Origin of the sequence: Sulfitobacter sp. D7, assembly GCF_003611275.1 — a bacterium.
In the GTDB taxonomy this organism is placed as follows: domain Bacteria; phylum Pseudomonadota; class Alphaproteobacteria; order Rhodobacterales; family Rhodobacteraceae; genus Sulfitobacter; species Sulfitobacter profundi.
The window spans coordinates 1,970,810-2,028,480 of record NZ_CP020694.1 but is presented as its reverse complement, the minus strand read 5'-3'; the positions used below and the strand labels follow the sequence as shown (position 1 = coordinate 2,028,480).

At 61.0% G+C, this 57,671-nt stretch carries 47 protein-coding genes, 1 tRNA gene and 2 pseudogenes (2 of these 50 running past the window's edge); 27 read left to right on the top strand and 23 right to left on the bottom strand.

Going from position 1 to position 57,671, the window contains the following annotated elements; translation table 11 throughout:
• Positions 1 to 570, bottom strand: partial view of a porphobilinogen synthase gene (gene hemB, locus B5M07_RS09805; RefSeq protein ID WP_120352211.1) — the 5' portion only. Its footprint begins 435 nt before the window's first position; only the first 570 of its 1,005 coding nucleotides appear in the window; it begins with the start codon at positions 568 to 570; its stop codon lies beyond the left edge, outside the window.
• A 119-nt stretch (positions 571 to 689) separates the two neighbouring features.
• Between hemB and B5M07_RS09800 the strand changes: the two genes are divergently transcribed.
• Together B5M07_RS09800 and mfd are read left to right on the top strand one after the other, a co-directional pair.
• The gene (locus B5M07_RS09800; protein ID WP_120351165.1) at positions 690 to 1,217 is read left to right on the top strand and encodes a component of SufBCD complex; all 528 of its coding nucleotides are present in this window, start codon (positions 690 to 692) and stop codon (positions 1,215 to 1,217) included.
• Between the two features lie 31 nt (positions 1,218 to 1,248).
• Positions 1,249 to 4,719, top strand: coding sequence for a transcription-repair coupling factor (mfd, locus tag B5M07_RS09795; RefSeq protein ID WP_120351164.1), 3,471 nt, complete (start codon positions 1,249 to 1,251; stop codon positions 4,717 to 4,719).
• An 18-nt stretch (positions 4,720 to 4,737) separates the two neighbouring features.
• On the opposite strand, the pseudogene B5M07_RS09790 reads toward mfd, so the two are convergent.
• Positions 4,738 to 5,944: pseudogene (locus B5M07_RS09790) on the bottom strand (multidrug effflux MFS transporter).
• A gap of 148 nt (positions 5,945 to 6,092) precedes the next feature.
• Complete coding sequence (locus B5M07_RS09785) at positions 6,093 to 6,737, bottom strand: DsbA family oxidoreductase (protein ID WP_067628143.1); 645 nt, start codon at positions 6,735 to 6,737, stop codon at positions 6,093 to 6,095.
• A 102-nt stretch (positions 6,738 to 6,839) separates the two neighbouring features.
• On the opposite strand from B5M07_RS09785, the gene B5M07_RS09780 reads away from it, so the two are divergent.
• Positions 6,840 to 7,463, top strand: coding sequence for a helix-turn-helix domain-containing protein (locus tag B5M07_RS09780; RefSeq protein ID WP_007119543.1), 624 nt, complete (start codon positions 6,840 to 6,842; stop codon positions 7,461 to 7,463).
• Here the strand turns inward: B5M07_RS09780 and B5M07_RS09775 are convergent.
• The gene (locus B5M07_RS09775) at positions 7,452 to 9,182 is read right to left on the bottom strand and encodes an extracellular solute-binding protein (protein WP_120352210.1); all 1,731 of its coding nucleotides are present in this window, start codon (positions 9,180 to 9,182) and stop codon (positions 7,452 to 7,454) included. The genes B5M07_RS09780 and B5M07_RS09775 overlap by 12 nt on opposite strands.
• 401 nt (positions 9,183 to 9,583) lie before the next feature.
• On the opposite strand from B5M07_RS09775, the gene B5M07_RS09770 reads away from it, so the two are divergent.
• Positions 9,584 to 10,369 (top strand): 3-hydroxybutyrate dehydrogenase, encoded by a 786-nt coding sequence (locus B5M07_RS09770; RefSeq protein ID WP_120351163.1) that lies wholly within the window; start codon positions 9,584 to 9,586, stop codon positions 10,367 to 10,369.
• 5 nt (positions 10,370 to 10,374) lie between these two features.
• Positions 10,375 to 11,409, top strand: coding sequence for a patatin-like phospholipase family protein (locus tag B5M07_RS09765; protein WP_120351162.1), 1,035 nt, complete (start codon positions 10,375 to 10,377; stop codon positions 11,407 to 11,409).
• Here B5M07_RS09765 and B5M07_RS09760 read toward each other — a convergent pair.
• From B5M07_RS09760 to B5M07_RS09745, 4 genes are all read right to left on the bottom strand, one after another.
• Positions 11,389 to 12,141, bottom strand: coding sequence for a DUF502 domain-containing protein (locus tag B5M07_RS09760; protein ID WP_067262054.1), 753 nt, complete (start codon positions 12,139 to 12,141; stop codon positions 11,389 to 11,391). The two genes, B5M07_RS09765 and B5M07_RS09760, sit on opposite strands and share 21 nt — an antisense overlap.
• 84 nt (positions 12,142 to 12,225) lie before the next feature.
• A complete protein-coding gene (locus B5M07_RS09755) occupies positions 12,226 to 13,158 on the bottom strand; it encodes a pseudouridine-5'-phosphate glycosidase (protein ID WP_120351161.1) in 933 nt (310 codons plus the stop codon).
• Positions 13,155 to 14,039 (bottom strand): PfkB family carbohydrate kinase, encoded by an 885-nt coding sequence (locus tag B5M07_RS09750; protein WP_067623801.1) that lies wholly within the window; start codon positions 14,037 to 14,039, stop codon positions 13,155 to 13,157. Before B5M07_RS09750 ends, B5M07_RS09755 begins: the two co-directional genes overlap by 4 nt.
• 42 nt (positions 14,040 to 14,081) lie before the next feature.
• A complete protein-coding gene (locus tag B5M07_RS09745) occupies positions 14,082 to 14,909 on the bottom strand; it encodes a DUF4198 domain-containing protein (RefSeq protein WP_120351160.1) in 828 nt (275 codons plus the stop codon).
• Between B5M07_RS09745 and B5M07_RS09740 the strand changes: the two genes are divergently transcribed.
• Complete coding sequence (locus B5M07_RS09740) at positions 14,908 to 16,053, top strand: HupE/UreJ family protein (RefSeq protein WP_120351159.1); 1,146 nt, start codon at positions 14,908 to 14,910, stop codon at positions 16,051 to 16,053. The two genes, B5M07_RS09745 and B5M07_RS09740, sit on opposite strands and share 2 nt — an antisense overlap.
• A gap of 40 nt (positions 16,054 to 16,093) precedes the next feature.
• Here B5M07_RS09740 and B5M07_RS09735 read toward each other — a convergent pair whose 3' ends face one another.
• The gene (locus tag B5M07_RS09735) at positions 16,094 to 16,717 is read right to left on the bottom strand and encodes a thiamine phosphate synthase (protein ID WP_067623812.1); all 624 of its coding nucleotides are present in this window, start codon (positions 16,715 to 16,717) and stop codon (positions 16,094 to 16,096) included.
• A gap of 140 nt (positions 16,718 to 16,857) precedes the next feature.
• On the opposite strand from B5M07_RS09735, the gene B5M07_RS09730 reads away from it, so the two are divergent.
• From B5M07_RS09730 to B5M07_RS19435, 4 genes are all read left to right on the top strand, one after another.
• Positions 16,858 to 17,622 (top strand): RNA methyltransferase, encoded by a 765-nt coding sequence (locus tag B5M07_RS09730; protein WP_120351158.1) that lies wholly within the window; start codon positions 16,858 to 16,860, stop codon positions 17,620 to 17,622.
• 262 nt (positions 17,623 to 17,884) lie between these two features.
• Positions 17,885 to 19,030, top strand: coding sequence for a heme A synthase (gene ctaA / locus B5M07_RS09725; protein WP_120351157.1), 1,146 nt, complete (start codon positions 17,885 to 17,887; stop codon positions 19,028 to 19,030).
• A gap of 3 nt (positions 19,031 to 19,033) precedes the next feature.
• On the top strand, positions 19,034 to 20,515 hold the full coding sequence (locus B5M07_RS09720) for a carboxypeptidase M32 (RefSeq protein ID WP_120351156.1): 1,482 nt from the start codon (positions 19,034 to 19,036) through the stop codon (positions 20,513 to 20,515).
• 162 nt (positions 20,516 to 20,677) lie between these two features.
• Positions 20,678 to 21,010: a hypothetical protein gene (locus tag B5M07_RS19435; RefSeq protein ID WP_132443330.1), complete on the top strand. Its 333-nt coding sequence runs from the start codon at positions 20,678 to 20,680 to the stop codon at positions 21,008 to 21,010.
• Between the two features lie 125 nt (positions 21,011 to 21,135).
• Here the strand turns inward: B5M07_RS19435 and gyrA are convergent, their stop codons facing one another.
• Positions 21,136 to 23,886, bottom strand: coding sequence for a DNA gyrase subunit A (gyrA, locus tag B5M07_RS09715; protein WP_120351155.1), 2,751 nt, complete (start codon positions 23,884 to 23,886; stop codon positions 21,136 to 21,138).
• A gap of 190 nt (positions 23,887 to 24,076) precedes the next feature.
• Here gyrA and B5M07_RS09710 point away from each other — a divergent pair, with 190 nt between their 5' ends.
• Complete coding sequence (locus B5M07_RS09710) at positions 24,077 to 24,346, top strand: usg protein (RefSeq protein ID WP_120351154.1); 270 nt, start codon at positions 24,077 to 24,079, stop codon at positions 24,344 to 24,346.
• 32 nt (positions 24,347 to 24,378) lie between these two features.
• On the opposite strand, the gene B5M07_RS09705 is transcribed toward B5M07_RS09710, so the two are convergent.
• Entirely contained in the window at positions 24,379 to 25,326 is a 948-nt protein-coding gene (locus B5M07_RS09705) for a radical SAM protein (RefSeq protein ID WP_120351153.1), read from the bottom strand.
• Positions 25,327 to 25,486: 160 nt separating this feature from the next.
• Between B5M07_RS09705 and zwf the strand changes: the two genes are divergently transcribed.
• The 4 genes from zwf (at position 25,487) to B5M07_RS09685 (ending at position 30,997) form a co-directional block, all read left to right on the top strand.
• Positions 25,487 to 26,950, top strand: coding sequence for a glucose-6-phosphate dehydrogenase (zwf, locus tag B5M07_RS09700; RefSeq protein ID WP_120351152.1), 1,464 nt, complete (start codon positions 25,487 to 25,489; stop codon positions 26,948 to 26,950).
• Complete coding sequence (gene pgl / locus B5M07_RS09695; RefSeq protein ID WP_120351151.1) at positions 26,947 to 27,618, top strand: 6-phosphogluconolactonase; 672 nt, start codon at positions 26,947 to 26,949, stop codon at positions 27,616 to 27,618. The genes zwf and pgl overlap by 4 nt, the downstream gene beginning before the upstream one ends.
• Entirely contained in the window at positions 27,615 to 29,207 is a 1,593-nt protein-coding gene (pgi, locus tag B5M07_RS09690) for a glucose-6-phosphate isomerase (RefSeq protein ID WP_205570855.1), read from the top strand. Before pgl ends, pgi begins: the two co-directional genes overlap by 4 nt.
• Positions 29,208 to 29,368: 161 nt before the next feature.
• Positions 29,369 to 30,997: a long-chain fatty acid--CoA ligase gene (locus B5M07_RS09685; protein WP_120351149.1), complete on the top strand. Its 1,629-nt coding sequence runs from the start codon at positions 29,369 to 29,371 to the stop codon at positions 30,995 to 30,997.
• A gap of 53 nt (positions 30,998 to 31,050) precedes the next feature.
• Here the strand turns inward: B5M07_RS09685 and B5M07_RS09680 are convergent, their stop codons facing one another.
• From B5M07_RS09680 to B5M07_RS09665, 4 genes are all read right to left on the bottom strand, one after another.
• A complete protein-coding gene (locus B5M07_RS09680) occupies positions 31,051 to 33,102 on the bottom strand; it encodes an ATP-binding protein (protein WP_120352209.1) in 2,052 nt (683 codons plus the stop codon).
• 196 nt (positions 33,103 to 33,298) lie between these two features.
• Positions 33,299 to 33,372 (bottom strand) — tRNA-Gly (locus tag B5M07_RS09675).
• Positions 33,373 to 33,413: 41 nt separating this feature from the next.
• Complete coding sequence (locus B5M07_RS09670; RefSeq protein ID WP_120351148.1) at positions 33,414 to 34,259, bottom strand: class I SAM-dependent methyltransferase; 846 nt, start codon at positions 34,257 to 34,259, stop codon at positions 33,414 to 33,416.
• Positions 34,259 to 36,319 carry an ASKHA domain-containing protein gene (locus tag B5M07_RS09665; RefSeq protein WP_120351147.1) on the bottom strand — a complete coding sequence of 687 codons (2,061 nt, stop codon included), beginning with the start codon at positions 36,317 to 36,319 and terminating at the stop codon, positions 34,259 to 34,261. Before B5M07_RS09665 ends, B5M07_RS09670 begins: the two co-directional genes overlap by 1 nt.
• Before the next feature lie 191 nt (positions 36,320 to 36,510).
• Here B5M07_RS09665 and guaB point away from each other — a divergent pair, with 191 nt between their 5' ends.
• From guaB to B5M07_RS09650, 3 genes are all read left to right on the top strand, one after another.
• A complete protein-coding gene (gene guaB, locus B5M07_RS09660; protein WP_067627770.1) occupies positions 36,511 to 37,959 on the top strand; it encodes an IMP dehydrogenase in 1,449 nt (482 codons plus the stop codon).
• A gap of 49 nt (positions 37,960 to 38,008) precedes the next feature.
• Positions 38,009 to 39,169, top strand: coding sequence for an RsmB/NOP family class I SAM-dependent RNA methyltransferase (locus B5M07_RS09655; RefSeq protein WP_120351146.1), 1,161 nt, complete (start codon positions 38,009 to 38,011; stop codon positions 39,167 to 39,169).
• A 175-nt stretch (positions 39,170 to 39,344) separates the two neighbouring features.
• Entirely contained in the window at positions 39,345 to 41,579 is a 2,235-nt protein-coding gene (locus B5M07_RS09650; RefSeq protein WP_441351410.1) for an ATP-binding protein, read from the top strand.
• Between the two features lie 13 nt (positions 41,580 to 41,592).
• On the opposite strand, the gene B5M07_RS09645 is transcribed toward B5M07_RS09650, so the two are convergent.
• Positions 41,593 to 42,186, bottom strand: a complete 594-nt coding sequence (locus B5M07_RS09645) for a gamma-glutamyl kinase (protein ID WP_120351144.1) — start codon at positions 42,184 to 42,186, stop codon at positions 41,593 to 41,595.
• A 203-nt stretch (positions 42,187 to 42,389) separates the two neighbouring features.
• On the opposite strand from B5M07_RS09645, the gene recA reads away from it, so the two are divergent.
• From recA to B5M07_RS09625, 4 genes are all read left to right on the top strand, one after another.
• Positions 42,390 to 43,460, top strand: a complete 1,071-nt coding sequence (gene recA / locus B5M07_RS09640) for a recombinase RecA (protein ID WP_120351143.1) — start codon at positions 42,390 to 42,392, stop codon at positions 43,458 to 43,460.
• A gap of 138 nt (positions 43,461 to 43,598) precedes the next feature.
• Positions 43,599 to 46,256: an alanine--tRNA ligase gene (alaS, locus tag B5M07_RS09635; RefSeq protein ID WP_120351142.1), complete on the top strand. Its 2,658-nt coding sequence runs from the start codon at positions 43,599 to 43,601 to the stop codon at positions 46,254 to 46,256.
• A 5-nt stretch (positions 46,257 to 46,261) separates the two neighbouring features.
• Positions 46,262 to 46,549 (top strand): DUF1330 domain-containing protein, encoded by a 288-nt coding sequence (locus B5M07_RS09630; RefSeq protein ID WP_120351141.1) that lies wholly within the window; start codon positions 46,262 to 46,264, stop codon positions 46,547 to 46,549.
• Between the two features lie 82 nt (positions 46,550 to 46,631).
• The gene (locus B5M07_RS09625) at positions 46,632 to 47,357 is read left to right on the top strand and encodes a phosphatase PAP2 family protein (RefSeq protein WP_120351140.1); all 726 of its coding nucleotides are present in this window, start codon (positions 46,632 to 46,634) and stop codon (positions 47,355 to 47,357) included.
• An 85-nt stretch (positions 47,358 to 47,442) separates the two neighbouring features.
• Here B5M07_RS09625 and typA read toward each other — a convergent pair whose 3' ends face one another.
• The 3 genes from typA to B5M07_RS09610 all read right to left on the bottom strand — a co-directional run bounded on the left by typA (position 47,443) and on the right by B5M07_RS09610 (position 50,210).
• Positions 47,443 to 49,260, bottom strand: coding sequence for a translational GTPase TypA (gene typA / locus B5M07_RS09620; protein ID WP_067931183.1), 1,818 nt, complete (start codon positions 49,258 to 49,260; stop codon positions 47,443 to 47,445).
• Between the two features lie 146 nt (positions 49,261 to 49,406).
• Positions 49,407 to 49,736: a DMT family transporter gene (locus B5M07_RS09615; RefSeq protein ID WP_067626829.1), complete on the bottom strand. Its 330-nt coding sequence runs from the start codon at positions 49,734 to 49,736 to the stop codon at positions 49,407 to 49,409.
• A gap of 15 nt (positions 49,737 to 49,751) precedes the next feature.
• Complete coding sequence (locus B5M07_RS09610) at positions 49,752 to 50,210, bottom strand: Lrp/AsnC family transcriptional regulator (RefSeq protein WP_120351139.1); 459 nt, start codon at positions 50,208 to 50,210, stop codon at positions 49,752 to 49,754.
• Between the two features lie 115 nt (positions 50,211 to 50,325).
• Here B5M07_RS09610 and B5M07_RS09605 point away from each other — a divergent pair, with 115 nt between their 5' ends.
• Positions 50,326 to 50,532 (top strand): DUF6356 family protein, encoded by a 207-nt coding sequence (locus B5M07_RS09605; protein ID WP_120351138.1) that lies wholly within the window; start codon positions 50,326 to 50,328, stop codon positions 50,530 to 50,532.
• 291 nt (positions 50,533 to 50,823) lie between these two features.
• Here B5M07_RS09605 and B5M07_RS09600 read toward each other — a convergent pair whose 3' ends face one another.
• The 4 genes and pseudogenes from B5M07_RS09600 to B5M07_RS09585 all read right to left on the bottom strand — a co-directional run bounded on the left by B5M07_RS09600 (position 50,824) and on the right by B5M07_RS09585 (position 53,605).
• Positions 50,824 to 52,038 (bottom strand): NADP-dependent isocitrate dehydrogenase, encoded by a 1,215-nt coding sequence (locus tag B5M07_RS09600; protein ID WP_067942253.1) that lies wholly within the window; start codon positions 52,036 to 52,038, stop codon positions 50,824 to 50,826.
• A 96-nt stretch (positions 52,039 to 52,134) separates the two neighbouring features.
• Positions 52,135 to 52,719, bottom strand: a pseudogene (locus tag B5M07_RS09595) (HD domain-containing protein).
• A complete protein-coding gene (locus B5M07_RS09590; protein WP_120351137.1) occupies positions 52,716 to 52,952 on the bottom strand; it encodes a hypothetical protein in 237 nt (78 codons plus the stop codon). The pseudogene B5M07_RS09595 and the gene B5M07_RS09590 overlap by 4 nt, the downstream one beginning before the upstream one ends.
• A complete protein-coding gene (locus B5M07_RS09585) occupies positions 52,952 to 53,605 on the bottom strand; it encodes an alpha/beta hydrolase (RefSeq protein ID WP_067626833.1) in 654 nt (217 codons plus the stop codon). Before B5M07_RS09585 ends, B5M07_RS09590 begins: the two co-directional genes overlap by 1 nt.
• A 172-nt stretch (positions 53,606 to 53,777) precedes the next feature.
• Between B5M07_RS09585 and B5M07_RS09580 the strand changes: the two genes are divergently transcribed.
• The 4 genes from B5M07_RS09580 to B5M07_RS09565 form a co-directional block, all read left to right on the top strand.
• Positions 53,778 to 54,239: an Rrf2 family transcriptional regulator gene (locus B5M07_RS09580; RefSeq protein WP_067942247.1), complete on the top strand. Its 462-nt coding sequence runs from the start codon at positions 53,778 to 53,780 to the stop codon at positions 54,237 to 54,239.
• Between the two features lie 113 nt (positions 54,240 to 54,352).
• Complete coding sequence (locus B5M07_RS09575) at positions 54,353 to 55,453, top strand: cysteine desulfurase family protein (protein ID WP_120351136.1); 1,101 nt, start codon at positions 54,353 to 54,355, stop codon at positions 55,451 to 55,453.
• A gap of 36 nt (positions 55,454 to 55,489) precedes the next feature.
• Positions 55,490 to 57,013 (top strand): Fe-S cluster assembly protein SufB, encoded by a 1,524-nt coding sequence (gene sufB, locus B5M07_RS09570; RefSeq protein ID WP_120352208.1) that lies wholly within the window; start codon positions 55,490 to 55,492, stop codon positions 57,011 to 57,013.
• A protein-coding gene (locus tag B5M07_RS09565) for a polysaccharide pyruvyl transferase family protein (protein WP_120351135.1) crosses the window boundary here: on the top strand, positions 57,013 to 57,671 show its 5' portion. It continues 148 nt past the right edge of the window; only the first 659 of its 807 coding nucleotides appear in the window; it begins with the start codon at positions 57,013 to 57,015; the stop codon falls past the right edge of the window. The genes sufB and B5M07_RS09565 overlap by 1 nt, the downstream gene beginning before the upstream one ends.

Below are 57,671 nucleotides of genomic sequence, written 5' to 3'. Positions count from 1 at the left end.
CCCGGCCTGCTCAAGGGCGTTACGGATTGCGCCGATGCGCCCGTCCATCATGTCCGACGGTCCGATGATATCGGCACCCGCTTCGGCTTGGGCCAGCGCCATCTTAACCAGCGCCTCAACCGTGCGGTCATTCACGATGATGCCGTTTTCGACAAAACCATCGTGGCCGTTGATGTTATAGGTGTCCAACGCGACATCTGTCATCACGACCATCTGCGGCATGGCCTCTTTGATCGCCGCGATGGCGCGGTTGGTGGCGTTTTGCTGATCCCACGCGCGGGCGCAATCCTCGGTCCGGTCCTCGGGGCCGGTATAGGGAAATACACAGACCGCACCGATACCGAGATCGGCCGCCTCGCGCACCGCCGCGACCAGCTTGTCGACCGAGCGGCGCATGACGCCGGGCATGGAGGGGATCGGCTCTTCCACGCCTTCGCCTTCGCGCACGAAAACCGGCCAGATCAGATCGCCCAGTTGCAGGTCATTCTCGCGCACCAGCGCGCGGATACCGGCGTTGGCACGGGTGCGGCGCAGGCGCGTGGCGGGGAAGGGGGCGTGGACGGGTTGCATCAAAATTACCTCAGAATGGCTTGGCATGGGCTTGCCATGTATTTTTGAACGCCTCAACCCTATGAATTGTCGCGCCGGACCGCTAAGAGATGCGAACTTAAATTTCGGACGAGCACGCCTTGGACTGGTACCAGACCCTTTTCGAAATGATTGACATGCGCTCTTTCTCGAACCTGTGGTTCTGGATCGCGCTGGCTGTGATGTGGTCGACCGCAAGCCATTGGGTATTGGGCGTGCCCTTTGACATGGTGCTGCGCGCCCGACGTTATGGGGGCGAGGCGCAGGCCGATCTCGAAGACATCGTGCGGATCAACGTGAACCGGCTGCTCTATATCTCGCAGGTCTCGGGGCTTTGGCTCTTGGGGCTGGGTTTTTTCGCGCTGACCTCTCTGGTGCTTTTGGGGTTCGTCTATGCCATCGAATTCGCCCAAGCCCTGCTGCTGCTGGGGTTCCCCATGTCGCTGGTCGGGCTGCTGAGCCTGTCGACCGCGCGGCTCATCCGCATCGAAGGCTCCACCGGCGACGTGTTGCAGCGGCGCCTGATGCGGCACCGGCTTTATACCCAGATCATCGGCATGTTCTCGATCTTCGTGACCGCGCTTTGGGGAATGTATCAAAATCTAAGCATTGGCCCGCTGGCGGGTTGACAGGCCCCCCGTGAGGCCCAATTGAGACCCGATGAACGATCCGCGTAATATCACCCTCTCCGGCGTTCCCGAAGGCTATGATGCCCGCGCCATTCTTGATGAAATCGCCAAGGGCGGCCAGCCGGTGGTCCATGTGGCGCGCGATGACAAACGCATGGCGGCGATGCAGGCCGCTTTGCGGTTTTACGCGCCCGATATGCCGGTCGTCACCTTCCCAAGCTGGGATTGCCTGCCCTATGACCGGGTGTCGCCCAACGCCGATATCTCGGCGCAGCGGATGGCGACACTGGCCGCGCTGGTGCATGGGATGCCCCAGCAGTTCGTTCTGCTGACGACGCTGAACGCGGCCAGCCAACGTATCCCCGCACGCGAAACCCTGCGCGACGCGGCCTTTGCGGCGCGCGTGGGCAGCCGGATCGACGAAAAAGCCCTGCGCGCCTTTCTGGTGCGCATGGGCTTTGTGCAAAGCCCCACGGTGATGGAGCCGGGCGACTACGCCGTGCGCGGTGGGATCATCGACATCTACCCGCCCGGCGACCTTGGCCCGGTGCGGCTTGATCTTTTCGGGGACGTGCTGGACGGGGCGCGGCGGTTTGATCCGGCCACGCAGCGCACCACGGAAAAACTTGATCTGGTAGAGCTTGCTCCGGTCAGCGAGGTCATTCTTGACGACGCGGCGATCACCCGTTTCCGGCAGAACTACCGCATCGAATTCGGCGCGGCGGGCACTGATGATCCACTTTATGAGGCGATCAGCGCGGGCCGCAAACATCAAGGCGCGGAACATTGGTTGTCGTTTTTCCACGACAATCTCGAAACGCTCTTTGACTATCTGCCGAAGGCCACGATCACGCTGGACGATCAACTGACGCCCATGCGCCTCGCGCGGTGGGACACGATTGCCGACCAATATGAGACGCGGCAGCTGGCGATGAAGACGCGCTCTAAAATGGACAGCGTCTATAAACCCGCCCCGCCCGAAGGGCTATATCTGACCGACGACGCTTGGAACGAGGCGTTGATTGGGAAACGGGTTATCCAGTTCAACCCATTGCCGCAGCCCACTGGGCCGGGCGTGTTGGACGCAGGTGCGCGGATCGGGCGCAACTTCTCGCCCGAACGACAGCAGGAATCGGTCAGTCTTTTCGGTGCTTTGGCTGCGCATATTAAAGCAAAGCTTGAAGTAGGGCCGGTGCTGATCGCCAGCTATTCCGAAGGCGCACGCGAACGCCTGACGGGGCTGATAGAAGACGAAGGGTTGGCCGAAGCGATCCCGGTGGCGGATGCCTCGCGGATCGGCAAACGCGGGCTGCATCTGGCCGTTTGGGCGCTGGAGCACGGCTTTGAAGCGCCGGGGATGACGGTGATTTCCGAGCAGGACGTGCTGGGCGACCGATTGATCCGTGCGCCGAAACGCAAACGCCGGGCCGAGAATTTCCTGACCGAGGCCCAAAGCCTCAGCCCCGGCGATCTGGTGGTTCACGTCGACCACGGCATCGGCCGCTATCACGGGATGGAGGTGGTCACCGCCGCAGGTGCTGCCCATGAATGCCTCGTTCTGGAATATGCCGAGCAATCAAAGCTTTACTTGCCCGTTGAGAACATCGAACTGCTGTCGCGTTATGGGCATGACGAAGGGCTGCTGGACAAGCTCGGCGGTGGCGCGTGGCAGTCGAAAAAGGCCAAACTCAAAGAGCGTATTCGCGAGATGGCGGACAAGCTCATCCGCATTGCCGCCGAACGCGCGCTGCGCAAAGCGCCGGTGCTCGACCCGCCGCCGGGCATGTGGGATGCCTTCTCCGCCCGGTTCCCCTATACGGAGACCGACGACCAGCTGCGCGCCATTGCCGACGTGGTGGATGATCTGACCAGCGGCAATCCGATGGACCGTCTGGTTTGCGGCGATGTGGGCTTTGGTAAAACCGAAGTTGCGATGCGGGCGGCTTTTGTTGCGGCGATGTCGGGTGTTCAGGTGGCGGTGATCGCGCCTACGACACTGCTCGCCCGGCAGCACTACAAAAGCTTTGCCGAACGCTTTCGCGGCTTCCCGATCGAAGTGCGCCAACTCAGCCGCTTTGTCTCGGCCAAAGAGGCAGCGGCGACGCGCGATGGGATGGCTAAGGGAACGGTCGATATCGTCATCGGCACCCATGCGCTGCTGGCCAAAGGCATCCGGTTCAAGGACCTCGGCCTGCTGGTGATCGACGAAGAGCAGCATTTCGGCGTGACTCACAAGGAACGGCTCAAATCCCTGCGCACCGATATCCACGTACTGACCCTGACCGCCACACCGATTCCCCGCACCTTGCAACTGTCGCTGACGGGCGTGCGCGATCTATCGATCATCGGCACGCCGCCCGTCGACCGCCTCTCGATCCGCACCTATGTGAGCGAGTTCGACGCGGTTACCATCCGCGAGGCGCTGCTGCGTGAGCATTACCGGGGCGGGCAGAGCTTCTATGTCGTTCCTCGCTTGAGTGACCTGCGTGAGATCGAAGATTTCCTTCAGGCGCAGCTGCCGGAACTCTCCTACGTCGTCGCCCACGGTCAGATGGCACCGGGGGAGTTGGATGACCGGATGAACGCCTTTTATGATGGCAAATTCGACATTCTGCTGGCAACGACGATCGTTGAATCCGGCCTCGACATTCCTACGGCCAACACCATGGTCGTGCACCGCGCCGATATGTTCGGCCTTGCGCAACTGTATCAAATCAGGGGCCGGGTGGGCCGCTCGAAAACCCGGGCTTATGCCTATCTGACCACCAAGCCGCGCGCGAAGCTGACGGATACGGCGCAGAAACGTCTGCGGGTGTTGGGCAGCCTTGATACGCTTGGCGCGGGCTTCACCTTGGCCAGCCAAGACCTTGATATTCGCGGGGCGGGCAACCTGCTCGGCGAAGAGCAATCCGGCCAGATGCGCGATGTGGGCTTTGAGCTTTACCAGTCCATGCTGGAAGAGGCGATTGCCAAGATCAAGGCGGGCGAGATGGAGGGCCTCAGCGAGGCCGACGAGCAATGGGCACCGCAGATCAACCTTGGCGTGCCGGTGCTCATTCCTGAGGACTACGTGCCTGACCTCGATGTGCGTCTTGGCCTCTACCGCCGCCTCAGCGAGCTCTCAACTAAGGTGGAACTCGAAGGCTTTGCCGCCGAATTGATCGACCGTTTTGGCAAGCTGCCGAAAGAGGTGAACACCCTGATGCTGGTGGTGCGGATCAAGGCGATGTGCAAACGCGCCGGGATCGCCAAGCTCGATGGTGGGCCGAAGGGCGCGACGATCCAGTTCCACAATGACAAATTCGCCTCGCCCGAGGGGCTGGTGCAGTTCATTCAAGACCAGCGTGGGCTGGCCAAGGTTAAGGACAACAAGATCGTCGTGCGCCGGGATTGGAAGACGGATGCCGACAAGATCAAAGGCGCCTTTGCCATTGCACGCGATTTGGCCGAACATGTGATCGCCAAAGAAAAGACTGCGAAAAAGGCCAAGGCAAAGGGCTAAGCCCCGAAAGGGCGGCGGTTATTCCGCCGCCGCCGGCTGTCGGTTTTCCATCCGCCCCATATAGAGCATCAGAGCGTAAGCCCCGATGGCCATGAGCAGCATCGCCAGCGCCAATGGCTTGGTCGTGCCGTCGAACATCAACCCCACGGGCGAGGCGATGAGCGCGGCCAGCACAGTTGAAATCGCCCCCACGACCGAGGCGGCCATGCCCGCGATATGGCCCATCGGCTCCATCGCGATGGCATTAAGGTTGCCCAGCGTCAGCCCCGCTTGGAAGAACAGGCAGGTCTGGAAGAACACAAAGGCGGCAAAGCCGTAAGGGTCGGGCAGGGCGCCGAGGTTCAGGAAATACATGGCCCCCGACAGCAGGATTTGAAAGCCAAAGGCGATGCTCACCAATCGGCGCATGCCATAGCGCACGACCAGCAGCGCATTGATCAGGCTGGCGCTGGCCGCCACAACGGCGATGCCGCCGAACCAGAGCGGGAAGCTTTCACCCCGGCCATAGACGGTGTCATAAATCGGCTGCACCAGCATGATCATCGAAAATAGCATCGCCAAGGCCAGCGATTGCACGAGGATCGACAGGCGCACCGTGCGGTGTCCGACCAACTCGCGCACTGCCCCGATGATCAGCCGCGCACGCAGGGGCCGACGGTTTTCCCGCGGCAATGTTTCGGGCAGGCGCAGGCCCATCCAGACCACCGAGATGATCGAAAACGCCATGAAAGCGATGAAGATCGCGCGCCAGCCCGCTGTGTGAATGATCCCCGCGCCCAGCATCGGGGCCATTGCTGGCACCAGTGCGAAGACCATCATCACCACCGACATGATCCGCGCCATCTCGCGCCCGGCATAGAGGTCACGGATGATCGCCACGGCCACCACGCGGGGGCCAGAAGCGCCGAGCCCCTGAAAGATACGGGCCACGAGCATGACTTCCAGTGAGTTGCTCATCCATGCGACGAAGGCCGACACCGAATAAAGTGCCGCGCCGCCAAAGACCACGTTGCGGCGCCCGAATGCATCCGACAACGGCCCGCTAAAGAACGTGCCCAACCCCATGCCCAGCACGAAGGACGTGAGGATCAGCGGGGCGCGGTGGGCGATCTCGGGCGAGAGTTCTGCCGCGATCTCGGGCAGGGCGGGGCAGCATCGCATCAATGGAAAAGGCGATGGTGGCGGTCATCATCGCGATGAGGGCGACGAATTCGATCCGCCCCATGGAGAATTTTGGATTTTCGGTGGTCACGAACGCGCGCTCCGGCGATTGTCCCGAACGGCGGATCCGTCTGGGCAGGCTTCAGGGAATAACTTGTGGTTGCGCTCTCGATAATTGAGAACGCTTAACTTGGCAATGATTGCCGCCCTGTTTAGCTCTGCTGCTTGGTCAGATCGGCAATGACCTGCGCCCATAGCTCGGGCGGCTGTGCACCCGGCACCGCATGGGCATTCGCGATGATGAACGTCGGCACGGAGTTCACCCCCATCTTGCGGCTATGGGCATCGCGGTCGCGAATGTCCTGCGCGTCGACATCGGATTTCAGCAAGCGGGTGACCACGGCGGCGTCCATCTCAATGCTATCGGCGATATCGGCCAGCACTTCGGCATCGCCGATGTCGCGGGCCTCGACGAAATAGGCTTTGAAAAGCGCGGAGACGGCGGCGGTTTGGCGGCCTTCGATCCCGGCCCAATGGATCAGACGGTGCGCGTCCAGCGTGTTGGGCGTGCGCTGCATGGCCTCGAAGTTGATGTTCAGACCGGCCTTTTCGGCATGTTCTACGACCGGTGCATAGGCGCGTACGGCGCCCTCTTTGCCGCCGAACTTGCCTTCTAGATAGGCGCGACGGTCCATGCCCTCGCGCGGCATCTCGGGGTTCAGTTGGAAAGGGTGCCATTCGATGGCGAAGGGATGGTTGGGGTGATCCTGCAATGCGCGGTCCAGATGCGCCTTGCCGATATAGCACCATGGGCAGATCGGGTCTGACATGATATCGAGTTTGATCGCTTCGGCCATGGTAAACCCCATCTATTGCTGCGCAACGGGCATAGCGGGCCGGGGCGGGTATCGCAAGCGGGCAGCGTTGCAAGCGCCTTTGGGCGCGGCTATAGCAGGTCCATGACAGACACGCCGCCCCGTTCCATGATCCAGATCGCCCGCGAAAGCGGCGCGAGCGAGACCGCCCCGCCGGTCGACCTTGGTGCGCGGGTGCGCGAACTGCGCAAGGCGCGCAACTGGACGTTGGAGCAGGCCGCGCGGCAGGCCGGGCTGGCGCGCTCAACCCTTAGCAAGATCGAAAACGGGCTGATGTCGCCCACCTATGACGCGCTGAAAAAGCTCGCCGTGGGGTTGGAGATCACGGTGCCGCAGTTGTTCACCCCGCCTGCGGGGGAAAAGATCACCGGCCGCATGGCCGTGACCCGCGCCGAAGAGGGCGCGGCCAAGGCCACCGGCACCTATGAGCATGTTCTGCTGGCCGACGCCCTGCGCAAGAAACAGATGCTGCCCTACCGTGCCCGCATCCGCGCGCGCCGGATGGAGGAGTTCGACGGCTGGGTGCGCCATGACGGCGAGGAATTCCTCTATGTGCTGACCGGCATGGTGCGGCTCTTTACCGAGTTCTATGAACCCGTCGACATGCGCCGGGGCGATAGCGCCTATTACGACGCCACCATGGGGCACAATGTCGTCTCGCTCAGCGATGAGGATGCGACGATCCTCTGGGTGACCTCACTGGTCTGAATTCTCTGCCGGTTTCCACCACCAGACTTCGGGCATGAAGTTCGGCCCGTCGCCATATAGCGGGATCGTGTCTGGGTAAGCCATGCGGGCGTCATGGGCGATCAGCCCCTCGTCGAACTGCCAGAACGGAATGACATAGCGCCCGGCGGTCAGGATACGGTCAAGCGCGCGGGTGGCGGCGACGAAATCCGCCGTTTCGCGGGCCTGCAGCATCTGGTTGATCATCGCATCCACCGCCGGAGAGCGCACGCCCATCAGGTTGCGTGTGCCGGGCAGGTCGGCGGCCTCTGACCCCCAATAAAACCGCTGCTCTGTGCCGGGGCTGAGCGATAGGGCGCGGCGGAAGGTGGTCATGTCGAAGTCATATTCGTTCTGACGCGCCACGAATTGCGCGTCATCAACCGTTTCAATCTGCGCTGTGATCCCGAGCCGCTTTAGCGCCTGCGTGTAAAGCTCTGCAATCGCTAGGTTTTCACGGCTTCCCTTCGACAGAAGAATGGTGAATGTCAGCGGCGTGCCATCCGCCCGGCGCATGACGCCGCCGTCGGCCTGATAGCCTGCGGCATTAAGTTGCTGCATCGCGGCACGGATGCCCGCGCGGTTGCGGACAGAGCCATCGGCCACCGGCAGCCGATAGCCATCCACCGTGCCCGGCGGCAGCGTGTCGGCGTAATCGGCCAGCAGGTCAAAGACCCGGCCCGTCGCCGGGCCATCGCGCATGGCAAGGTCGGAGTTTGAGAAATAGGAGGTGATCCGGGGCAGGGCACCGCCAGTCAGCGTCTCGTTGATATACTCAAAGTTAAAGGCCGAGATCAGCGCGTCGCGCACCCGCCAATCGTCAAAGGGCGCGCGGCGGGAATTCATCACAAAGCCCGTCATGCCCGAGGGTTTGCTGTGCGGAAAGCTGGATTTCACCACCCCGCCCCGACTGATCGCCGGGAAGTCGTATTGCGTGGCCCAAGTCTCGGCGTTGAATTCGCGCACGGCCGAAATTTGGCCCGCCTTGAACGCCTCGAACAACACGCTGGCATCGCCGTAGAAGTCGATTTTCACTTCATCATAGTTATGCGTGCCTTGCCGAAAGGGGACATCGGCGCCCCAGTAGTCAGGGTTGCGCGTCAGCGTGACATGGCGCCCCGCCTGATAGTCGCTGATGACGTAGGGCCCCGTTCCTAGTGGTATTTCGGTCAAGGGGGCATTGGCAAAGTCCTGCCCCTCCCACTGCGCTTTGCTGAGGATGGGGCGCATCCCGGCGAGCAGGGCAAGCTCACGGTTGTCGCTGTCAAAGGTCATCCGCAGGCTGCGCGGACCGGTCTGTTCGATGCTTTCAATCTGTTGGCGCAGCCCGTGGTAGCGGGGGTGGCCCTCAGTGCCCAGCAGATCGAAAGAAAAGATCACATCCTCGACCGTGACCGGGCTGCCGTCGGAAAACCGCGCCTCTTCGCGCAGGGTGAACTCAACCCACGAACGGTCATCGGGCACTTCGATCGTCTCGGCCAGCAGCCCATAAAGCGCAAAGGGTTCGTCCCATGAACGCCCCATCAAAGTCTCATGGGTGAAATGCGGCAGCTGCCAAGGCGCGGTGCCTTTGCGCACGAAGGGGTTAAGGCTGTCGAATCCCCCGGTATTGCCCAAAACGATCTCGCCCCCCTTGGGGGCCTCGGGGTTTACATAAGGCAGGGCGGCAAAATCGGCGGGCAGGGCCGGGTCGCCGTACATGGCGATTCCATGCTGAGGGGCCGCCCCAGCCGCGCCAGAGAGCAGAATCAGTGAAGAAAGCGCCGCAACGCCCCGTGCTGTCGAGAAAAAATCCCAGCTCATTTTTGAAACAATCACGATCTGCCCTTATTTTGTTGGAGTTAATCCATACCCGCGGATTCCCGCCTTATCAAACTTTTAGCTTGGATTGTGGCCGTAGATTGCGTATACAGAGGTCACTGCTCGATAGGTTTCTTGCCTGTATGAAACCTGCCTCAATAACTTACGCCCGCCTCGTGCGGGCGTTTTTTTTGGCCTATTGCGTGCCGCCTCCCTTCCTTGGCGGTTTCGCGCGCAAACCCTTTCCCTTTGCCGCCGCCGCAGTACATGATGCAGTCGCAGCATGAACAAGGAGACGCGCCATGGCTTTCACCATCGACCTGTCCGGCAAAACAGCCGTAATCACCGGATCGAATTCTGGAATCGGACTGGGCATCGCCTGGGAATTGGCGCGAGCCGGGGCCGATATCGTGTTGAACTCTTTTACCGATGACGAAGCGGATCATGCTTTGGCGCAGCAGATGGCCGAGGAATGCAACGTAACGGCCCGGTACATCAAGGCGGATATGTCCAAGGGGGCGGAGTGTCGGCGTTTGATCGCCGAAGCCGGGACCTGTGACATCCTGGTGAACAATGCGGGCATCCAACACGTGGCTCCGATCCCTGAGTTTCCGGCCGAGAAATGGGATGCGATTATCGCGATTAACCTGTCGTCGGCCTTTCACACCACCGCCGAAGCACTGCCGATGATGCGCAAGGCGGGGTGGGGCCGGGTGATCAACATCGCCTCGGCGCATGGCTTGACGGCCTCGCCCTATAAATCGGCCTATATCGCCGCAAAACATGGGATTGTCGGCCTCAGCAAGACCACGGCGCTGGAGACGGCGAAAGAGCCGATCACCTGCAACGCGATTTGCCCGGGTTATGTGCTGACCCCGATCGTCGAGAAGCAGATCCCCGACACGATGAAGGAATACGACATGAGCCGCGAGGAGGTGATCGAGCAGGTCATGCTCACGCGCCAGCCTTCGCGTGAATTTGCAACCGTTGAGCAGATGGGCGGCACGGCGACGTTTCTCTGCTCTGACGCGGCGGCCCAGATCACCGGCACGACCATCAGCGTCGATGGCGGCTGGACAGCGTTGTAAGCGCTGTGGCGGTCAAAAAACGCATTAACCTCGCCCTCCAAGGGGGCGGCGCGCATGGCGCTTTCACTTGGGGGGTGTTGGATCGGCTGTTGCAACAGGACGATCTTGAGATCTGCGGCATCTCCGGCACGTCTGCCGGGGCGCTGAATGGCGCGGCGCTGAAATCGGGCATGATCTCGGGCGGGCGCGAGGGCGCGCGGGAAAACCTTGATTGGCTCTGGACGCAGGTGTCGGGCATTTCCGACCTGCGGCTGTCGCATTGGCTGGCGCCTTTTGGGCTGGATAAGCTCAGTCAGGCGATGGAATATTCCCTGCCTATGGCGATCTCAGACTCGCTGACGCGGGTTGTGTCGCCCTATGCCTACGGCCCGTTCTATCGCAATCCGCTCGAAGATGTCGTGGCGCGGTTCGACTATGGCAAGGTGGGCGCGCATAAGCCGCCGTTTTTCTTTGTCTGCGCCACACGGGTGCGCAACGGCAAGATCAGGGTGTTCGAGGGAGATGAGATCGGCCTTGCCGCGCTGCTGGCCTCGGCTTGTCTGCCGACGATCTTTAAGGCGGTTGAGATTGACGATGCCCAGACCGGCCAACGCGAAGCGTTTTGGGACGGTGGCTATACCGGGAACCCGGCGCTGTTTCCGCTGTTCCGCGATGACCTGCCCGAAGATATCGTGGTGGTGAACATCAACCCGCTAGAGCGCGAAGACCTGCCGACAACGCCCCAGCAAATCCAGAACCGGATCAATGAAATCAGCTTTAATTCCAGCCTCTTGCGAGAGATGCGGGCGATTGATTTCGTCCAGCGCCTGATCGCGGATGGCACCTTGCCAGAGGGGCGGATGAAGCGGGTCCACATGCATATGATCGCCGATGACGCGCTAATGGCGCAGCTTTCGGTGGCCACCAAGCTGATGCCGAACCCAGCCGTGATCAGGGCGCTGCATGAGGCGGGTGTGGCGGCGGCGGATCAGTTCTTGACGGACCACTTTGATGATCTGAACCAACGCAGCAGCGTTGATCTACCCGCGATGTTCGGCTGAGTTTTCGGGGTCTGACAGCGCCAGCGCCTCGGGCAGATCGGCACCGGGGCGCGGCGGGTAGACCAGCCCGGCAGAGATCACCAGCTTCGCCGCGTCTTCGACACTCATGTCGAGCTCGATCACATCTTCGCGCGGCAGGAAGAGCAGAAAGCCTGAGGTCGGGTTTGGTGTGGTCGGTAGAAAGACCGAGAGCATCTCGCCCCCTGCATTTGTGCGGGCCAAGACCTCTCCCTTGGCTTCGGTCGAGATAAAGCCAAGCGCCCAGATGCCGCGCCGGGGGTATTCGATCAGGCAGGCGGTCTCAAAGCTCCGCTCGGACTGGGCAAAGATCGTCTCGGAGATCTGTTTGATGCCGGAGTAGATCGTCCGCACCACGGGGGTGCGTTCCACCAGACTTTCGGCAAAACGGATCATCGAACGCCCGATCAGCCCTTTCGCAGCCCAGCCTACCATGACGGTGAAGATCAAAAAGATCACCACCCCAAGGCCGCGCACGTTGAATTGCATCGACGGGTCAAGGCCAAGGAAATCTTGGAGTAGGCGGTCAGGATGGTAGGCTTTGGGCACCAATGGCAGCACGAAACCGTCGATCCAGCCGACCACGCTCCAGATCAGCCAGATGGTCAGCCCAACGGGCGCAATCACAACCAACCCGGTCAGGAAAGACGCGCGCAGCCTTGCGACAAGGCTGCGCCGGACCTGCGTTGGGTCGGGATCAAAAGGTGTGTTCATCTGCGCCGTTTTCCGAAGAGTTAATCGCAACATAGCTAAGGCGTATGCCCCGGCCCGGCAATGGCTCGACGGTGTTTTTCGCCTTTAGCGCGGCAGGTTGACGAGGTTTGCGGCGATCTTGGCCCCCAGCCGGGCATTGTTGCGCACCAATGCGATATTGGCGGTGAGCGAACGGCCTTCGGTCAGTTCGAAAATACGCTGCAGCAGGAAGGGGGTCACGCCCTTGCCGCTAACACCCTGCGCATCGGCCTCGGATTGGGCCTGCGCGATGATCGGGGCCAGTTCGGCGGCAGGAATTTCCTCATCCGCGGGGATCGGATTGGCCACAAGCTGCCCGCCGGGCAGCCCCATGGCGGCGCGGGTGCGGTGGGCTTTGGCAAGGGCTGCGGCATCGTCAAGGCGCAACGGCGATTGCAGTTCGGAGCCTGCGCTCCAGAAGGCGGGGAAGCTGTCTTGCCCCACGGTGATGACCGGCACGCCTTGGGTCTCAAGTACTTCCAGCGTTTTCGGGACGTCCAGAATGGCTTTGGCACCCGCGGCGATCACGGTGACGGGGGTCTGCGCCAATTCCATCAGGTCGGCGGAGATGTCAAAGCTGTCTTCCGCGCCTTTGTGCACGCCGCCGATGCCGCCGGTGGCGAAGACTTCGATGCCCGCAAGATTGGCGGCGATCATGGTGGCGGCGACAGTGGTGGCGCCTGTGCCGCCCGACGCGATGCAGACGGCCATGTCAGCGCGCGAAAGTTTCGCCACGTCTTTGGCCTGCGCCAGATCGCTAAGCTGGTCGTCGTCCAAACCGATGTGCAACGCGCCACGGATCACGGCGATGGTTGCAGGCACGGCCTCGGCATCGCGGATGTCCTGCTCAACCTGCCGCGCCACTTCGAGGTTTTGCGGATAGGGCATGCCATGGGTGATGATGGTGCTTTCCAACGCCACGATCGGTGCGCCGCTTTCGCGGGCCTTGGCCACTTCGGCGCTGAAGGTCAGGGGCAGGGCGGAAGGGGCGGTGGTCATATCTTGGTCTCTCCGGAAACGTAAAGGGCAGCAGCGTCAAGTGCGGCCTTGAGGGCGGGTTGCGCGACGGCACCGCCAAGTTCGGCAGCCACATGGGCGGCCATGAATGTGTCGCCTGCGCCCGTCACGCGGGCCACATGGACCGAGGGCGGGGTGAGGGTGATGATATCATCGCCTTGACCCACGGTGGCGGGGTTGCCGCCATCTGTCACCACGGCACGGCGCGCGCCGCGGGCCAGCAGAGCGCGGGCGGCGGAGGGGGAATCGTCAAAGCTGGCCTGACACAGCAGCCCGGCTTCTTCGAGGTTTACATAAAGCGTGCCGCGCCCCGCTTTAAGGAAAGGCGTCAGCCGCAGCGCCTTGCCGGGAGAGGCGGGGGCCACGCGCAGATCGGCCTTTGCCAACAGCGGGCTTTGCGCCATCCGGGCGAGCAATTCGACGGTGAGGTTGCCATCCAGCGCCACGGCGCCTTCGTAAGGGGCGGGCAGGCTGCCATCCTCCAGCGGGCGCAGAATTTTATCCCCCGCAGCTTCCAGCGAATGGGCATCGGCAATCGCGGCAATCAACCCGTTGGACCCTTCGACGGCCATATAGCGGTCGGTCGGCAGGTCGTCTGAGCGGTAGACGTGATCGGTGATCAATCCGCGCAGGGCGCAGGCGGCGATCAGCTCATCCCCCTCCGCATCGCGGCCCACGGCGGACAGCAGCGCGGGTGTCAGCCCAAAGCGCGCAAGGGCCATGCCGATGTTCAGCGCCACGCCGCCCGGCAAACGGGTGATGCGCCCCGGCATGTCAGAGCCTTGGCGCATGGCGTTTTCAGAGCGGCCGATCACGTCCCAAAGAACGGAGCCAATGCACAGGATGTCAGCTGTCTTTGTCATGCGGCGCTTCTAGCCGCCAAATCTGCCCACGCGCAAGCGGCGTTATTGTGGCACCGCAAATGTCAGCGCCGCCCAGAGCGTTTCCCAGACCGGCTGATCTGGATCGTATCCGGCACCCGTTTGCGCCGCTGCTGCCGGGCGCAGCACCACGGCGTCAAAGAGGTATTCGTGGCCTGCGGTGACTGGAATAACCGCTTCGCCCGCCGCGTCGGTGCGGTGGAGCGAGATGGTCACGCTGTCATCCGGCGCGCGGTCGAATACCTCAATCTGGGCATCGGCGCGGGGTTCATCCTGATAGAAAAGCGCGACTTTCATCTGACCGTCAAAATCCGCGTCATAGGGATTCGTCAGGGCGACAAACTCGGTGGTCATGCCGGTGGGGGCGTCGTCTCCAACGCCCGTACCTGTGGCGATCAGTGTTTTGACGTGGCGTGTATAGCTCTCCACGACTTTTTCCTGCGACCAGCCGTTGGCGCTGTGATCGGCTTCGGCTTTTGGGAAATCTTTGTGTTCCGCAAATGAGAGGAACTTCTCCCATTCCTCATAGATCACCTTTGAGGGGGTGGTTTCGGCCAGTACAACGACCAGACCATCCCGGCCCGGTGCGGGGACCTGCAGTGCCGGGTTGTCGCCCGCACGGGGAGAGAGATTATAGGCCTGTCCCTCTACCACGATCTCAAAACGATTGAGCCGGTTGGGGAGATAGGGAAAGGTCGATCCGACAAACTCTTCGCCATTGCGAAAATGGGCTGCGATCTTTTCACCGCTTTCCACTTGATAGTTCAGCGGCGACAGCCAGTATTCATGGGCAACGGCAGGTAATGCCGGTAAGATACTGAAAATAATAGCGGACAACTGGGTCAGTTTCATGAAGCGAACTTTCATTTTGTTAAGAACCAAGCTGGCATTGCTTGGGCTAATGTCAAGCGCGATGGTATTTTCCATAGGCGCTGCGGTACAGGCGCATGAGGTCAAACCGACAATCGCGGACCTGACCGTCGCCGAAGGGCGCGCGGTGCTGGCGCTTGAGATTAACCTCGAAGCCCTGCTGGCGGGGATCGACCTCGACACTGTCGAAGACACCGACAATGCCGAGAATGCAGGCGATTACGATGCGCTGCGCAGCCTGCCCGCCGCGCGTATCGCGGCCCGTGCGCCCGAGCTTCTGCCGAACTGGAACAGCCTGCCATTGCTCAGCGTGAATGGCGCGGCCGTGCCTTTGGAAAGTGTGATGATCGAGGTGCCCGAGGGGATCGACGCCGAACTGCCGCGCGACAGTCTTTGGCGGCTGGAGGCGGCAGTGCCCGCAGGAGCCGAGCAGGTGCAGGTGACCTGGCCTGATGGCGCGGGCGCATTGGTCCTGCGCCAGCAGGGGGTGGAAGACCCCTATACCGGCTATCTGGCGGGCGGCGAGACGAGCCCCGAGATCGCGCTCTCGGGCGGCGATGCGCAAAGCGGTTGGCAAGCCTTCGTCAGCTATATCCCGGTCGGTTTCGACCACATCCTGCCCAAAGGGTTGGATCATATCCTTTTCGTTTTGGGCCTGTTCTTCCTGTCGACCCGTCTGCGCCCTTTGATCTGGCAGGTTACCGCCTTCACGCTGGCTCATACGGTCACGCTTGCGCTTGGTGCTCTGGGCTGGGTCAACGTGCCCGGTGCCATTGTCGAGCCGCTGATCGCCGCGTCGATCACCTATGTCGCGGTCGAGAATATCTTTCACTCTGCGCTGAACCGTTGGCGGCCCTTGGTGATCTTTGGCTTCGGCCTGCTGCACGGGCTCGGCTTTGCCTCGGTGCTGGGGGACTTTGGCCTGCCTGCGGGGCAATTCGTCCCGGCGCTTATTGGCTTTAATATCGGGGTGGAACTGGGCCAGCTTGCGGTGATCGCCATCGCCTTCGTGCTGGTCGGCTGGGCGATGAAGCGCGTTTGGTATCGCCGGGCCATCGCGGTGCCCGCCTCCTGCGTCATCGCGGCGGTCGGGGCCTATTGGTTCATCGAACGGGTATTTCTGTAAGCACGCGGGCAGCCCTTAACCGGGCTGCCCCAAGGGCCGCTTAGCCCTGCATGGCGGCGATCAGGGTGGCGAGTTCGGCCACCGGATCGTCCTTGTCCCAAATCTCGGTCCCGATGCCGAAAAAGTCGGTCCGGGGGGCAAGGGCGCGGATCATATTGATGTCCAGCGCGCCCTCGGCGACGACGGGCACTTCGATCACTTCGGACCACCATTGAAACAATTCGGCTTCGGCAAAGCTTCCGTCGCCAAGCGTGCTGGCTTGGGTGGGGCCAAAGCTGACGTAATCGGCCCCGGCTTCGCCAGCGGCCATCCCTTCGTGCCGCGATGTGCCGCAGAAAGAACCGACGATCGCATCTTCGCCCAGTTCTTTGCGGGCATGGCGCACGGTGCGCGCGGCATCGCTCAGGTGTACCCCGTCAAGGCCGAGCTTTTCGACCATCAGCAGGTGATCCGAGATCACCAAGGCCACATCGCGCGCATGGGTCACTTCGCGCAGCGCGTCACCTGCGCGCGACAGACGGTCTTCGTCGCGGGTTGATAGCGCCATCCGCACACAGGCGACCGGATGCGCGTCCAGCACGGCGGCCAGTTGCGCGGGGAATTGGCTCAGCTCAACTTCGGGTGGGGTGATAAGGTAAATCTGCGGCTGTTCTGGCGCGTCCATGGTCATTGTCCTTAATCGGGTCTGGGGCCCTGCTCGGGTCTGGAGGTCTGACTAGCGCAAGGCGCTGCAAAAGAAAACGGATATGCGTCTGTGGCGCGGGCTTTCTTGCGGTGGTGCGGCGCAGGGGCTATGAGGCGCGCATGACCCAGACAACATCCTACTCCGTCCAGCCTGCGCCGATCCCGGCCATCGTGCTTGTCCGCCCACAGATGGGCGAGAACATCGGCGCCGCGGCGCGCGCGATGTGGAATTTCGGCCTTGATCACATGCGCGTCGTGGCCCCGCGCGACGGCTGGCCTAGCCAATCTGCCGTGGCCATGGCCTCGGGCGCAGGGCGGCTGTTGGATGAGGCGCAGCATTGCGACGATCTGCCGGGCGCGCTCAGCGATTGCGATTTTACCTTTGCCACCACCGCGCGCGGCCGCGACCTGACCAAGCCGGTCTACAGCCCCGAAGCGGCGATGCGGCTGGCCGCGGAAAAGATCGCGGCGGGCCAACGGGTTGCGGTGCTTTTTGGGCCAGAGCGGGCCGGGCTTGAGAATGAGGATATCGCGCAGGCAAACGCCATCGTCTCGGTTCCGGTGAACCCGAAATTCGCCTCGCTCAACCTCGCGCAATGTGTGCTTTTGATGTCCTATGAATGGATGCGCGCACAGGGCGAAGTGACGCATGAGGTGACCGAGATGGCGGGCACCGACTGGGCCAAAGGGGCCGAGGTCGACCATCTGGCGCGGCATTACGAGGAACGGTTGGAAGAGGCGGGGTTCTTCTACCCCGAGCACAAAACGGCGTCGATGAAGCTGAACCTGCGCAACATGTGGTCGCGGATGCCGCTGACCCGAGCGGATGTGCAGATGCTGCATGGCGTTCTGCGGCAAATGGTCCGGTGGAAAGAGAAGGGCTGAGCGAAGCCCCCGGCCCGGAATCAGGCCACAGGCGCCGGGCCATCGCCTGCCCGCCCCACGGGGAGGCGATTTTGCCAAAATGTGCCGCGCCTTAGATTAGATGCACCAAGCTTGAACCATAAAGTGGCATGACGGGACCCGTCGGTTCGCCACCCCTCGGGCAGGCGATGGCCCTCGGCACATGCGGCAACATAACTCACCCCGCTAGACCTTTCCCCGCCCATGGCATACCACTGCATCCAAACGGAAAATGAGGCGCGCCATGGCGGAAAAACGCAAACTTTTCGAAGAGGTCGGCACCGACCAACCCAGCCGTGCCCCGGTGCAAACCGGCGGCATCGACAAGGGCCGTGGCGGCGCACGCGGCCCGATCCGGATTTGGCTGATGATCCTCTTCGCGCTGGTCTTTGTCATGATCGCCGTGGGCGGGCTGACGCGGCTGACCGACTCTGGGCTTAGCATCACCGAATGGCGCCCCGTAACCGGTGCCCTGCCACCGATGACTGAGGCCGAGTGGCAGTCTGAGTTCAATAAATACAAGCAGATCGACGAGTTTCAGGTCCAGAACTCGTGGATGGAACTCTCTGATTTCAAAAGCATCTATTGGTGGGAATGGGGGCATCGGCAACTTGGCCGGGTGATTGGCCTCGTCTGGGTTTTGGGCTTTCTCTACTTCCTGCTTCGGCGTCAAATTCCTGTAGGCTGGAACAAGCGCCTGCTTTTCATCGGTGCATTGGGCGGCGCGCAGGGGGCGATTGGCTGGTGGATGGTCGCCTCGGGGGTGACCAGCGGGCAGGGGGTGACGGATGTGGCCTCTTACCGTTTGGCGACCCATCTCGGCCTCGCCTTTGTCATCCTCGGATTTATCACATGGTATGTGCTCTTGTTGGGCCGCAGCGAACGCGACCTGATTCAGGCCCGCCGCGCCAAGGAGGCCAAGCAGTTCGGCATGGCCACCGGCTTGTTGCATTTCGCAGCGTTGCAGATCCTGCTGGGTGCCTTGGTCGCGGGCATTGATGCAGGGCGCTATTTCGTCGATTGGCCGCTGATGCAGGGGCAGTTCTTCCCGCCAGAGGCTTTCGATATCACGCCCACATGGCGCAACTTCTTTGAAAATCCCGGGCTGGTGCAATTCATGCACCGGATGGCGGGCTATCTGCTCTTTGCATTCGGCGTGGTCGTCTGGCTGCGCGGTCGCCGTTCGGCCCATGCGCGGACGCGCTTTGCGTTTAATGCGGTGATGGCGGCGCTGGCCTTGCAGGTGGTTCTGGGCATCACCACGGTGCTTTATGCCGCTCCGGTGCATCTGGCGCTGGCGCATCAGGCGCTTGCCGTTCTGCTCTGGGTGTTGATCCTGCGGGCGCGTTTCCTTGCGGCCTATCCCGTCGCCACATCGCTGAGAGGCTGAGACATGACTGCATATGACGATTTGATGGCCTTTCAGCGCGAGACCGAAGCGTTGGCGCAGGTCGCGGGGCGGCTCGGCTGGGACCAAGAAACGGTCATGCCCCGCGGCGCCGCGCCCCAGCGGGGCGAGGAGATGGCGGCGATGGAAAGCGTGCTGCACGCCCGCAGGATCGACCCGCGTATCGCCGATTGGCTGGGCCGTATCGAAACGGCGGGTCTGGACGCGGTGGGTCAGGCCAATCTGCGCCACATCAAACGCGATTTTGACCGTGCGACCCGTGTCCCCGCCGATCTGGCGGCGCGGATCGCCCGCGTCACCTCCGCCGCCCAAGGCACATGGGCCGAGGCCCGTGCCGCCGACGATTTCGCGGCCTTCGCCCCGACCTTGAAAGAAGTGATCGCCCTCAAACGGGAAGAGGGGGCCGCGCTGGCCGAGGGGCGCGATATCGGTATCTACGACGCGATGCTAGAAGACTATGAGCCCGGCACCACGGCGGCGGACCTCGAAGCCATGTTCGGCGCGCTGCGCCCAAAGTTGTCCGAACTGCGCGCCGCCGTGCGGGAGGCCGAAGCGCCGCCGGTGCTTGAAGGGGTTTTCGACGAAGCGGCGCAGATGACCCTGACCGCCAAACTGGCGCGGCGCTTTGGCTATGATCTGGCCACCGGGCGGATCGACAAGGCGGTGCATCCTTTCTCATCGGGCTCGGGTTTGGACGTCCGGATCACCACAAGGACCAATGCGCTTGACCCGTTCAACTGCTTTTACTCCACCGTGCATGAGGTTGGCCACGCCGCCTATGAACAGGGAATCGACAGCGCCTACCTGCTGACCCCACTAGGGCGGGGCGTGTCGATGGGGGTGCATGAAAGCCAAAGCCGAATCTATGAGAATCAAATTGGCCGCAGCCGCGCCTTCACCGGATGGCTCTATGGCGAGATGACGGCTGTCTACGGCGACTTTGGCGTGCCGGATGCCGAGACATTTTACAGAATCGTCAACCGCGTGTCGGATGGCTTCATCCGGACCGAGGCTGACGAGCTGCAATATAACCTTCACGTCCTGCTGCGGTTCGACCTTGAACGGGCGCTGATGTCGGGCGATCTGCAGGTCGACGGGTTGGAGGCCGCATGGAACGATCGGTTCGAGGCCGATTTCGGCTACGCGGTTGACCGTCCCTCAAACGGGGTCTTGCAGGATGTCCATTGGTCCGTCGGACTATTGGGGTATTTCCCAACCTACAGCCTCGGCAATGTCTATGCGGGATGCCTTCATGAGGCGCTGCGGAAATCGGTACCTGACCTTGATGACGCCTTGGCAAAAGGAGATACAAGCGCGGCCACCGCATGGCTTCGCGAGAAGGTGCAGCAGCACGGCGGGCTCTACGGGCCGCGAGAGGTGATCGCGCGGGCTTGCGGAAAGTCGCCGACGGAGGCGCCTTTGCTGACTTATCTGGAGAATAAGTTCAAAGATTTGTACAATATTTAAGCATGCAAGACCGGGAACAATTGAGCGTTGACGGGGTTGCTTAAACAGCGGGCACTGCTTTGGTTCTTAACTATGCCTTAACATTTCGCCTTTGCGCTGCCCACGTTTATATGCGATGGTGCAGTGAGTTTAAAATTTGACGAGATACAGGAGTACCTAGACGTGAAAATTCTTGCAACGGTGGCGGCGACTATCGCTCTTTCGGGTGCTGCTTTCGCCCAGACGACAACACAGGCAGCTGTTCTTGGCGCATCGGACGATAGCGTCTATTCGCTTCAGGTTCAGGGCGCTAACGGCATCATCTACAACTGTAAGCCGAACCCAGTAACAGTTGACGGCAACACCGCGCGTGTTTGCGTTCGTGCTGATGGCGCTGGTCTCTTCGAAGCGGGCGCTGGCCTGGGTGGCGGCGCTGCTGCAGCCGGTGCGGCTCTGGTCCTGATTGCGATTGCGTCGGGCTCGTCCTCTTCGACTACAACAACGACTACCAACTAAGTCTTAACGAAAGCTTAAGATGGAAAAACCCCCGCGCTGATAGCGCGGGGGTTTTTTTATTGCTGGATAGTCTGTCGAAAAAAAACGCCCCCCACGTTTTGCGCAGGGGGCGGAGCGGCCGCCGATTATTCGGCGGCGCTGCTTCCTTCTTCGGCTTCGTCTTCTTCGTTGCCCTGATCGGCGATCCAAGCGACGCTGACGACTTCTTCGTTCTTGCCAGTGCTGAACACCTTCACACCGCCTGCACTGCGCGAGCGGAAAGAAATCCCCTCAACCGGGACGCGGATCGACTGGCCTTTGGAGGTCGCAAGCATCACCTGATCGGACATTTCCACCGGGAAACAGGCGACGATAGGGCCATGGGCCATGGCCTTGGTCCAAGCAGTCACACCCATGCCGCCGCGGCCGCGGACCGGGTAATCATGAGCCGAGGAAACCTTGCCCGCGCCCTTTGCGGTGATCGTCAGGATCAGATCTTCGGCTGCCGACATTTCGGCATAGCGTTCGGTGCTGAGCTGCCCGGCTTGTACCTGCTCTTCCTCGTCGTCGCTGCTGTCGTCATCGGTCAGCCCGGCCATCAAGCGGCGCTGTTTAAGATAGGCGACACGTTCTTCCGAGCTAGCCTCGAAGTGCCGGATCACGGACATGGAGACGAGGTTGTCATCTTCGCCCAAACGGATGCCGCGCACGCCGACGGAGTTGCGCGAATTGAAGACGCGCACGTCGGTCGCCGGGAAGCGGATTGCCCGGCCTGCGTCGGTGACCAGCATCACGTCATCGTCGTTCGAGGCGATGCGCGCGTTGATCAGCGTGGTGCCCTCGTGTTCGCCTTCGAACTTCATCGCGATCTTGCCGTTGGACTTCACATTGGTGAAATCCGACAGCTTGTTGCGCCGCACTGTCCCGGCGGAGGTGGCAAAGATCACCTGTAGGTCGTCCCAATCCTTCTCATCCCGGTCCACGGGCATAATCGCGGCGATGGAGACCCCGGCGGGGATGGGCAGAATGTTGACGATGGCCTTGCCCTTGGCGGTGCGGGCCCCCTGCGGCAGCCGCCATGTCTTCAGCTTGTAGACCATGCCATCGGTGGTGAAGAACAAAAGCTGCGTATGGGTATTGGCAACGAAGAGGTTGGTGACGACATCCTCTTCCTTGGTCTGCATGCCCGAAACACCCTTGCCGCCCCGACGCTGCGCGCGGAAGTCGGCCAGCGGCGTGCGTTTGATGTAGCCGCCGGAAGTCACGGTCACGACCATATCCTCGCGCGCAATGAGGTCTTCGTCGTCCATGTCGCCCGACCAGTCGACGATCTCTGTCCGGCGCGGCACGGCGAATTGCTCGCGCACCTCGCGCAGCTCGTCCGAGATGATGCCGAGGATGCGCTCACGGGAGCCGAGAATTTCGAGGTATTCCTTGATCTTACCGGCCAACTCTTCCAGCTCGTCGGTGACTTCCTTGACGCCGATCTGGGTCAGGCGCTGCAGACGCAGTTCAAGAATCGCGCGGGCCTGCGCCTCGGAAAGGTTATAGGTGCCATCGTCATTCGCGGTATGGGTCGGATCGTCGATCAACGCGATATAGGGCAAGATGTCTTCGGCGGGCCAGCGACGGGTCATCAGCTTTTCGCGTGCCTCGGCCGCGTCGGCAGAGGCGCGGATGGTGGCGACAACCTCGTCGATGTTGGTGACGGCCACGGCCAAACCACAAAGGATGTGGCTGCGTTCACGTGCCTTGCGCAGCAGATAGGCGGTGCGGCGGGCGACAACTTCCTCGCGGAAGTCGATGAAGTAGCTGAGGAACTTGCGCAGCGTCAGCTGTTCGGGGCGGCCCCCGTTCAGGGCCAGCATGTTGCAGCCGAAATAGGTCTGCATCGGCGTGAATCGGTAAAGCTGGTTCATTACCACTTCGGCAGTCGCGTCGCGTTTCAGCTCGACCACCACGCGCACGCCGTTGCGGTCGCTTTCGTCTTGAACGTGGGCGATGCCGTCAATCTTCTTATCGCGGACCTGTTCGGCGATCTTTTCGATCATCGTGGCTTTGTTGACCTGATAGGGGATCTCGTCGATGACGATGGCCCAACGGTCTTTGCGGATTTCTTCGACCCGCGTCTTGGCGCGGATCACCACGCTGCCACGCCCCTCAAGGTAGGCTTTGCGTGCGCCGGAACGGCCCAGCATGATGCCGCCTGTCGGGAAATCGGGGCCGGGGACGTAGTCAATCAACTGTTCAGAGGTGAGGTCCGGATCGTCAATCAGCGCGAGGCAAGCGTCGATCACCTCACCAAGGTTGTGCGGCGGGATGTTGGTCGCCATACCGACGGCGATACCGCCCGCGCCATTGACCAGCATGTTGGGAAAGCGCGCGGGCAGGACAGTCGGTTCCTGCTGCTTGCCGTCGTAGTTGTCTTGGAAATCAACGGTTTCCTTGTCTATGTCCGCCAAAAGATAGGCGGCAGGCTTGTCCATGCGCACCTCGGTGTAGCGCATTGCCGCCGGGTTATCCCCGTCCATCGAGCCGAAGTTGCCCTGACCGTCCAAGAGCGGCAGCGACATGGAGAAATCCTGCGCCATCCGCACCAGCGCATCATAAATCGCACTATCGCCATGCGGGTGGTACTGGCCCATGACATCGCCCACCGGGCGGGCAGATTTGCGGTAGGCTTTTTCATGAGTGTTGCCGGTCTCATGCATCGCATAAAGGATGCGGCGGTGCACCGGTTTCAGGCCATCGCGCAGATCGGGAATCGCGCGGCTGACGATCACGCTCATCGCGTAGTCCAGATAGGACGTGCGCATTTCGTGTTCGATGGTTACCGACGGCCCGTGAAAGATGGGCTTTTTGTCTGCGTTTTCAGGGGTATCCGGCGTATCGGTCACGTATCTTGCCCACCATTTTTATGGTTCTATATCTTGGGGTTTTCTATAGCAGACGGGGCATATCAGGTGCAATGGCTGTGGCCGAAACGCACTGGCAGCACTCTAGCTCAAGTGCCAACATGCTGTTTTCATTGAAAAGTAATTCTCACCGCGCAAACTTGTCATACAGAGGCAGCAAAGGAGGCGCAACATGCCCCGCAGTGAAACCGAAATGATGCTGAAAGGTTACGGGCTAACCACGGCAGAGTTCTTTTATCATATGCCCGACTATAGTCATGTGCTGAATAGCTATATCTGGCAGGATTACGACATCGCGCCAGACCATCCGCGTCTGTTCGAATTCGTCGAATTCTGGCGCGCGGAACTAGATGGGCCGCTGCATTCGGTCCGTTTCACCCATCGCAAGCTGATCGGTCCCGGTGAGTGGCTGAACCAAGTGGGCGAGTTCACGCTACATTAAGCCAAAAGGCAGCCATCCAAAGGGCAGGGGCGTCAGGCCGAACAGCTCGCCCCGCCCAAGACACAGAACTTTGCACAGTGCGGGTGGTTCAATGCCACATCACGCTCCGCCTCGGCCAAGGTCGTGCCAAGCTCGAACTCCGGGTCGTAGGGCAGCAGGGTGCAGGCCAGCACGGCAGGCTTCTCAGCGCCTTTGCGTTTGACCACCATACGAGAGGAAGAGCACATCACCGCATTTGGCGAAATATCCAAGATGCCCCAGCAGGCGGTGGTAATCTCTGGAACTTCAACGGTTTCGTCCATCTCTGGGAAAAGTACGGTCATGCCGGGGTCTTGGGCGTCGATGTCAAAGCCGTGCTCTGCGTAAAAGGCGGCATAGCCCGCGCGGCTATCGGCATCGCTATCGGCAAAGATCGAGCGCCCGGCCACGGCCATGCGGAACCCATTGTCGCGCAGCCATTCCATGCCCAGCAGCGTCTTGTCAAAAGCCCCTTCACCGCGCTCCGCGTCATGCAGATCGCGGCGGTAGTGATCGACGGAGATACGAAAGGTCATCTTGCCGGGAAAGGCATCGCGCAGCCGCAACAGACCGTCTTGCACCGATTTGCGCATCATCGGGCGCATAGCGTTGGTGAGGATCAACACCTCATAGCCGCGCGCCAGTGAGGTTTCGGTGATCTCGATCATCTGCGGGTTCATGAAGGGCTCGCCCCCGGTAAAGGCGATTTCGCGCACCGGCCAGTCGCGCTCGACGATCTGGTCGAGGTAGTCGCGCACCTCTTCGGCGGTGATATAGACCAGCGCGTCATTCTTGGGGCTGGAGGCGATGTAGCAGTTCACACATTCGATATTGCACAGGGTGCCCGTGTTGAACCAAAGCGTTTCCGCCCCGCGCAGAGCGACGGTGGCGCGCGGTTCCCCCTTGGCGGTCACCGCCGGGTTCAGGAACTTGCCCTCGTTTGCTTGCGCAGTATCTTTCATGATTGGTCCTTGCGTGATCCCGTGTGTTCCTATCCAGTTGTGGTAAGCTATTGCGACCCTGCCTAAAAGTCCAAGCCGCGGGGCGCACAGTCTTGTGAACTGGGTAAAAATAAGTATGTTTGCGCTAACTCTGCTATCTCGCACAGACAAGGATTGATCAATGGTTTCGCGTGTTATCCCTGTCGACCCTTTCGATCTGGTCATCTTTGGCGGCACCGGAGATCTGGCCCGGCGCAAGATTTTGCCCGGTCTCTACCGCCGTTATTGCGCGGGCCAAATGCCCGAAGAGGCGCGGATCATCGGTGCCGCGCGCACCGAAATGGACGCCGAAGGCTACCGCGAGATGGTGTCAGAGGCGATCAGCGAATTTGGGGGCAAAGACGCCTGCGATAACCTCGATGCCTTTCTGGCCAAGCTCGATTACGTCGCCATCGACGCACGGGGGGAGACCGGCTGGCGTGAGCTACAGGAGTTGATGTCCGGGAAAGACCGGATTGAGGTCTACTATTTCTCCGTCGCGCCGGGGCTCTTTGGCGATTTGGCTGAACGCTTGCAGCAATGGGGCATGGCGGGCGCGGAATGTCGGATTGTCGTCGAAAAACCCTTTGGCCGCGATCTGGAGAGTGCGCGCGCGCTCAACGCGACATTGGCCACCTATTTTAAAGAGCAGCAGATCTACCGCATCGATCACTATCTCGGCAAAGAGACGGTGCAAAACCTCATGGCCGTGCGTTTCGGCAATATGCTGTTCGAGCCTCTGTGGAACCGCCAATATGTCGATCACATCCAAATCACCGTGGCCGAGACTGTTGGCGTCGGCGGGCGTGGGGAATACTACGACAAATCCGGTGCCATGCGGGACATGGTGCAGAACCACCTGATGCAGCTTTTGTGCCTGATCGCGATGGAGCCGCCCGCGCGGTTTGATCCGGATGCGGTGCGCGACGAAAAGCTGAAAGTGATCCGCGCGATCGACCCGGTGTTGCCGCATCATCTGGTTCGCGGTCAGTACGAGGCCGAAGAGGGCAATGAAGAAGAGGCGCCAAGCTACCGCGACGCCGTCGACAACCCGCGCTCGCGGACCGAGAGTTTTGTGGCGCTCAAGGCCCATATCAGCAATTGGCGCTGGCATGGCACGCCGTTTTATCTGCGCACCGGCAAACGCATGGTGGCGCGATCCAGCGAAATCACTGTGGTTTTCAAGGACACGCCCCATTCGATCTTTGCCGAAGACGCAGGCCGCCACCGCAATGTGCTGTCGATCCGCCTGCAACCGAACGAAGGCATCACCCTTGGCGTGACGATCAAGGAACCGGGCCCGGGGGGCATGCGTCTGGTTGATGTGCCGCTCGACATGACATTCGCCGAGGCGCTCGGCCCCGATGGGGGCGATCAGGTCGATGCCTATGAGCGGCTTATCATGGACGTGATCCGGGGCAACCAGACATTGTTCATGCGCGACGACGAGGTCGAGGCCGCCTGGGCCTGGACCGATCCGATCATCCAAGGCTGGGAGGCGCGTCACGACGTGCCCAAACCCTACGACAGCGGCTCTGCCGGGCCGACGGATGCGACAGAAATGATGCGGCGCGATGGCCGTGAATGGCGAAAGGTATCCCCATGAACATCATCGAATATGCGGACCGCGAAATGCTGGTGATGAATGTCGCCAACAAACTGGCGGGCAAGCTGAAATCGGCGCTTTCGGGCAATGACCGCGTGTCTTTCGCGGTGCCGGGCGGCTCTACCCCCGGGCCGATCTTTGAAATGCTCAGTGCCACCGATCTGGATTGGGAGCGCGTGGATGTGATGCTGACCGATGAACGCTGGGTCGATGAGCATGATCCGCTGTCGAACGCGCGTTTGGTGCGCGAGCATTTGTTGAACGACCGCGCTGCCGCGGCGCGGTTCATCCCCTTTTTCCGTGCTGGTCTGTCGCCGGGCGAAGGGGCAGAGGCCGTGGCCCCCAGTCTGGCCAGCCATATGCCGATCTCTGTGCTGCTGCTTGGCATGGGCGATGACATGCATACTGCATCGCTTTTCCCCGGCGACCCCGGTCTGCCTGACGCCTTGGCGGCTGATGCGCCACTGCTGTGCCCGGTCTACCCCGAGGGGCAGCCCACCGCGCGGGTCACGCTTCCTGCGCATGTCTTGGATGGGGCGCTGAACAAACATCTCGTGATTTTCGGGGAAGAGAAACGCGCCGCCCTTGAGCGCGCGCAGGGGCTTTCCCCCGATGAGGCGCCGATCGCAGCGGTGCTGGATGAAACTGAAGTTTACTGGGCGGCATGATGAGCATTTGGCAAGACCTTCAAGAGCGGCAAAACGCCGTGGCGGACCGCAAGATAACCGCGCTGTTCGATGACCCGAACCGCGCCGAGGATTTCTCGCTCCGCACGCAGCACATGCTGTTTGACTACGCAAAGACCAATATTGACGCTGGTGCCCGCGCGGCGCTGTTGCAGCTGGTAGAAAACGCCAAGGTCACTGAGCGTCGCGATGCGATGTTCGCGGGCGCGCCGATCAATGAAACCGAAGGCCGCGCAGTATTGCACACGGCTCTGCGCAACCTTGATGGCGGGCCGGTCGAGGTGGCGGGCGAAGATGTCATGCCGCAGGTCCGCGACACGCTGGCGCGGATGCGCAGCTTTGCCGATCAGGTGCGCGGCGGCGACATCACGGATGTGGTCAATATCGGCATCGGCGGCTCGGACCTTGGCCCCGCCATGGCAACCCGCGCACTGACGCCCTATCACGATGGGCCGCGCTGCCATTTCGTCTCCAACGTCGATGGCGCGCATATCGCCGATACGCTGCGGGGGCTGGATGCCAAGACGACCTTGGTGATCGTCGCTTCCAAGACCTTTACCACCATTGAGACCATGACCAACGCGCGCACCGCGCGGGCGTGGATGCAGGACCATGGCGGTGACCCGGCTGCGCAATTCGCAGCCCTCAGCACCGCTGATGAAAAGACCGCCGAGTTTGGGGTCGACCCCGCGCAGGTCTTCGGCTTTGAGGATTGGGTCGGCGGGCGCTATTCCGTCTGGGGGCCCATTGGCCTTTCGCTGATGATCACCATTGGCCCCAAGGCCTTTGACAGCTTTCTGCGCGGCGCGCAGGAGATGGACCGCCATTTCTGCGGTGCCGAACCGGCTGAGAATATGCCGATCCTTCTGGCGCTGGTGGGCATCTGGCACAACCAAATCTGCGGCCATGCCACCCGTGCGGTGCTGCCCTATGATCAACGCCTTGAGATGCTGCCCGACTACCTGCAACAGCTTGAGATGGAATCGAACGGCAAGGGCGTGCAGATGGACGGCTCTGACAGCCCGCGCCACACCGGCCCGGTGGTCTGGGGGGCGGCAGGTACCAATGGGCAGCATGCTTTCTATCAGTTGATCCACCAAGGCACCCGTGTGATTCCTTGCGAGTTTCTGGTCGCGGCCAAGGGGCATGAGCCTGACTTGCAGCATCACCATGACCTGTTGATCGCCAATTGCCTCGCCCAATCCGAAGCGCTGATGCGCGGGCGGTCTTTGGAAGAAGCGCAGGCCATCATGCGCGACGCGGGGCTTTCGGGCGATGAGCTTGAGCGCCAAGCCCGCCACCGTGTTTTCCCCGGCAATCGGCCCTCGACCACGCTGGCCTATGAAACGCTCGATCCTTTAACGCTGGGCCAGATCATCGCGCTTTATGAGCACCGCGTCTTTGTCGAAGGGGTGATCCTTGGCATCAACTCTTTCGACCAATGGGGCGTGGAACTGGGCAAGGAATTGGCCAAGTCGCTCCAGCCGCTGGTCGAAGGAGAGGTTTCTGCCGAGGGCAAGGATGGCTCTACCGCCGGGTTGATCGGCTATATCCACCAGTATCGCGGCTAGGAACTGCTTCCAAAGTTGATTGAAAAACCGCGCAGGCAAACCCCGCCTGCGCGGGCCATTCTGCTGCCTATCGTTGCCGATTTCGACTTGCCGGAGGGGAAGGCTTGCAACTGCCCTGACCTTTGGACAGTCTCAAAGCAAATGATTGGAGGATCCCCATTATGCTTGGCCAAATGATGTCGCAGCCGCTGCTGATCTCAAGCTTGATTGCCCATGCCGAACGCTACCACCCCGAGGGGGAGATCATCTCGGTTTCGACCACGGGCGGGGTTGATGAAACCAACTGGGGCAAGGTGGCCGAGAACGCGCGGCGCTTGGGCTCGGCCCTGACCGATTTGGGGCTGTCACCGCAGGCGCGCTGCGGGACCATCGCGTGGAACAACCGCCGGCATTTGGAGATCTACTTTGGCACCTCCGGCGCGGGCTTTGTCTGCCATACGATCAACCCCCGTCTTTTCGCCGATCAACTCATCTACATCCTCAATCACGCGGCGGATGAGGTGCTGTTCATCGACAAGACCTTCGTGCCGCTGGTCGCCGCGATCCGCGACAAGCTGGAGCATCTCAAGTATCTCGTGTTGATGTCCGGCCCTGATGCCGAGGCCGCCGAGGCGCTGCCGGGGCTGATCTTCTACGACGAGTTGGTGGCCTCAGGAAATGCCGGTTTCGACTGGCCCAATCTGGATGAGAACACCGCGTCGAGCCTGTGCTACACCTCCGGCACCACGGGCAACCCCAAGGGCGTGCTCTATTCTCACCGCTCGACCGTGCTGCATTCCTTCGGCATCAACATGGCCGACAGCATTGCCATCTCTGCGCGGGATATCGTCATGGCGGTGGTGCCCATGTTCCACGTCAACGCTTGGGGCTGCCCCTATGCCAGCGCCATGACCGGCGCGCGGATGGTACTGCCGGGGCCGAACCTTGATGGGGCGTCGCTGGTTGGCCTGATCGACACCTACCGTGTTTCCTTGGCGCTTGGCGTGCCGACGATCTGGCAGGGGCTGTTGGCGGCGGCCAAGAAGTCGGGCAGCGAGCTCACGAGCCTTGAGCGCACGGTGGTCGGAGGCTCGGCCTGTCCACCGTCGATGATCAAGACCTTCCGCGAAAACTATGGCGTTGAAACGATCCACGCTTGGGGCATGACCGAGATGTCGCCGGTGGGCAGCGTCAACAAACCCTTGGCAAAACATGGTGAATTGCCCGAAGACGCACAGCATAAACTGCGCGAGAACCAAGGCCGCCCGGTCTTTGGTGTTGAGCTTGAGATTTGGGACGACGAAGGCAAGCCGCTGCCCCATGACGGCGAAACCCAAGGTGCGCTGGTCACGCGCGGGCATTGGATTTTGGACGCCTATTATCAATCCGACCGCGACAGCACCCTGCGCGATGGCTGGTTCGACACCGGCGATATCGCGACGATGGACAAGGACGGATATATCACCATCCGAGACCGGGCCAAGGACATCATCAAGTCGGGCGGCGAATGGATCAGCTCGGTCGAGCTAGAGAATATCGCCATCGCCCATCCCGATCTGGCCGATGCCGCCGTGATTGGTGCGACCCATCCCAAATGGGATGAGCGCCCGGTTCTAATCGCGGTAAAGGCCGAAGGGGCCGATCCGTCAGAAGCGGATATCCTCAAGGTCTTTGAAGACCAGATCGCCAAATGGCAGGTGCCGGATCGCGTGGTCTTTGCTGAGGCCCTGCCGCGCAATGCGACCGGCAAAGTGCTTAAACGCGATCTACGGGACCGTTTCGGTGATGTGTTGATGCAGGGCGAAAGCTGAGGTAGGCCGCCCCGGTCTGATCTGGGCCGGGGCGTTTTTAACCGCGTTTGGCGTCAGGCTGAGCGGCGCATCTCGCTGTCGGCCACGGGCCGGGGCAGGGTCAGCCGGAAGGTGCTGCCCACGTCGATCTTGCTTTCCAATGACAGGCTGCCGCCATGCAGAGTGGCCAGTTGCTCGGCAATCGCCAGCCCCAGACCCAAGCCGCCGTTCTCGCGTGACATGGAGCCGTCAACCTGCTGAAACCGCAGGAAAACGCGTGCGAGATTGTCCTCGGAAATGCCGCAGCCCGTGTCTGTCACGGCAAAGGTGATCTCCTCTGCGGTCTGATGCATCTTGAGGTGGATGTTGCCGGTGCGGGTGAATTTGATCGCGTTTGAGATGAGATTGTAGAGGATCTGCCGCAGGCGGACCGGATCGGCGTTGGCACTGGCTGTGCCGTTATCCTCATAGGTAAGCGTCAGCCCCTTGGCCTCGGCATCCGGGCGCAGGTCATCGGCGACCGAGCGGGCGATCTCGCTGGTTTCGATTTCTTGCAGATCAAGCTCCATCTTGCCGCGCGCGACTTTGGTCCAATCCAGCAGGTCTTCGACGAGACGCAGCATATGTTTGGACGATCCCGCGATACCGCCCGCTTGGTCCGAGACGAAGTTCTGGAATTCGTCCACGCTGTGGCGGATATCGGGCGTGGCGTTCGCGCTGTTGTTCAAAGCGGTCTGCAAGCGCCGGGCCTGAGGCAGTTTCTCGGCATGTTGCAAGAAGGTCGCCCGGCCCGAGATCACGGTAAGCGGGGTGCGCAGCTCATGGCTGACGTTGTTGAGGAATTCGGTTTTCTCGCGATCTGCCGCCTTGGCCGCGTCCAACGCGCGTTTCTCAGCCGTCACATCGGTCCAGATGCCCACGGTATAGCCATGCGGCGTGCGCGATTCCGTGACTTTGAGCCAGAAGTTGTCGGACACCTCAAGAATAAAGGCGCCGGTGGGATTGCGGAACCGCCCAAGGCGCTTGGCAATCCATGCCTCACGGTCTTCGACATTTTCGGGGTGCTGATGCCGCGCGACCCAATTGCGCAAAAGCTCCTCGATGGTTTTTCCGGGGATCAGAAGGTCAGCGATTTCAGGGTGATACTCAAGAAACTTGCTGTTGACGGTGACCAGGCGTTCTTTCTCGTCAAAGGCGATGAAACCCTCTTGGATGGAACCGATGCCCTCGGCCAAAAGCGCATGGGCCTCTTGCTTTTTCAGCGTGACCCGGCGGAAGGCCCAGAGCCCCGCCATCAGTGCGATGGTCGCGATCAGAGCGAAAGCCACGAGGTAGGGGCTTTGCGGAGCATAAGGAGGCAGGCCGTTGGCAAGGCTTGCCGTGGCCTCCCATGTCTTGCCCAAAAGCTCGAACCGGGTGCGGACGGGCGCTGCGGGGTCGATGGTCGCGGGCGCAATATCGTCCGGCATGACACCTGTCGGGAAGGCGCGCAGGCTATAGATATAGTCAGCGGCTTGATGCGGGTTTTGATGCAGTTCAAACAGCCGGTCAGGCTGGAACACGATGGACATCACCCCCCAAAAGCGCGGCGCGCCAAGGCCGATGGGGCGCTCGAACACCGGGTAGTGCATGATATAGCCCTTGCCGCCTTGAACGAGGTTCAGCGGCCCTTCGATGGTTGGGCTCTGGCGGCGGTAGGCGTTTGCCACACCTGAAAGCTGCGTCGGAATGTTCTTATATTCCAGTCCGATAACCCCGGCGTTCGGGGTTTTGGGATAGCTATGGGTGATCTTGAGATCAGGGGCGAGGGCGAAGGCCTGAATGCCGGGGTTCCGATCCCGCAGCTCTTTGACCAGAAGTTCGATTTTCTTGTCTTTGAAGGCTTCGCCGGACAGCAGAATATTCTCGATGTTCTTTGTCACCAGAATGGTTTCTTGGAACTGGTGCTGCACCTGATTGCTGACTTCATGCAGCGTCTGCCGCGCATCCTGACGGATGCTGGCGATATGTTGTTCGTAATCCAATTTGACGATCGAATAGCTGATGCCAGCGACGCAGCACAGCACGATGAAATTGACGATGATATACGCCTTGGATGTTGCGTAGTCCCTGAACGCGTTTGCCACGCTTTTTTCCTTTGCCTGCCAGCGCATCTGACTTCGTTGGGCCATTTGCGCGTAAGTTACTTCCCTGCTGATTGCTACTTTTGCGGGCAATCATGGCGAAATTCGGACCAGAATGGGCTTTTCGTGGGTGACCCTAGGTAAGTTCGCGCGCCTTGGCCGCGATCATCCATGGTCGGCTTAGGAGGGGAGACTAGCGTGGAGCGGGTAACGAGAATCGAACTCGTAACTAAAGCTTGGGAAGCTGCCGTGATACCTTTTCACCATACCCGCGCGCTGAGGTTGGGATAATCGGCGCGCCGGGGAAGGTCAAGTCAGGGTTTCGTCGCGGTGACGAAATTGATTTCGGCGGGCAGGCGCAGGGGGCCGTTTTGCGCGTAGGGCCGCAGGGCATCGGCAATGGTCTGCCGCAACTCGGCGACTTGGTCGGGGTTGGCGTCAAAATGGGTGATCGCGCCGCTGGCCGGGCCAATGTCACACATCTGCTGGGCAAGGTCATCGACCGTGCCTGCGGGGGTGAGGTCAAGTTGGGTCACCTTGCATGCGATATCGGCAAAGCCCGCTGCCGCGAGGATCGAGACAACACGTTCGGGGTCACGAAAGGCAAAAGGGCCGGGCGCGTCGGGGTCGCTTTTGGGCATGGCACCGATGGTGGCACGGGCCGCGCGGGCGGGCAGGGTAAAGAAAGGATTTTCGGGGATCTGCCCCCAAGCGGCAAAGCTAAGCTTTGCACCGGGGCTGAGTTGCGCGGCCATCCGCGTAAAGCTTAGCACCGGATCCGCAAAGAACATCACCCCAAAGCGCGAGATCAGCCGGTCGTAGGCGGGCTCAAGTTCAAGCTCGGTCGCGTCGCCATGGTGAAAGGCCACTTGGGGCAGGGCGGCGGCACGCTGCCGCGCGAGGTCCAGAAGCGGGGCAGAGACATCGACGCCCAGCACCGCGCCCTCATCGCCCACCGCATTGGCCGCCGCAAGACAGCCAGCACCCGCCCCACAGCCGATATCCAGCACGCGCAGCTTCGGCGTCAGTTCGGCGCGGGCCAGCACGCCGTCAAGCACCGGCTGCATGAGGATATCCAGCTCCGCCTGCCGCGCGGCCCATTTTCGGCCCGCCGCCGCGCTCCAGAATTCGACCTGATCGTTGTTGTCGGGCGTGCTCATCACGTGGCCTTTCTTCTGCGACGGCGTCCGCCGCGCTCGCCCCCGGCGCCGCCTGTGCCGCCGCCGCCGGTATTAAAGGTCACGTCCGGCAGGGCGACGAGGCTGTTGAGAATGGGGAAGGGTTCCACTGCATTGGGAATGGCAGAAGCATTGACGAAATGCTCTTGAAAGCGTGGTTCGACGGCGGTCTCGATCTTGTGGATGGCGCGCACAGTCGCCTCAATCTCAGCCCGCGCATCGGTGTTGAGCAGGGCAATCCGCGCACCGGTGCCTGCGGCATTGCCCGCGCTGGTGACCTTTTCGAGCGGGGCGTCGGGGATCATGCCCAGCACCATCGCGTGTTTGGGGCTGATATGGGCGCCAAAGGCCCCGGCCAGCACCACCCGGTCGACTTTGTCGACGCCGAATTTGTCCATCAACAGACGGGCCCCGGAGTAGAGCGCCGCCTTGGCCATTTGGATTTCGCGGATGTCGCGGTTGGTCACCGTGATCTTTGGGCCGCCCTTTTCGGTGCCGTCGTAGACCAGATAGCTGTTGGTGCGCCCATCGGCGAAAACCGACGCCGAGCCTGTCTGCTCGGCGCTGCCGATCAGCCCCGGCGCGTCGACGATGCCGTGAATGCGCATCTCTGCGACCATCTCGATGATGCCCGAGCCGCAGATGCCGGTGATCCCAGTGCTCGCGACGGCCTCTTCAAAGCCTTCCTCATCGGACCAAAGGTCGCAGCCGATCACCTTGAACCGCGCCACTTTTGTCTCGGGGTCGATCTCGACCCGCTCAATCGCCCCCGGTGCCGCGCGTTGGCCCGAGCTGATCTGCGCACCCTCGAAAGCAGGCCCGGTGGGAGAGGAACAGGCCAACACCTTTTCCTTGTTGCCCAGCAGGATTTCCGCATTGGTGCCCACATCGACCACCAGCATCAAATCATCCGATTTTTCCGGCGCCTCTGACAGGGCAACGGCGGCGGCATCTGCGCCCACATGGCCCGCAATACAAGGCAGCAGATAGACGCGGGCGGAGGGGTGGATGTTCAGATCCAAGTCTTCTGCCCGCAGGCGCAGCGCGCCGGACGTCGCCAGCGCGAAGGGCGCTTGGCCCAACTCAAAGGGGTCAATGCCGAGCAGCAGGTGGTGCATCACCGGGTTGCAGACAAAGACCGCATCGACGATCAGGTCCGGCGCGACATTCCCTTCGGTCGCGATCTGGGTAAATAGCGTGCTCATCCCCTCGCGCACCGCGCGGGTCATCTCCTGCGCGCCGTCGGGGTTCATCATCGAATAGCTGACGCGGCTCATCAGGTCTTCGCCAAACCGGATCTGCGGGTTCATGACCCCGGAGGAGGCCATGACCTCTCCGGATTGCAGATCACACAGATGCGCCGCGATGGTGGTGGAGCCAAGATCGACCGCCAGCCCGTAGACCGTTCCTTCATAATATCCCGGCCAAATGTTCATGATCCGGGCCGCGTTCTCTTGATCGCCCAGATGCACGGCGACGGTCACCTTCCACGCGCCCTTGCGCAGGACCGGCTGCATCATTTGCAGTATGTGCAAATCGGCGGTGACTTTCTCCAGTTCCCACTGTTCGGCCAGCGCGGTGCGCAGGCGCTCCAGATCGCCCGAGGGTTCGTGCATGTCGGGCTCTGTCACCTCGACGTAGAACAGTTTTACCGATGGGTTCAGCACGATCTCCCGCGCCTCGGCGCGTTTGCGCACGACCTGTTTGTGCACTTGGCTCTCTGGCGGCACGTCAATCACCACGTCGCCCTGCACCGTGGCCTGACAGCCCAGACGGCGGCCCTCTTTCAGGCCGCGCTTTTCGTCATAGCGTTCCTCGACCGCGTTCCAGTCGCTCAGCGCGTCAGGTGCGACGGTAACGCCATGTTTGGAAAACTGCCCGTAGCCGGGCGAGACCTGACATTTCGAACAGATGCCGCGCCCACCACAGACCGAGTCCAAGTCAACGCCCAACTGCCGTGCAGCGGTCAGCACCGGTGTGCCTTTGGGAAAGCGCCCTCTCTTGCCAGAGGGCGTGAAAATCACGAGGGGATCACTGCTCATCGGGGCCGTCCTTTGTTTCTTTGCGCCACCATAGCGTTCCGCGCGGCGGGGGAAAGATGCGGGGCGGCAATTCGTGCCGCGCCTACGTCATTCCATGTTCATGCCTTACGCGGGGGAATAGGCCTTTCCAATCCCTGCCATCCGTGAAATAGGAAACCGCCAAATGAACCCATCCAGACCCGAGGTGTTAAATGGAGATTCGTGAGGCCCTGACCTTTGATGACGTACTGCTGGTTCCCGCGGCGTCTTCTGTGTTGCCATCTACCGCAGATACAAGAACCCGCGTCACGCAGAGCATCGCGCTCAATATCCCGCTGCTCAGCTCGGCCATGGATACGGTGACCGAAAGCCGTATGGCGATTGCGCTGGCGCAGGCCGGGGGCATGGGGGTGGTGCACCGCAACCTCACGATCGAAGAGCAGGCCCGCGAAGTGCGCCGGGTCAAACGCTTTGAATCCGGCATCGTCTACAACCCGATCACCCTGCGCCCCGACCAGACGTTGGCGGATGCCAAGGCGCTGCAAGAACGCTACCGCGTGACGGGTTTCCCGGTGGTGGATGAAAATGGCCGCGTGCTGGGCATCGTGACCAACCGTGACATGCGCTTCGCCTCTGACGACCGCACGCCGGTGTCGGTGATGATGACCTCCGAGCGGCTGGCGATCTTGCAAGAGCCTGCCGACCGGGACGAGGCGATCAGCCTGATGAAATCCCGCCGGATCGAGAAACTGTTGGTCACCGATGCCAGCGGCGTGCTCACCGGGCTTTTGACCCTGCGCGACACCGAACAGGCCGTGCTGAACCCGACCGCCTGCAAAGACGATCTGGGCCGGCTGCGCGTGGCTGCGGCGACCACCGTGGGCGACGCGGGTTTCGAGCGTTCTGAGGCGCTGGTCGATGCGGGCGTCGATATGATCGTGATCGACACGGCACATGGCCATTCCGAAGGCGTGGCCCATGCGGTGACCCGTGCCAAAAAGCACTTCGGCGATGTGCAGGTCGTCGCGGGCAACGTCGCCACCGGTGCCGCCACCCGCGCATTGATCGACGCGGGCGCGGATGCTGTGAAAGTAGGCATCGGCCCCGGCTCCATCTGCACCACGCGGATGGTCGCGGGCGTGGGCGTGCCGCAATTAACCGCCATTATGGATTGCGTGGCCGCCGCCGGTGACGTGCCGATCATCGCCGACGGTGGCATCAAGTTCTCCGGCGATTTCGCCAAGGCGATTGCCGCTGGTGCCTCTTGCGCCATGGTCGGAAGCATGATCGCAGGCACCGACGAAAGCCCCGGTGAAGTCGTTCTTTATCAAGGCCGTAGCTTCAAAAGCTACCGTGGCATGGGCAGCATGGGCGCCATGGCGCGCGGCTCGGCGGACCGGTATTTCCAAAAAGATGCCGCCTCTGACAAACTGGTGCCCGAGGGTATCGAAGGTCAGGTGCCCTACAAAGGCAGCGCGGGCAATGTGCTCCACCAGCTTGTGGGCGGTTTGCGCGCGGCGATGGGCTATACCGGATGCGCCACGGTTGGTGAGATGCGCCGCAACTGTAGCTTTGTGAAGATCACCGGCGCGGGGCTGAAGGAAAGCCACGTGCATGACGTGCAGATCACCCGCGAAAGCCCGAACTACCGTATCGGTTAACCCATAAAAGCAACGGCTTAAAAGCCGTTCTTTACCTAAGGAAGATGCCATGACCCCGGGCGCGCGCGTATCGGCTGCGATAGAAGTTTTGGATGCGATCGCCGGGGGGCTGGCCGCCGAACAGGCGCTGACCCGTTGGGCGCGGCAAAGCCGTTTTGCAGGCTCCAAAGACCGGGCCGCCGTGCGGGATCATGTCTTTGACGTGCTGCGCCAGAAACGGACGGCGGCCCATTACGGCGGCGGGGATACGGGCCGTGCCCTGATGATCGGTGTGCTGCACGGGCAAGGGGCTGATCTTGAGGCGCTGTTCACGGGCGAGGGGCACGCGCCCACGCCGTTGAGCGACGCGGAACGTGCTTTCCCACAAGCGCCCGAAGACCGCGCCACAAGGTTGAACCTGCCCGATTGGCTGCTGCCCTTGTTCGACGCGGCGCTCGGGGAAAAGGCGGATGCCGCAGCCATGGCGCTTCAGGAACGCGGGCCGATCTGTCTGCGGGTCAACACGGCGCGGATCGCGGTGCCTGCCGCGCAGGAATTGCTGGCGGAGGAGGGCGTTCAAACCCGAGCCAACCCGCTTGCCGATGCCGCGCTAACCGTAATTGAGGGGCAACGCCGGATCCGAAATTCCTCCGCCTTTGCAGATGGCTACGTGGAATTGCAGGACGCGGCGAGCCAAGCAGTCGTGGCCGCCCTGCCGCTGGGGGGGCGGGTACTGGACTACTGCGCCGGGGGCGGTGGCAAGGCCTTGGCTCTGGCCATGGACGCCACGCGCGAGATCACGGCCCATGACATCGACCCGCGTCGGATGAGCGACCTTTCCCCCCGCGCCGCGCGCGCGGGTGTTGAGATTTCCCTGGCCGATACCGAAAAAGCCGAAGCTGGCGCGCCCTATGACCTCGTTCTCTGCGACGCGCCCTGTTCGGGGTCTGGCGCATGGCGCCGCGCGGCAGAGGGGAAGTGGACCCTGACCCCCGACCGGCTGGCTGAACTGACTGCCATTCAAGACCAAATTCTCGATACCGCAGTGGCACTTACGCAACCTAACGGCGTTTTGGCCTATGCCACATGCTCGCTTTTCCGAGAGGAAAATGAGGCGCGGGTTGAGGCATTTTTGGCCCGTCACCCGGGCTGGAAAATCGCCCGGATGGACCGTTATGACGTGACTGCCGAGGGCGACGGCTTTTTCTCAGCACAGTTGACGCGCGAGTAGTTTTCCCCATAATCAACCAATGCGTGCAAGTGCTCTAGGGTTAAAGCCTGCTTAACTTCTCTCGCACGTAATAGTCCTATGATTCGGTTGTTAGGGGAATTGCGTGCAGCAGGGCGTCGGGGATTCAGGGGTTGGCGGGCAGGCCGGGCTCACGCGGCTATGGCTGCTTGGGGCGATGGCCGTGGCCACCGGTGCGCTCGCGCAGCGCAGCGCCGAGGCGTCGTTGAAGCTTGGCCTTACCGCAGCGGCGGTCACGCTCGGCTTGATTTCAATTGGTTACATGGCCCTCCGCCTGCGGGCGCGGACGTTGAACCAAGCCAGCACCGACGGGGTCGCCGATTTCATCGCAAATGACGGCACGCCCAGCTTTATCGCGTTGATCGACCGACAAGTTATTTACCGCAATGAAGCGGCTCAGAAGCAGTTTGGCGACGGCAGCGGAGAGACCCTCGCGCAGGCCCTGCGAACGCATTTCTCCAACCCCGTGGGTCTTCTCTACCGACTGCAGTCCCGTGCCACGGCAAGCGGCAACGCACGGGAAGAAGTGATCACCCGCGTCGGCCCGGTGCGCATATCCGTACACCATGTGTCGGCTGACCGCTTGCTTTGGCGGATCGAACCGGCACCAGCCCGCGCGGGACCCCGTGCCACCCAAGATAGCATGGCCTTGCCGATGGTCATGGTCGGTCGGGGCGGGACGATCCTTTTCATGAACGAGGCGGCTCGAATGTTCGTCGGGGACCGGGTGAAGTCCATGGACCGACTGTTCAACGCCCTGCCATTGACCTCGGGAACCGTGACGGAAATATCCACCGCGCAAGGCAACCGTCAGGTATTGGTGGCCGAAGTCGACGCCGGTGCCAACCGCCGTGCACTTTACCTTTTGCCCCCGCCCGATGGGGGTGTCTCAGCCAGTGAATTGGGATGGGAAACTTTTCAAGACCTCCCCGTGCCGATGATCAAGCTGGGGCCAGATGGGACCGTATTGGCGTTCAACCGAATGGCGGCCAAACTGCTCGGCGTCTCCCTGCGACGCGGCGCGCATCTTTCACAGCTAATGGAGGGGCTGGGTCGTTCTATCTCAGACTGGTTGAATGACAGTCTCGCAGGGCGATTGGTGCAGAAATCCGAATTTCTCAGGCTGACCCGCACGGATCAGGAGATTTTCGTACAGGTCTCGCTGAACCGGATATCCGAAGGCGGAGAGGCCGCCCTGATCGCGGTGCTACAAGACGCGACCGAACTGAAATCGCTAGAGGCGCAATTCGTGCAGAGCCAAAAAATGCAAGCCATTGGTCAGCTAGCCGGCGGTGTGGCGCATGATTTCAACAACCTTCTGACCGCAATTTCCGGCCATTGCGACCTCCTCTTGCTGCGCCATGACCAAGGCGATCCGGATTTCAGCGATCTGGTCCAGATTAATCAGAACGCCAATCGGGCAGCGGCGCTGGTGGGGCAGCTCCTCGCCTTCTCCCGCAAACAAACCCTCCGGCCCGAAACGCTGGACATGCGCGATACCTTGGCCGACCTTACCCATTTGCTGAACCGTCTGGTGGGCGAGAAGGTAACGCTAACCTTAAGCCATGACCCGGTCCTTGCGCCGATCCGTGCGGATAAACGCCAGTTGGAGCAGGTGTTAATGAACCTCGTTGTCAATGCCCGCGATGCGATGCCCGCCGGGGGTGAAATTCGCATCCTGACGGAGGTGACAACACTCGACCAACCACTCGAGCGGGACCGGGTCAGCGTTCCCGCCGGGCGCTATGTCACAGTGCAGGTCCACGACGATGGCACCGGCATCCCGAAAGATAAGCTGCAAAAAGTGTTTGAGCCGTTTTTCACTACCAAACGCACAGGCGAGGGGACCGGCCTTGGCCTCTCCACCGCCTATGGGATCGTCAAACAGACGGGCGGGTTTATCTTTATCGACAGTGAGTTGGGGCGTGGAACTTGTTTTACTCTGTACTTTCCCGTGCTTGAGGGGCAGCCGCATACGGTTTCTCGAAAGACCGCCTCGCAGCCCGATCAGGGCCCACTGCAGCGTTCCGATGGGGTAATCCTGCTGGTCGAAGATGAAGCGCCGGTTCGGGCATTTGCCAGCCGTGCCCTACGCCTGCGCGGCTACACGGTGCTTGAAGCGGAATCCGCCGAAGCCGCACTGAAGATGCTCGAAGATCAAGAACTGGATATCGACGTCTTTGTAACGGATGTCGTCATGCCCGGCATGGACGGGCCAAGCTGGGTGCGCCAAGCTTTGAAACAACGACCGGACGTGCGGGTCGTTTTCGTTTCTGGCTATGCAGAGGACAATTTCGGGCAGGAACAGTCGAAAATTCCCAACTCGGTTTTTTTGCCCAAACCCTTCTCCCTGACCGATCTGACCAATACGGTACATAACCAGTTACACTAAGCTGGGGGCAGGGCTAAGGGATCGACTCGTAAAGCTCAAGTTCCGCCGCGAATTTCCGGCGAAAGCGTTTTTCGACGTTTGGGGAAAGCGCCAATTCCATCTTGGGCGATACATTTTCTTGCCCCAAGGACAGAGTCACGTCGAGCCGCTCTTCCAAAAAACTACGCAGCCGGGCCTGATCTTCATAGCGGAAGTGGTGGGTGATGCCGGTGCCGTTCGGTTGGGTCTCCATAAACTTCAACTGGCTTCCAACATCGGCAAAACCCGGCTTGTCGCCTTTCATATAGGCGAGCACAAATTCGTCAAAAGTAACCCCAAAGGTGTTGTTGGGCCTACCCTCCATGAAAGGGCGCCGCCGATAGCGGTACCAACTGCCAAGCCAAGAAATCGGCTCGCGCATGACGGCCATAAGTTCAAGCTCGGCATCGCAGACTTTAAGGAACATCGGTCGAACAAACCGATTATACCGATAGACGGGCGCGTGTTTCAGCATAGGGGGATCGGAGATCACCATGTCCGCGCGGGGCGCGAGCGCCTTTTCATAGGCGGTGGTTCCGGTTTTGGGCACTGACAGAAAGGCCAGCCGTTCTTTGAAAAAAACAATCACTCGCGTCTTATCCCAAGCTGCACATGGTCACATCTATGTCGGGTAAACCATTTCTTTACCATTCCCTAGAAAACTTAAAGGACAAACAAAATCATTGAAATGTTCTTCATTTACCCTCATATGGAACATTAGAAGAACATAAGCGACACAGCGTGCAGGCGATTGCCGCCGGTGCGCCACTGTGACACTAAGGGATGAACCTAATGGCAACGGCAGATCTTTTGACAATGGACAGCAAGAAAACCGCAGAAAAGCAAAAGGCGCTCGACAGCGCGCTGGCCCAGATCGAACGTCAGTTCGGCAAAGGGTCGATCATGAAGCTGGGCGCCGAAGGGGCGATCCAGGACATCAAAGCCAGCTCCACAGGCTCGCTGGGCCTTGATATCGCGCTTGGCATTGGCGGTCTGCCGATGGGGCGTATCATTGAAATTTATGGCCCGGAATCCTCGGGTAAGACAACTTTGACCCTGCACTGCGTCGCGGAGCAGCAGAAAGCTGGCGGCGTCTGCGCCTTTGTCGATGCGGAACACGCGCTTGATCCGCAGTATGCGAAAAAGCTTGGCGTGGACATTGACGAGTTGCTTATTTCGCAGCCCGACACGGGCGAACAAGCCTTGGAGATCACCGACACTCTTGTGCGATCTGGCGCGGTCAACATGGTTATCGTCGACTCAGTCGCGGCTCTGACGCCGAAGTCCGAGCTTGAAGGTGAGATGGGCGACAGCAGCGTAGGGGTTCAGGCCCGTTTGATGTCTCAAGCCATGCGTAAGCTGACGGGCTCAATCAGCCGGTCGAACTGTATGGTCATTTTCATTAACCAAATTCGGATGAAAATCGGCGTTATGTTCGGGTCACCCGAGACTACAACGGGCGGTAACGCGCTGAAATTCTACTCCTCTGTCCGGCTCGACATTCGCCGCATCGGCGCGCTGAAAGACCGTGATGAGGTTGTCGGCAACGCGACAAAGGTGAAGATCGTTAAAAACAAAGTCGCGCCGCCGTTCAAGCAGGTCGAGTTCGACATCATGTATGGCGAAGGCATCTCCAAGATGGGCGAGTTGCTTGATCTTGGCGTCAAAGCTGGCGTGGTCGATAAATCGGGCTCATGGTTCAGCTATGGGGATGAGCGGATCGGGCAGGGGCGCGAGAACGCGAAGAACTTCCTGAAGCAAAACACCGCTATGGCGTCGGAGATTGAGGATAAGATCCGCGCAGCCCATGGATTGGACTTCGAAGGGTCCGGCGGCGATGACGCGGATATTCTCGAAGCGTAAACACGCTTTGGGTATTAAGACACTGCAACGGGGGCGTGGCCTTGGGCTGCGCCCCTTTTTCATGGGCAGGAACGGTGGACAGCGCCGAGGCTGAGGGGTATTTGGGATCGATCAAATCTGCCCCGGAAGGCCTCGCCCATGAAGACGCTGAATGAAATTCGCTCAACTTTTCTGAATTATTTCGATGCGCAGGGGCATCAGATCGTGCCCTCCAGCCCGCTGGTGCCGCGCAACGACCCGACACTGATGTTCACCGCTGCCGGTATGGTGCAGTTTAAGAACCTTTTTACCGGGGTGGAAACACGCGAATACAGCCGCGCTACGTCGGCGCAGAAATGTGTGCGGGCGGGCGGCAAGCACAATGACCTCGACAACGTGGGCTATACCGCGCGGCACCACACGTTTTTCGAGATGCTGGGCAACTTCAGCTTTGGCGACTACTTTAAGGCCGAGGCGATCCCCTTTGCTTGGGACCTATTGACCAAAGAGTTCGGCATCGACCCGAACCGGCTTTTGGTCACGGTGTACCATACGGATGAAGAAGCGGTTAAAATTTGGAAGGCGCACACTGGCCTGCCGGATGAACGCATCATTCGCATCGCGACGGATGATAACTTCTGGTCCGCTGGTCCAACAGGCCCCTGCGGACCCTGCACCGAGATTTTCTACGATCACGGGGACCACATCTGGGGCGGTCCTCCGGGATCGCCCGAAGAAGACGGGGACCGTTTCGTTGAGATCTGGAACCTCGTTTTCATGCAATACGAGCAGTTCGAAGATGGGACGCGCCAGCCGCTGCCCAACCAGTCGATCGATACCGGCATGGGGATCGAGCGGGTGGCGGCGCTGTTGCAAGGCACGAATGACAACTATGCCACGGACTTGATGCGCAACCTGATTGAGGCCAGCGCACATGCGTCTTCGACCGATCCCGATGGGCCAGGAAAGACCCATCACCGGGTGATTGCCGACCATTTGCGGTCGACCTCTTTCCTGATTGCGGATGGGGTGATGCCTTCGAACGAGGGCCGGGGCTATGTGCTACGTCGGATTATGCGACGCGCGATGCGCCACGCGCATTTGCTCGGCGTTAAGGACCCTTTAATGCATCAACTGGTACCATCATTGGTGCAGCAGATGGGCGCGGCTTACCCTGAATTGGGTCAGGCACAATCGCTCATCCGTGAGACGTTGTTGCTGGAGGAAACCCGTTTCCGCCAGACGCTTGATCGCGGTTTGAAGCTGCTGGATGATGAATTGAGTGGACTGCCTGAGGGGGCCACACTGCCGGGGGAGGCGGCGTTTAAGCTTTATGATACCTACGGTTTCCCGCTTGATCTAACGCAGGATGCGCTGCGCGAAAAAGGGCGCGCGGTGGATACCGACGGGTTCGACACCGCAATGGCGGCGCAGAAAGCGAAAGCCCGTGCGGCTTGGGCTGGGTCGGGTGAGGCTGCGGATGCCACCGTCTGGTTCGACGTGGCCGACAAAAGCGGCGTGACCGAGTTTTTAGGCTATGACACCGAAAGCGCCGAGGGGCAGATCGTGGCCTTGGTGCAAGGCAGTGATCAGGTGGATGCTGCCGCTGTGGGCAGTGATGTGCAGGTCGCGCTGAACCAGACGCCGTTTTATGCGGAAAGCGGCGGGCAGGTCGGCGACACCGGGGTGATCCGCACGCAAACCGGTATCGTGAATGTGACCGACACACGCAAATCTGCAGGTGTCTTTGTGCATTTCGGCCATGTGGTCGAAGGCGAGGTCAAACCGGGTCAAACGGCTGTTCTTGAGGTCGATCGTTTGCGGCGCAGTGCCATCCGGGCCAACCATTCGGCCACGCACTTGCTGCATGAGGCGCTGCGCAACGCGCTTGGGGATCATGTGTCGCAGCGTGGTTCGCTTAACGCGCATGACCGTCTGCGGTTTGATTTCTCGCATGCCAAGGGGCTGTCGCAGGAGGAATTGACCCAAGTCGAGCGCGAGGTGAATGACTATATCCGCCAGAACACGCCGGTGGAGACGCGGATCATGACGCCGGATGACGCGCGGGCCATGGGGGCGCAGGCGCTTTTTGGTGAGAAATATGGTGATGAGGTGCGTGTCGTCTCGATGGGTCAATTGGAAGGTTCCGGCAAGGGAAGCGACAAATCGACCTATTCCCTTGAGCTTTGCGGCGGTACCCATGTGCGTCAGACTGGGGATATTGGCGCTTTTGTTCTGCTGGGGGACAGTGCCAGCAGCGCGGGGGTGCGCCGGATCGAGGCGCTGACCGGGACCGAAGCTCTGGCTTGGCTGCGGGAGCAAGAAGCGGCGCTGAGCCGGGTTGCGGCAGAGTTGAAAACAGCGACCAGCGACGTGCCCGAACGGGTGCGCGCCCTGCTTGACGAACGCCGGAGCCTGTCCAACGAAGTGGCGCAGCTGCGGCGCGAATTGGCGATGTCGGGCGGCGGTGCGGCCGCACCCGAAGCGCGTGAGGTGAATGGCGTCAAATTCATTGGCCAAGTCCTCAGCGGTATCACAGGCAAAGACCTGCCCGGTCTGGTGGATGAGCATAAGGCCAAGCTGGGCTCTGGCGCGGTTCTGCTGATCGCCGATACCGGGGGCAAGGCCGCGGTCGCGGGCGGCGTGACACAGGATTTGACAGATCGTGTTTCGGCAGTCGACATGGTCAAAGCGGCGGTGTCCGAATTGGGCGGTAAGGGCGGCGGTGGTCGGCCCGACATGGCTCAGGGCGGTGGTGCCTCGGCAGAGAATGCAGAAGCGGCGATTGCCGCGGCTGAAAACATCTTGAAAGGATAAGGCCCATGGGCGCACTCTGGATTGCACATGTCACCGTCACCGACGAAGAGGCATATAAGAAATACGCCGCCAGCGCCACTGAGGCCATTGCGGCCCATGGCGGCAAGTTCATCGCGCGGGGCGGGCGTTTCGTTCAGCTTGAGGGCAAGGAACGGCCGCGCAATGTCGTGGCGCGTTTCCCCGATGTTGAAACAGCGGAAAAATGTTACCATTCTGAAGCTTATCAGGCTGCGTTGAGCCATGCGCGCGGTGCGTCCGAACGCGAATTGATGATCGTCGAAACCGAGGAATGATTGGAAAGCGCCCCGCCTGAATAGCAGGTGGGGCGTCTTGCGTTGATGGGGGAACCTTCGCCCCGAACGGCGGTTGACCCATATGAACCTCAACCGACTATCCGCTTTCGCCCAATGGTGCCGCAGCCACGTGGAGGTGACCACTTTGGCCCTGATGGGCCTTTCGGTCATCGCCGTCTGGACCTTGGCCGAACTCACCGAAGAGGTCGTGGCAGGCAGCACCAGCAATCTTGACCGTGACATCCTATTGTTCCTGCGCACGCCGGGCGATCTGTCGGATCCCATCGGCCCGTGGTGGGTGGAAGAGATCGGGCGTGACCTGACAGCCTTGGGCGGTGTTGCAGTGTTGGTGCTGACGACCGTTGTGGTCTCGCTCTTTTTCTTGTTGCAGCGGCGGTGGTCTACCGCGCTCTACATCTTTGCGACTGTTGGCGGGGGGATCGTCTTGAGCAGTATCGCCAAGGAGTTCTTTGACCGGCCGCGCCCCGACCTTGTGCCGCATGGGTCATTGGTCCACACGGCGAGCTTTCCTTCGGGGCATTCGATGATGGCGGCTGTCGCTTACCTCACGCTAGGGGCGATGGTGGCGCGAGCGCAGACGCGCCGGGTACTCAAGGTCTATACGCTGGCGGTTGCCGTCTTGCTCACGCTGCTCGTTGGGATCAGCCGTGTCTATATGGGGGTGCATTGGCCAACGGATGTGGCGGCTGGCTGGCTTGGGGGGGGGGCTTGGGCCATCCTTTGCCTTTTGGCCGCGCTCAGTCTGGCGAAACGCGGGCATATCGACAGAGAGGAAAGCGATCGGTAAGGCCTGCGGCTTTTCCGGCGTCAGATGTGAAAACGGCAGCGCATCCTGGGATGCGCTGCCTTTTTTATTTTGTAAAAGTCGTGGCTTAGCTGGCTTTCGCCATGCGCTTGCGCTCATGCGGGTCGAGGTAACGCTTGCGCAGGCGGACCGCGTTCGGTGTCACTTCAACAAGCTCATCGTCGTCGATATAGGCGATGGCTTCTTCAAGGCTCAGCGTCATCGGCGTGGTCAAACGTACCGCTTCGTCGGTGCCTGAGGCGCGCACGTTGGTTAGCTTTTTGCCCTTCAGCGGGTTCACTTCAAGATCGTTTTCGCGGCTGTGCTCACCGATGATCATGCCGGTGTAAACGTCAGCCTGTGCGCCGATCATCATCTTGCCACGCTCTTCGAGGTTCCACAGGGCGAAAGCGACCGAGGAGCCGTTTTCCATGGAGATCAGAACGCCCGCGCGACGGCCCGGAATCGTGCCTTTGTGCGGTGCCCAAGAGTGGAAGACGCGGTTGATGACGCCCGTGCCGCGCGTGTCGGTCAGGAATTCGCCGTGGTAGCCGATCAGCCCGCGCGAGGGGACATGGGCGATGATGCGGGTCTTGCCCGCACCGGCTGGTTTCATCTCGACCAGTTCACCCTTGCGGGTGCCGGTGATCTTTTCGATGACCGCGCCGGAGTATTCGTCATCCACGTCGATGGTGGCTTCTTCGATGGGCTCATGGCGGACGCCGTCGATCTCTTGGAAGAGAACCTGCGGGCGAGAGATCGAAAGCTCAAAACCTTCGCGGCGCATGTTTTCGATCAGAACGCCCATCTGCAATTCGCCACGACCGGCCACTTCAAAGGCGTCGCCGCCCGGTGTGTCCGAAATTTTGATCGCGACGTTGGATTCGGCTTCCTTCATCAGGCGCTCACGGATCACGCGCGACTGCACTTTTTTGCCGTCACGGCCCGCCAGTGGGCTGTCGTTGATGCCAAAGGTCACTGTGATGGTCGGCGGGTCGATCGGCTGGGCGGGGATCGCCTCGTTCACGGAGGCATCGGCCAGCGTGTCGGCCACGGTCGCCTTGGTCATGCCCGCGATAGAGACGATGTCACCGGCTTCGGCCACGTCGATGGCGGTCTGCTCCAGCCCGCGGAAGGCGAGGATTTTGGTGCAGCGGAAGTTCTCGATCAGGGTGCCATCACGCGACATGGCTTTGAGTGTCTGGCCAGCTTTCAACGTGCCGGTTTCCACACGGCCGGTCAGCAATCGGCCCAGGAAGGGGTCACCGCCAAGCGTGGTGGCCAGCATGGTGAAGGGTTTGTCGGCGTTCTCGATCTGCTTGGGGGCAGGGACATGCTCAAGGATCAGATCAAACAGCGCGTTCAGGTCTTTGCGCGGCCCGTCGAGTTCGGCATCCGCCCAGCCGGAACGGCCCGAGGCATACATATGCGGGAATTCAAGCTGCTCGTCGGTGGCATCCAAGCTGGCGAAAAGGTCAAAGCATTCGTCAAGCGCGCGGTCAGGCTCGGCATCGGGCTTGTCAACTTTGTTCAGCACAACGATCGGGCGCAGGCCCAGTTTCAGCGCTTTGGAGGTCACGAATTTGGTCTGTGGCATCGGGCCTTCGGCGGCGTCGACCAGCAGGACCACACCGTCAACCATCGACAGAATACGCTCGACTTCGCCGCCAAAGTCGGCGTGGCCGGGGGTGTCGACGATGTTGATGCGGGTGTTGTTCCACACGACCGAGGTCGGCTTGGCGAAAATGGTGATGCCGCGCTCGCGCTCCAGATCGTTGCTGTCCATGGCGCGTTCGGTGGTCGCCTGGTTTTCGCGGTAGGTGCCGGATTGTTTCAGAAGCTCGTCTACCAGCGTCGTTTTGCCGTGGTCGACGTGAGCGATGATTGCGATGTTGCGCAGGTCCATTAAGTCAGCCTTTGGATAGGGGAGGGACGCGCCAACCTGAAGCTGCGCGTATAATTGCGCCGCCCATACCGCGCCCCGACTGCAATTGCTAGCCCTAATGGCGCGCTGTGCCTGTTACTGCGCGAACCTGTGCCGCCGCTGCGGCCTTAATGGGTGGCGCTGTTCGAGAAGAGATGGATGACCAGAATGCCGCTGATGATCAGCAAAAGGCCAAGGACTGCGGGCAGGTCCAGCCGTTGGCCGAAAAGCACGAAGCCGATCAGCGCGATCAGCACGATCCCGAGGCCCGCCCAAAAGGCATAGACGATTCCGACCGGCATGACCTTTAGCGCCAGCGACATGCAGTAGAAAGAGATCATGTAGAAAACCACCACCGCCACCGAGGGCCAGAGCCGGGTGAATTGATGCGAGGCCTGCACCGCGGTCGTGCCAAGGGTTTCCGCCACCACGGCGATGATGAGCCACAGATAATGCATGGGGGCGCGCCTTCTTCAAAGGGGGAGTTCGGTGGTTTCTTTGATCTCCTCCATCACGAAACTGGCCGAAACATCCGACAGCGGCACCCGGCGGATCAGGTCCTGATAAAGGCGATCATACCCCGCCATATCCCGAACCCGCGCCCGGATCAAATAGTCCAGATCACCGGTCATCCGGTAGACGCCAAGAATTTCGGGCATGGCCTGTGTGGCCTTTGAGAACTTGTCCAACCAATCGGGCGCATGGGCGTTGGTGCGCACCTGAATGAAGACGCTGAGGCCGAGGTCAAGTTTCGCGGCGTCCAAGAGCGTGACGCGGTTTTTGATCACGCCTGCCTTCTCGAGCGTGCGGATGCGGCGCCAGCAGGCGTTGCGCGAAAGGTGGACAGCGGCACCAAGCGCTTCGAGCGATTGGCTGGCGTCGCGTTGCAGTTCGACCAATATGCGGCGGTCAATGTCATCAAGTGTCGTCATTTTGGGAGTTTGGTGGGAAATCCTCTCAGCGGCAAGCGGTTGCGGGGTGGGATTTGAGAAAACGTCACAAAAGGGTTGGGTTAGGGTGCTGCAAAGGTAAAGACAGGAGTTTCCCATGATCGCACGTATCTTTCTCGACCATCCCGCAAAGGTGGAGGAGACGTTTTTCGAGCATATGGCCTTCGCGCTTAAGTTCTCGGGCCTGCTGTTCGCGGCGGCGGGTGCGGCGCTGGTGCATGCGCTGATCCCCTGCCTGTTCGAGAAGACAGCGAGCGGGATTATCGCCAAGCTTTATGCCCGGACGCACAACCGGGGGCAGTAGGGGCTGAGGGCCAACGCCTGCCCGTGGGTCGGCGATCAGATGGTGCCTCGTGCCACTTTATTGCTCAGCGGTGATGTGCTTCCGCGTGGTCGCACCCAGCCTTGCCAAATCGCCTACCCGGTCGCACCATATGTGCGCCCATATATAGCGGCACGCCTCCGGCGTGACGGGCGGGCAGGCGATGGCGCGGCGCATGCGGCTTGGTTCCGGGCCGGGTGGCAAGCGCGATCGCAAAAATAGAAAAGGGCCGCATCGCTGCGGCCCGTCGCATTTAGCGCAAATCCGGCCAGTTCAGCCAGCCAACGCCTTGTTCAGGTTCTCGTCCACCTTCTCCAAGAAGCCCATGGTCGTCAGCCAGCCCTGATCCGGCCCCACCAACAGGGCAAGGTCCTTGGTCATGAAGCCCGATTCCACCGTGTCCACGACAACCTTCTCAAGTGTCTCGGCGAAATTGATCAGCGCCGTGTTATCGTCCAGCTTGCCGCGGTGCTTCAATCCGCCCGTCCAAGCATAGATCGAGGCGATGGAGTTGGTCGAAGTCTCTTCGCCCTTTTGGTGCTGACGGTAGTGGCGCGTCACGGTGCCATGCGCGGCTTCGGCCTCCACGATTTTGCCATCCGGGGTCATCAACTGAGAGGTCATCAGCCCGAGCGAGCCAAAGCCCTGCGCCACGGTGTCGGATTGCACGTCGCCGTCGTAGTTCTTGCAGGCCCAGACATAGCCGCCCGACCATTTCATCGCCGAGGCGACCATGTCGTCGATCAGGCGGTGTTCGTACCAGATGTTCTTTTTCTTGAAGTCCTCGGCGAACTCTTCGTCGAAAATCTCTTGGAACAGGTCCTTGAAGCGTCCGTCATAGGCTTTGAGGATTGTGTTTTTGGTCGACAGATACACCGGCCAGCCGCGGTTCAGACCGTAGTTGAAAGAAGCGCGCGCAAAGTCACGAATCGAATCGTCGAGGTTGTACATCGCCATGGTGACACCGGCGGACGGCGCGTCGAAGACTTCCTTCTCGATCGTCTCCCCATCGTCACCGACGAACTTGATCGTCAGCTTGCCCTTGCCGGGAAAACGGAAATCGGTGGCGCGGTACTGGTCGCCAAAGGCATGACGGCCCACGACGATCGGCTGGGTCCAACCCGGCACAAGGCGCGGCACGTTGCGGCAGATGATCGGCTCGCGAAAGATGACGCCGCCCAGAATGTTGCGGATGGTGCCGTTGGGGCTGCGGTACATGCGCTTGAGGCCAAACTCTTCGACCCGCGCCTCATCGGGGGTGATGGTGGCGCATTTCACGCCGACGCCATGCTCGCGGATCGCATGGGCCGCGTCGACGGTGATCTGGTCATCGGTCTCGTCCCGCACTTCCATGCCAAGGTCGTAATACTTCAGGTCAACGTCAAGATAGGGGGTAATCAGCTTTTTCTTAATGAAATCCCAGATGATCCGGGTCATCTCATCGCCGTCGAGTTCGACGATGGGGTTTTCTACCTTAATCTTCGACATGACGAATTCCTTTGGTTGAGAATGTATTTATCCGTGCTTTAGCCTATCGGGGGCCAAAGAGAAAGATCGTATACCATGGTATGCCGAAGCTCGCGGTCAGGCGCCGACCCCGGCGAAAAAGCTGCTGATACGGGCCCGGGCGTAGGACCAAAGCGCAGGGGCGCCGATGGCGATCTTGCGGCCAACCTTCTCTTCGATCTGCGCTTCCTAGACGTTGTAATCGGTCCAGCTGCCCCCGCCCGAGGCGAGGTTTTGCATCGGGGGCTGGAACCGGTCGAGCGATTTGGCAAAGCGGGCCGAAGGGCTCTCGGCGGCTTCGAACTCTTCCCAGATGCTGCGCAATGCGACCCGCAGATCGGCGGGCAGCAGGCCAAAGATGCGGTCGGCGGCGATTTGTTCCTGCGCTTCCATTTCAGCGGCGTCATAGTCGCCGAAGATCGGATTGTCGCCCGCGTCGATCTCAACAAGATCGTGCAGGATCAGCATCTTGATGACGCGGTTGATGTTCACCTCTGGACCGGCCTGATCGGCCAGAACCAGCGCGTAGAGCGTCAAATGCCATGAATGTTCGGCCGAGTTTTCCGCCCGGCTTGCATCGCACAGCGTGGTGCCGCGCAGGATTGTCTTGAGCTTGTCGGCCTCATTGAGAAAGGCGATCTGCTGGTCGAGCCGCTCGGTCATGCGCCGGCCTTGCCGCGATGATCGCGCAGTTTGCGGGCAAGAAAACCGCGGGCCTTGTCATTGGCCATCCGCGTTCGGATCGCCGTCAAAAAGGCCTCTTCGAGCGTTTGTGACGAGGCGCCAAGCACCTCGCCAACTTCGATAAACAGCCGCTCCTCACCGGTCTCGGCCTGCACGGCGAGACATTCCTCGGCAAGCTTGTTGGCCAGTTGGAGGACGACCGCGTCCGCCATTAGCGGGTGGATTCCGTCAGGCGGCGTTTCACATAGTCGCTGGTCGAGGTGATCAGCGTGTCCATATGCGGCTCTTCAAAGAAGTGCCCGGCGCCTTCGATCTCCTGATGGGTGATCGTGATGCCTTTTTGCTCATGCAGCTTGTTGACCAGATTGGTCGTGTCAGCAGGCGGTGCCACGCGGTCGGCGGTGCCGTTGATGACCAGACCAGAGGCCGGGCAGGGCGCGAGAAACGAAAAGTCATACATATTCGCGGGCGGCGAGACCGAGATAAAGCCGGTGATCTCTGGCCGGCGCATCAGCAGTTGCATGCCGATCCACGCACCAAACGAGAAACCCGCAACCCAGCAATGTTTGGAGTTGTTGTTCATCGATTGCAGGTAATCAAGCGCCGAGGCCGCGTCGGACAATTCGCCGATGCCTTGGTCGTATTCACCCTGACTGCGGCCCACGCCGCGGAAGTTAAAGCGCAACACGGTGAAACCCATGTTGTAGAACGCATAGTGCAGGTTATAGACGACCTTGTGATTCATCGTGCCGCCGAACTGTGGATGCGGATGCAGCACGATGGCAATCGGGGCGTCACGTTCTTTTTGGGGGTGGTAGCGGCCTTCAAGGCGGCCTTCGGGTCCGGGAAAAATAACCTCGGGCATGGGTGTCCCTGTCTGGGGGTTCAAAGATCGCCGCGAATAGTTGACGAATTCGCTAGGCCACCTTAGAACGGTTCTAATCTGGTTCCGCGCAGTGTCGCGTGGATCAGTCTTTGGACTTAGGCATTTAAGCCGCCCACGTCAATCAAATGGCACGGCGAGTGAGGGTAAGACGATGAAGCTATCCACCAAAGGGCGCTACGCGATGGTCGCTTTGGCCGATATTGCCCTACAGCCTGCGGGGACGTTGGTGTCACTGGGTGACATTGCCGAGCGACAGTCGGTGTCTTTGCCCTATCTCGAACAGTTGTTCGTCAAACTGCGGCGGGCCGAGCTGGTAACCTCTGTCCGGGGGCCGGGCGGGGGCTACCGTTTGGCGCGCCCGGCTACGGATATTCGCGTGGTCGATGTGCTTGCCGCGGTGGATGAGACGGTGGATGCGATGCACAAGGGGGCAGGTGCCTCGGGCGGGCTTTCGGGCAGCCGAGCGCAATCGCTGACCAACCGGCTTTGGCAGGGCTTGAGCGCGCATGTCTATGTCTTCTTGCACCAGACCCGCCTGTCGGATGTGGTGGATAACGAACTGGCCCCCTGTCCGGCGGTGCCGACACTCTTTGCCGTGGTGGATGAAACGTGAGGGTGGTTTTGGGCAGCAAACGCGCTTTGGCCGCTGTGGCCTGCGCGGGTGGCGATGTGGGATTTCGGGGGCGCTGCCCCCGGACCCCCGCGGTATTTGGAAAAGGATGAAGGATGCGGGTCTACCTGGACCATAACGCGACCACACCGCTGCGGGCGGAGGCGCGCACGGCGATGATCGCGGCGATGGATCTGCCTGGCAACCCGTCCTCGGTCCATGCTGAGGGCCGTGCGGCCAAGGCTGTGGTTGAACGCGCGCGGGTGCAGGTGGCGGGGCTTGTGGGTTGTGATCCTGTCGATGTGATTTTTACCTCCGGTGCAACAGAGGCGGCGGCGCTTGCGGCTGCGATGGGTGCGCGGATGGTGACATCCGCCGTGGAACATGACGCGGTGCTCTCATGGGGGCAGGCGGATCGTTTGGGCGTCGACGCGCATGGTGTTTGGGATGGTGATCTGACCGCTGCGGCGGGCGCTGATCTGGTCGCTCTTCAGGCTGCCAACAGCGAAACCGGGGTGCTGCAACAAACCATGCCCTTGGCCCAGCAGTGCTGGGCGATGGAGAGCAGCCCCTATGTGTTGGTCGATGCGGTACAGTCCCTTGGCAAAACGCGGTTCAAAATGGCTACGTCGGGGGCGGATTTCATTCTCGTATCGGCGCATAAGCTGGGCGGGCCCAAGGGTATCGGTGCGCTGATCGTCAAGCGCGGCATTGATCTGGCCGAACACGCGCTTTTGCGCGGCGGCGGGCAAGAAATGGGGCGCCGCTCGGGGACCGAAAATATCCCCGCCATCGCAGGTTTTGGCGCAGCGGCAGAAGCGGCGGCGGCAGACCTGTCTGCGGGGCGGTGGGAAGAGGTGGCCGAACAGCGTGATTTGTTGGAAGCGACCCTTGCGGATGCCACAAGTCTTACTATTTTTGTAGGGAAAGGCGCTGCGCGCCTGCCCAACACTTCATGCATCATTACGCCCGGCTGGAAGGGCGAGACCCAGGTGATGCAGATGGACCTCGCTGGTTTTGCCATTTCGGCGGGATCGGCCTGTTCCAGCGGCAAGGTCCGCGCCAGTGCCGTGTTGCGCGCCATGGGCTTTGATGAAACACAGGCCGCCAGCGCGATCCGGGTGTCGCTGGGCCTGAACACCACCCGGGAAGATATCCTGCGGTTCGCCACAAGCTGGACCGCCAAACTGAAAAAGCACGAAACGCGGGCCGCCTGAGCGCCGCCACGGAAAGGAACTGAAACCTTGGAAAATATGACCCTGAAAGAGAATGATGGCGTCAAGGAAGGCGTCGACCAGGAAACCGTGGATGCCGTGCGCGAAGTCGGCGGCAAATACAAATACGGCTGGTCCACCGACATTGAGATGGAATACGCCCCCAAGGGGCTGACGCCGGACATCGTGCGGCTGATCTCGGAAAAGAACGAAGAGCCGGAGTGGATGCTTGAATGGCGCCTCGCGGCTTATGATCGTTGGTTGACCAAGAAAGAGCCCGACTGGGCGATGGTCGATTACCCCGAGATCGACTTTCAGGACCAGTATTACTACGCCCGTCCGAAAAGCATGGCCGAAAAGCCCAAGTCGCTTGATGACGTGGACCCCAAGCTGCTGGACACCTACAAGAAACTGGGCATCCCGCTGAAAGAGCAGATGATCCTTGCCGGTGTCGAAGGGGCCGAAGACGCCCCTGCCGAGGGCCGCAAAGTGGCTGTCGACGCGGTCTTTGACTCCGTTTCGGTCGGGACGACCTTTCAAGAGGAACTGAAAAAGGCTGGCGTGATCTTCTGTTCGATCTCCGAAGCGATCCGCGAGCATCCCGAACTGGTGAAGAAGTACCTCGGCTCGGTTGTGCCCGTATCGGACAACTTCTACGCGACGCTGAACTCCGCTGTCTTTTCTGATGGTTCCTTTGTCTACGTGCCGCCGGGCGTGCGCTGCCCGATGGAGCTGTCGACCTACTTCCGCATCAACGCCGAAAACACCGGCCAGTTCGAGCGGACGCTGATCATCGCCGACAAGGGCTCTTACGTGTCCTACCTCGAAGGCTGCACCGCGCCACAGCGTGACGAGTCGCAGTTGCACGCCGCCGTCGTTGAGATCATCATCGAAGAAGATGCTGAGGTGAAATATTCCACCGTTCAAAACTGGTACCCCGGTGACGAGGACGGCAAGGGCGGCATCTACAACTTCGTGACCAAACGCGCCGACTGCCGCGGCGACCGCGCCAAGGTGATGTGGACACAGGTCGAGACCGGCTCTGCCGTGACGTGGAAATACCCCTCTTGCATCCTGCGCGGTGATGACAGCCAAGGCGAGTTTTACTCCATCGCCATCGCCAACAACATGCAGCAGGCCGACACCGGCACCAAGATGATCCATCTCGGCAAGCGCACCAAGTCGCGCATCGTGTCCAAGGGCATATCGGCGGGCAAGGCGCAGAACACCTACCGGGGCCTCGTCTCGATGCACCCCAAGGCCAAGGAATCGCGCAACTATACGCAGTGTGACAGCCTGCTGATCGGCTCGGAATGTGGGGCGCATACTGTGCCTTACATCGAGGTCAAGAATAACAGCAGCCGGGTCGAGCATGAGGCGACCACCTCCAAGGTGGACGACGATCAAATGTTCTACTGCCGCTCGCGCGGGATGGACGAGGAAGAGGCCGTGGCGCTGGTTGTGAACGGTTTCTGCAAGGACGTGCTGCAAGCCCTGCCGATGGAGTTCGCCATGGAAGCGCAAGCGCTGGTGGCTATTTCGCTTGAAGGCTCCGTCGGCTGATGAGCCTTGCTGCGGCGCATACCCCCCTCCGCCTGCATTGGTGGAAGGCGCAGCCGAATTTCGGCGATGCGCTGAGCCCGCTGATCCTGAGCCATGTCTCAGGGCGGCGGGTGGCCCATGCGTCGGTGGACGAGGCGGATGTCTTTGGTCTTGGCTCGCTTTTGCAAATCGTGCGGCGCAATTTCGACACGCCGCGCGACGGGGCCAAGCCGGTGATATGGGGCAGCGGTCTGCTGCGTCCCGCAGGGGGCCGTGCGTTCTTGAAAAACATCGAGATCGCATTGCTGCGCGGTCCGGTGACCGCGGCGCTTTTGGGGGTGGAGACTGACGCTTTCGGTGATCCCGGGCTTCTGGTGAACGAGGTTCTGCCAAGCGATGCACCGCGCGGCGACAAGATCGGCATCGTGCCGCATCATACGCTCGCCGATGCCCCCGAACTGCTGGACCTCGTGGCCTCCGACAGCGCCTATGTGCTGATCGATCCGCGAGACCCGGTAGAGCATGTCTGCGCCGCCATCGCATCCTGCGCCCATGTCTTTGCCTCGTCACTGCATGGGCTGATCACGGCGGATGCTTACGGCGTGGCCAGCACATGGGTGGCGCCCGAGGGTCAGGGGCGGCTCAAGTTCCACGACTACGCCGCTTCTGTAGGCCGCGA

Coding starts and splice junctions, on each gene's coding strand:
- mfd (WP_120351164.1), top strand. CDS start 1,249: ATGAACGATCCGCGTAATATCACCCTCTCCGGCGTTCCCGAAGGCTAT.
- B5M07_RS09785 (WP_067628143.1), bottom strand. CDS start 6,737: ATGGCCGAAGCGATCAAACTCGATATCATGTCAGACCCGATCTGCCCA.
- B5M07_RS09780 (WP_007119543.1), top strand. CDS start 6,840: ATGACAGACACGCCGCCCCGTTCCATGATCCAGATCGCCCGCGAAAGC.
- B5M07_RS09775 (WP_120352210.1), bottom strand. CDS start 9,182: ATGTACGGCGACCCGGCCCTGCCCGCCGATTTTGCCGCCCTGCCTTAT.
- B5M07_RS09770 (WP_120351163.1), top strand. CDS start 9,584: ATGGCTTTCACCATCGACCTGTCCGGCAAAACAGCCGTAATCACCGGA.
- B5M07_RS09760 (WP_067262054.1), bottom strand. CDS start 12,141: ATGAACACACCTTTTGATCCCGACCCAACGCAGGTCCGGCGCAGCCTT.
- B5M07_RS09755 (WP_120351161.1), bottom strand. CDS start 13,158: ATGACCACCGCCCCTTCCGCCCTGCCCCTGACCTTCAGCGCCGAAGTG.
- B5M07_RS09750 (WP_067623801.1), bottom strand. CDS start 14,039: ATGACAAAGACAGCTGACATCCTGTGCATTGGCTCCGTTCTTTGGGAC.
- B5M07_RS09740 (WP_120351159.1), top strand. CDS start 14,908: ATGAAGCGAACTTTCATTTTGTTAAGAACCAAGCTGGCATTGCTTGGG.
- B5M07_RS09745 (WP_120351160.1), bottom strand. CDS start 14,909: ATGAAACTGACCCAGTTGTCCGCTATTATTTTCAGTATCTTACCGGCA.
- B5M07_RS09735 (WP_067623812.1), bottom strand. CDS start 16,717: ATGGACGCGCCAGAACAGCCGCAGATTTACCTTATCACCCCACCCGAA.
- B5M07_RS09730 (WP_120351158.1), top strand. CDS start 16,858: ATGACCCAGACAACATCCTACTCCGTCCAGCCTGCGCCGATCCCGGCC.
- ctaA (WP_120351157.1), top strand. CDS start 17,885: ATGGCGGAAAAACGCAAACTTTTCGAAGAGGTCGGCACCGACCAACCC.
- B5M07_RS09720 (WP_120351156.1), top strand. CDS start 19,034: ATGACTGCATATGACGATTTGATGGCCTTTCAGCGCGAGACCGAAGCG.
- B5M07_RS09710 (WP_120351154.1), top strand. CDS start 24,077: ATGCCCCGCAGTGAAACCGAAATGATGCTGAAAGGTTACGGGCTAACC.
- B5M07_RS09705 (WP_120351153.1), bottom strand. CDS start 25,326: ATGAAAGATACTGCGCAAGCAAACGAGGGCAAGTTCCTGAACCCGGCG.
- zwf (WP_120351152.1), top strand. CDS start 25,487: ATGGTTTCGCGTGTTATCCCTGTCGACCCTTTCGATCTGGTCATCTTT.
- pgl (WP_120351151.1), top strand. CDS start 26,947: ATGAACATCATCGAATATGCGGACCGCGAAATGCTGGTGATGAATGTC.
- pgi (WP_205570855.1), top strand. CDS start 27,615: ATGATGAGCATTTGGCAAGACCTTCAAGAGCGGCAAAACGCCGTGGCG.
- B5M07_RS09685 (WP_120351149.1), top strand. CDS start 29,369: ATGCTTGGCCAAATGATGTCGCAGCCGCTGCTGATCTCAAGCTTGATT.
- B5M07_RS09670 (WP_120351148.1), bottom strand. CDS start 34,259: ATGAGCACGCCCGACAACAACGATCAGGTCGAATTCTGGAGCGCGGCG.
- B5M07_RS09665 (WP_120351147.1), bottom strand. CDS start 36,319: ATGAGCAGTGATCCCCTCGTGATTTTCACGCCCTCTGGCAAGAGAGGG.
- guaB (WP_067627770.1), top strand. CDS start 36,511: ATGGAGATTCGTGAGGCCCTGACCTTTGATGACGTACTGCTGGTTCCC.
- B5M07_RS09655 (WP_120351146.1), top strand. CDS start 38,009: ATGACCCCGGGCGCGCGCGTATCGGCTGCGATAGAAGTTTTGGATGCG.
- B5M07_RS09650 (WP_441351410.1), top strand. CDS start 39,345: ATGGCCGTGGCCACCGGTGCGCTCGCGCAGCGCAGCGCCGAGGCGTCG.
- recA (WP_120351143.1), top strand. CDS start 42,390: ATGGCAACGGCAGATCTTTTGACAATGGACAGCAAGAAAACCGCAGAA.
- alaS (WP_120351142.1), top strand. CDS start 43,599: ATGAAGACGCTGAATGAAATTCGCTCAACTTTTCTGAATTATTTCGAT.
- B5M07_RS09630 (WP_120351141.1), top strand. CDS start 46,262: ATGGGCGCACTCTGGATTGCACATGTCACCGTCACCGACGAAGAGGCA.
- B5M07_RS09625 (WP_120351140.1), top strand. CDS start 46,632: ATGAACCTCAACCGACTATCCGCTTTCGCCCAATGGTGCCGCAGCCAC.
- typA (WP_067931183.1), bottom strand. CDS start 49,260: ATGGACCTGCGCAACATCGCAATCATCGCTCACGTCGACCACGGCAAA.
- B5M07_RS09615 (WP_067626829.1), bottom strand. CDS start 49,736: ATGCATTATCTGTGGCTCATCATCGCCGTGGTGGCGGAAACCCTTGGC.
- B5M07_RS09610 (WP_120351139.1), bottom strand. CDS start 50,210: ATGACGACACTTGATGACATTGACCGCCGCATATTGGTCGAACTGCAA.
- B5M07_RS09605 (WP_120351138.1), top strand. CDS start 50,326: ATGATCGCACGTATCTTTCTCGACCATCCCGCAAAGGTGGAGGAGACG.
- B5M07_RS09600 (WP_067942253.1), bottom strand. CDS start 52,038: ATGTCGAAGATTAAGGTAGAAAACCCCATCGTCGAACTCGACGGCGAT.
- B5M07_RS09590 (WP_120351137.1), bottom strand. CDS start 52,952: ATGGCGGACGCGGTCGTCCTCCAACTGGCCAACAAGCTTGCCGAGGAA.
- B5M07_RS09585 (WP_067626833.1), bottom strand. CDS start 53,605: ATGCCCGAGGTTATTTTTCCCGGACCCGAAGGCCGCCTTGAAGGCCGC.
- B5M07_RS09580 (WP_067942247.1), top strand. CDS start 53,778: ATGAAGCTATCCACCAAAGGGCGCTACGCGATGGTCGCTTTGGCCGAT.
- B5M07_RS09575 (WP_120351136.1), top strand. CDS start 54,353: ATGCGGGTCTACCTGGACCATAACGCGACCACACCGCTGCGGGCGGAG.
- sufB (WP_120352208.1), top strand. CDS start 55,490: ATGACCCTGAAAGAGAATGATGGCGTCAAGGAAGGCGTCGACCAGGAA.